At 71.5% G+C, this 56,813-nt stretch carries 49 protein-coding genes, 2 pseudogenes and 1 riboswitch (2 of these 52 running past the window's edge); of the genes and pseudogenes, 22 read left to right on the top strand and 29 right to left on the bottom strand.

What is annotated here, in order from left to right; translation table 11 throughout:
- A protein-coding gene (locus KVT44_RS34930; RefSeq protein WP_217571358.1) for a pyridoxal-dependent decarboxylase crosses the window boundary here: on the top strand, positions 1-684 show its end. The gene continues 735 nt to the left of window position 1, outside the view; the window shows 684 of its 1,419 coding nt (coding positions 736-1,419); its start codon lies beyond the left edge, outside the window; the stop codon is at positions 682-684.
- Here KVT44_RS34930 and KVT44_RS34925 read toward each other — a convergent pair.
- Positions 650-1,426, bottom strand: coding sequence for an SDR family NAD(P)-dependent oxidoreductase (locus KVT44_RS34925; protein WP_099919017.1), 777 nt, complete (start codon positions 1,424-1,426; stop codon positions 650-652). The two genes, KVT44_RS34930 and KVT44_RS34925, sit on opposite strands and share 35 nt — an antisense overlap.
- 18 nt (positions 1,427-1,444) lie before the next feature.
- On the opposite strand from KVT44_RS34925, the gene KVT44_RS34920 reads away from it, so the two are divergent.
- Positions 1,445-1,981: a hypothetical protein gene (locus KVT44_RS34920; RefSeq protein ID WP_217571356.1), complete on the top strand. Its 537-nt coding sequence runs from the start codon at positions 1,445-1,447 to the stop codon at positions 1,979-1,981.
- Between the two features lie 2 nt (positions 1,982-1,983).
- On the opposite strand, the gene KVT44_RS34915 is transcribed toward KVT44_RS34920, so the two are convergent.
- The 11 genes from KVT44_RS34915 to KVT44_RS34865 all read right to left on the bottom strand — a co-directional run bounded on the left by KVT44_RS34915 (position 1,984) and on the right by KVT44_RS34865 (position 12,877).
- Positions 1,984-2,898, bottom strand: coding sequence for an SDR family oxidoreductase (locus tag KVT44_RS34915; protein WP_217571354.1), 915 nt, complete (start codon positions 2,896-2,898; stop codon positions 1,984-1,986).
- Between the two features lie 123 nt (positions 2,899-3,021).
- Entirely contained in the window at positions 3,022-3,651 is a 630-nt protein-coding gene (locus KVT44_RS34910) for an MBL fold metallo-hydrolase (protein WP_099919020.1), read from the bottom strand.
- Entirely contained in the window at positions 3,651-4,736 is a 1,086-nt protein-coding gene (locus tag KVT44_RS34905; RefSeq protein WP_099919021.1) for an S-(hydroxymethyl)mycothiol dehydrogenase, read from the bottom strand. Before KVT44_RS34905 ends, KVT44_RS34910 begins: the two co-directional genes overlap by 1 nt.
- Before the next feature lie 31 nt (positions 4,737-4,767).
- Positions 4,768-5,874: an MSMEG_0565 family glycosyltransferase gene (locus KVT44_RS34900; protein ID WP_217571352.1), complete on the bottom strand. Its 1,107-nt coding sequence runs from the start codon at positions 5,872-5,874 to the stop codon at positions 4,768-4,770.
- A 15-nt stretch (positions 5,875-5,889) separates the two neighbouring features.
- Positions 5,890-6,714: a carbon-nitrogen hydrolase family protein gene (locus KVT44_RS34895; RefSeq protein WP_099919023.1), complete on the bottom strand. Its 825-nt coding sequence runs from the start codon at positions 6,712-6,714 to the stop codon at positions 5,890-5,892.
- Positions 6,715-6,724: 10 nt separating this feature from the next.
- Positions 6,725-7,570 carry a carbon-nitrogen hydrolase family protein gene (locus KVT44_RS34890; RefSeq protein ID WP_217571350.1) on the bottom strand — a complete coding sequence of 282 codons (846 nt, stop codon included), beginning with the start codon at positions 7,568-7,570 and terminating at the stop codon, positions 6,725-6,727.
- Entirely contained in the window at positions 7,567-9,024 is a 1,458-nt protein-coding gene (locus KVT44_RS34885; RefSeq protein ID WP_217571348.1) for an MSMEG_0567/sll0787 family protein, read from the bottom strand. Before KVT44_RS34885 ends, KVT44_RS34890 begins: the two co-directional genes overlap by 4 nt.
- Positions 9,025-9,027: 3 nt before the next feature.
- Positions 9,028-10,143: an MSMEG_0568 family radical SAM protein gene (locus tag KVT44_RS34880; RefSeq protein ID WP_308314193.1), complete on the bottom strand. Its 1,116-nt coding sequence runs from the start codon at positions 10,141-10,143 to the stop codon at positions 9,028-9,030.
- 10 nt (positions 10,144-10,153) lie between these two features.
- The gene (locus KVT44_RS34875) at positions 10,154-10,678 is read right to left on the bottom strand and encodes an MSMEG_0572/Sll0783 family nitrogen starvation response protein (protein ID WP_099919027.1); all 525 of its coding nucleotides are present in this window, start codon (positions 10,676-10,678) and stop codon (positions 10,154-10,156) included.
- Positions 10,679-10,740: 62 nt separating this feature from the next.
- Entirely contained in the window at positions 10,741-11,556 is an 816-nt protein-coding gene (locus KVT44_RS34870; protein ID WP_217571345.1) for an amidohydrolase family protein, read from the bottom strand.
- A gap of 10 nt (positions 11,557-11,566) precedes the next feature.
- Complete coding sequence (locus KVT44_RS34865) at positions 11,567-12,877, bottom strand: MSMEG_0569 family flavin-dependent oxidoreductase (protein WP_217571343.1); 1,311 nt, start codon at positions 12,875-12,877, stop codon at positions 11,567-11,569.
- A gap of 757 nt (positions 12,878-13,634) precedes the next feature.
- Between KVT44_RS34865 and KVT44_RS34860 the strand changes: the two genes are divergently transcribed.
- The 3 genes from KVT44_RS34860 to KVT44_RS34850 all read left to right on the top strand — a co-directional run bounded on the left by KVT44_RS34860 (position 13,635) and on the right by KVT44_RS34850 (position 17,179).
- Positions 13,635-14,774 carry an inorganic phosphate transporter gene (locus KVT44_RS34860; RefSeq protein WP_217571341.1) on the top strand — a complete coding sequence of 380 codons (1,140 nt, stop codon included), beginning with the start codon at positions 13,635-13,637 and terminating at the stop codon, positions 14,772-14,774.
- 53 nt (positions 14,775-14,827) lie between these two features.
- Positions 14,828-15,064 carry a hypothetical protein gene (locus tag KVT44_RS34855; protein WP_097287928.1) on the top strand — a complete coding sequence of 79 codons (237 nt, stop codon included), beginning with the start codon at positions 14,828-14,830 and terminating at the stop codon, positions 15,062-15,064.
- A 201-nt stretch (positions 15,065-15,265) separates the two neighbouring features.
- Positions 15,266-17,179, top strand: coding sequence for an SMI1/KNR4 family protein (locus KVT44_RS34850; RefSeq protein ID WP_217571340.1), 1,914 nt, complete (start codon positions 15,266-15,268; stop codon positions 17,177-17,179).
- On the opposite strand, the gene KVT44_RS34845 is transcribed toward KVT44_RS34850, so the two are convergent.
- A complete protein-coding gene (locus tag KVT44_RS34845) occupies positions 17,143-17,367 on the bottom strand; it encodes a hypothetical protein (protein WP_217571337.1) in 225 nt (74 codons plus the stop codon). The genes KVT44_RS34850 and KVT44_RS34845 overlap by 37 nt on opposite strands.
- Before the next feature lie 175 nt (positions 17,368-17,542).
- Between KVT44_RS34845 and KVT44_RS34840 the strand changes: the two genes are divergently transcribed.
- Positions 17,543-20,320, top strand: a complete 2,778-nt coding sequence (locus KVT44_RS34840) for a hypothetical protein (protein WP_217571335.1) — start codon at positions 17,543-17,545, stop codon at positions 20,318-20,320.
- A 138-nt stretch (positions 20,321-20,458) separates the two neighbouring features.
- A pseudogene (locus KVT44_RS58595) lies at positions 20,459-20,596 on the top strand (TetR/AcrR family transcriptional regulator); the annotation flags it as partial.
- A 42-nt stretch (positions 20,597-20,638) separates the two neighbouring features.
- Here the strand turns inward: KVT44_RS58595 and chvE are convergent.
- Both chvE and KVT44_RS58590 read right to left on the bottom strand, forming a co-directional pair.
- Positions 20,639-21,727 carry a multiple monosaccharide ABC transporter substrate-binding protein gene (gene chvE, locus KVT44_RS34835; RefSeq protein WP_217571333.1) on the bottom strand — a complete coding sequence of 363 codons (1,089 nt, stop codon included), beginning with the start codon at positions 21,725-21,727 and terminating at the stop codon, positions 20,639-20,641.
- 94 nt (positions 21,728-21,821) lie between these two features.
- Positions 21,822-22,023: pseudogene (locus tag KVT44_RS58590) on the bottom strand (hypothetical protein); the annotation flags it as partial.
- Between the two features lie 511 nt (positions 22,024-22,534).
- Between KVT44_RS58590 and KVT44_RS34830 the strand changes: the two are divergent.
- On the top strand, positions 22,535-24,289 hold the full coding sequence (locus KVT44_RS34830; protein WP_217571332.1) for an ABC transporter ATP-binding protein: 1,755 nt from the start codon (positions 22,535-22,537) through the stop codon (positions 24,287-24,289).
- Positions 24,290-24,423: 134 nt separating this feature from the next.
- On the opposite strand, the gene KVT44_RS34825 is transcribed toward KVT44_RS34830, so the two are convergent.
- Positions 24,424-24,714: a hypothetical protein gene (locus tag KVT44_RS34825; protein WP_054236541.1), complete on the bottom strand. Its 291-nt coding sequence runs from the start codon at positions 24,712-24,714 to the stop codon at positions 24,424-24,426.
- A gap of 172 nt (positions 24,715-24,886) precedes the next feature.
- Here KVT44_RS34825 and KVT44_RS34820 point away from each other — a divergent pair, with 172 nt between their 5' ends.
- Positions 24,887-25,252 carry a nuclear transport factor 2 family protein gene (locus KVT44_RS34820; RefSeq protein ID WP_217571330.1) on the top strand — a complete coding sequence of 122 codons (366 nt, stop codon included), beginning with the start codon at positions 24,887-24,889 and terminating at the stop codon, positions 25,250-25,252.
- 24 nt (positions 25,253-25,276) lie between these two features.
- Here KVT44_RS34820 and KVT44_RS34815 read toward each other — a convergent pair whose 3' ends face one another.
- Positions 25,277-25,906 carry a MarR family winged helix-turn-helix transcriptional regulator gene (locus KVT44_RS34815; protein ID WP_254650305.1) on the bottom strand — a complete coding sequence of 210 codons (630 nt, stop codon included), beginning with the start codon at positions 25,904-25,906 and terminating at the stop codon, positions 25,277-25,279.
- A gap of 59 nt (positions 25,907-25,965) precedes the next feature.
- On the opposite strand from KVT44_RS34815, the gene KVT44_RS34810 reads away from it, so the two are divergent.
- Complete coding sequence (locus KVT44_RS34810; protein ID WP_217571328.1) at positions 25,966-26,928, top strand: hypothetical protein; 963 nt, start codon at positions 25,966-25,968, stop codon at positions 26,926-26,928.
- Positions 26,929-26,945: 17 nt separating this feature from the next.
- A riboswitch (ZMP/ZTP riboswitch) is annotated at positions 26,946-27,032 on the top strand.
- 23 nt (positions 27,033-27,055) lie between these two features.
- Positions 27,056-27,907, top strand: a complete 852-nt coding sequence (locus tag KVT44_RS34805) for a bifunctional 5,10-methylenetetrahydrofolate dehydrogenase/5,10-methenyltetrahydrofolate cyclohydrolase (protein WP_217571326.1) — start codon at positions 27,056-27,058, stop codon at positions 27,905-27,907.
- Positions 27,908-28,022: 115 nt separating this feature from the next.
- On the opposite strand, the gene KVT44_RS34800 is transcribed toward KVT44_RS34805, so the two are convergent.
- Together KVT44_RS34800 and KVT44_RS34795 are read right to left on the bottom strand one after the other, a co-directional pair.
- Positions 28,023-29,009 (bottom strand): CU044_5270 family protein, encoded by a 987-nt coding sequence (locus tag KVT44_RS34800; protein ID WP_099919037.1) that lies wholly within the window; start codon positions 29,007-29,009, stop codon positions 28,023-28,025.
- Positions 29,002-29,565, bottom strand: a complete 564-nt coding sequence (locus tag KVT44_RS34795; protein ID WP_217571324.1) for an RNA polymerase sigma factor — start codon at positions 29,563-29,565, stop codon at positions 29,002-29,004. Before KVT44_RS34795 ends, KVT44_RS34800 begins: the two co-directional genes overlap by 8 nt.
- Positions 29,566-29,670: 105 nt before the next feature.
- Here KVT44_RS34795 and ctaD point away from each other — a divergent pair, with 105 nt between their 5' ends.
- Together ctaD and KVT44_RS34785 are read left to right on the top strand one after the other, a co-directional pair.
- Positions 29,671-31,356, top strand: a complete 1,686-nt coding sequence (gene ctaD / locus KVT44_RS34790; RefSeq protein WP_217571322.1) for a cytochrome c oxidase subunit I — start codon at positions 29,671-29,673, stop codon at positions 31,354-31,356.
- A complete protein-coding gene (locus KVT44_RS34785) occupies positions 31,353-31,700 on the top strand; it encodes a hypothetical protein (RefSeq protein ID WP_217571320.1) in 348 nt (115 codons plus the stop codon). The genes ctaD and KVT44_RS34785 overlap by 4 nt, the downstream gene beginning before the upstream one ends.
- Here the strand turns inward: KVT44_RS34785 and KVT44_RS34780 are convergent.
- From KVT44_RS34780 to KVT44_RS34770, 3 genes are all read right to left on the bottom strand, one after another.
- A complete protein-coding gene (locus KVT44_RS34780) occupies positions 31,687-32,646 on the bottom strand; it encodes a polyprenyl synthetase family protein (RefSeq protein WP_254650304.1) in 960 nt (319 codons plus the stop codon). The two genes, KVT44_RS34785 and KVT44_RS34780, sit on opposite strands and share 14 nt — an antisense overlap.
- 144 nt (positions 32,647-32,790) lie before the next feature.
- A complete protein-coding gene (locus KVT44_RS34775) occupies positions 32,791-33,471 on the bottom strand; it encodes an HAD family phosphatase (protein ID WP_217571318.1) in 681 nt (226 codons plus the stop codon).
- A 439-nt stretch (positions 33,472-33,910) separates the two neighbouring features.
- Positions 33,911-34,582, bottom strand: coding sequence for a TetR/AcrR family transcriptional regulator (locus tag KVT44_RS34770; RefSeq protein WP_099919042.1), 672 nt, complete (start codon positions 34,580-34,582; stop codon positions 33,911-33,913).
- Between the two features lie 171 nt (positions 34,583-34,753).
- On the opposite strand from KVT44_RS34770, the gene KVT44_RS34765 reads away from it, so the two are divergent.
- Positions 34,754-36,022 (top strand): YncE family protein, encoded by a 1,269-nt coding sequence (locus KVT44_RS34765; RefSeq protein ID WP_217571316.1) that lies wholly within the window; start codon positions 34,754-34,756, stop codon positions 36,020-36,022.
- On the opposite strand, the gene KVT44_RS34760 is transcribed toward KVT44_RS34765, so the two are convergent.
- Both KVT44_RS34760 and KVT44_RS34755 read right to left on the bottom strand, forming a co-directional pair.
- Positions 36,015-37,883 carry a cellulase family glycosylhydrolase gene (locus KVT44_RS34760; protein ID WP_254650303.1) on the bottom strand — a complete coding sequence of 623 codons (1,869 nt, stop codon included), beginning with the start codon at positions 37,881-37,883 and terminating at the stop codon, positions 36,015-36,017. The genes KVT44_RS34765 and KVT44_RS34760 overlap by 8 nt on opposite strands.
- Before the next feature lie 116 nt (positions 37,884-37,999).
- On the bottom strand, positions 38,000-39,985 hold the full coding sequence (locus KVT44_RS34755; protein WP_217571313.1) for a translation factor GTPase family protein: 1,986 nt from the start codon (positions 39,983-39,985) through the stop codon (positions 38,000-38,002).
- 247 nt (positions 39,986-40,232) lie between these two features.
- On the opposite strand from KVT44_RS34755, the gene KVT44_RS34750 reads away from it, so the two are divergent.
- The 7 genes from KVT44_RS34750 to KVT44_RS34720 all read left to right on the top strand — a co-directional run bounded on the left by KVT44_RS34750 (position 40,233) and on the right by KVT44_RS34720 (position 47,888).
- Positions 40,233-40,703 carry a (2Fe-2S)-binding protein gene (locus KVT44_RS34750; RefSeq protein WP_054236554.1) on the top strand — a complete coding sequence of 157 codons (471 nt, stop codon included), beginning with the start codon at positions 40,233-40,235 and terminating at the stop codon, positions 40,701-40,703.
- Positions 40,700-43,102, top strand: a complete 2,403-nt coding sequence (locus tag KVT44_RS34745; protein ID WP_099919046.1) for a xanthine dehydrogenase family protein molybdopterin-binding subunit — start codon at positions 40,700-40,702, stop codon at positions 43,100-43,102. Before KVT44_RS34750 ends, KVT44_RS34745 begins: the two co-directional genes overlap by 4 nt.
- The gene (locus KVT44_RS34740) at positions 43,099-43,950 is read left to right on the top strand and encodes a xanthine dehydrogenase family protein subunit M (protein WP_190171103.1); all 852 of its coding nucleotides are present in this window, start codon (positions 43,099-43,101) and stop codon (positions 43,948-43,950) included. Before KVT44_RS34745 ends, KVT44_RS34740 begins: the two co-directional genes overlap by 4 nt.
- A gap of 5 nt (positions 43,951-43,955) precedes the next feature.
- Entirely contained in the window at positions 43,956-44,840 is an 885-nt protein-coding gene (locus KVT44_RS34735; protein ID WP_254650302.1) for a MoxR family ATPase, read from the top strand.
- 68 nt (positions 44,841-44,908) lie between these two features.
- A complete protein-coding gene (locus KVT44_RS34730) occupies positions 44,909-46,054 on the top strand; it encodes a VWA domain-containing protein (RefSeq protein WP_217571439.1) in 1,146 nt (381 codons plus the stop codon).
- A 33-nt stretch (positions 46,055-46,087) separates the two neighbouring features.
- Positions 46,088-47,248, top strand: a complete 1,161-nt coding sequence (locus KVT44_RS34725) for an XdhC family protein (protein WP_217571311.1) — start codon at positions 46,088-46,090, stop codon at positions 47,246-47,248.
- Positions 47,232-47,888 (top strand): SRPBCC family protein, encoded by a 657-nt coding sequence (locus KVT44_RS34720; RefSeq protein WP_217571309.1) that lies wholly within the window; start codon positions 47,232-47,234, stop codon positions 47,886-47,888. The genes KVT44_RS34725 and KVT44_RS34720 overlap by 17 nt, the downstream gene beginning before the upstream one ends.
- 5 nt (positions 47,889-47,893) lie before the next feature.
- Here KVT44_RS34720 and KVT44_RS34715 read toward each other — a convergent pair whose 3' ends face one another.
- From KVT44_RS34715 to KVT44_RS34700, 4 genes are all read right to left on the bottom strand, one after another.
- On the bottom strand, positions 47,894-48,394 hold the full coding sequence (locus KVT44_RS34715; protein WP_190171101.1) for a metallophosphoesterase: 501 nt from the start codon (positions 48,392-48,394) through the stop codon (positions 47,894-47,896).
- A gap of 27 nt (positions 48,395-48,421) precedes the next feature.
- Complete coding sequence (locus tag KVT44_RS34710) at positions 48,422-49,588, bottom strand: acyltransferase (RefSeq protein ID WP_217571307.1); 1,167 nt, start codon at positions 49,586-49,588, stop codon at positions 48,422-48,424.
- Positions 49,589-49,693: 105 nt separating this feature from the next.
- Entirely contained in the window at positions 49,694-51,214 is a 1,521-nt protein-coding gene (locus KVT44_RS34705) for a HEAT repeat domain-containing protein (RefSeq protein WP_254650301.1), read from the bottom strand.
- A gap of 59 nt (positions 51,215-51,273) precedes the next feature.
- Positions 51,274-53,715 carry a SpoIIE family protein phosphatase gene (locus tag KVT44_RS34700; RefSeq protein ID WP_217571305.1) on the bottom strand — a complete coding sequence of 814 codons (2,442 nt, stop codon included), beginning with the start codon at positions 53,713-53,715 and terminating at the stop codon, positions 51,274-51,276.
- Between the two features lie 179 nt (positions 53,716-53,894).
- On the opposite strand from KVT44_RS34700, the gene KVT44_RS34695 reads away from it, so the two are divergent.
- Positions 53,895-56,054: a SpoIIE family protein phosphatase gene (locus tag KVT44_RS34695; protein WP_217571303.1), complete on the top strand. Its 2,160-nt coding sequence runs from the start codon at positions 53,895-53,897 to the stop codon at positions 56,052-56,054.
- Between the two features lie 126 nt (positions 56,055-56,180).
- Here KVT44_RS34695 and KVT44_RS34690 read toward each other — a convergent pair whose 3' ends face one another.
- Positions 56,181-56,813: the 3' portion of a S1 family peptidase gene (locus KVT44_RS34690; RefSeq protein ID WP_254650300.1), read on the bottom strand. It continues 918 nt past the right edge of the window; 633 of the gene's 1,551 nt are visible here — the last part of the coding sequence; its start codon lies beyond the right edge, outside the window; it ends in the stop codon at positions 56,181-56,183.

Raw genomic sequence — 56,813 nt, 5'->3', positions numbered from 1 at the left:
CTGCGGGCCATCGCCGCGCTCAAGGAGCGGTACGACTTCTGGCTGCACGTGGACGCGGCGTTCGGCGGCTTCGCCGCGCTGTCGCCGTCGTACGCGCATCTCGTCGACGGGCTCGACGCGGCCGACTCCGTCTGTGTCGACCTGCACAAGTGGCTCAACGTCCCCTACGACGCGGCCGTGCAGTTCACGCGCCGCCGGGACCTCCAGGTCCGGGTCTTCCACAACGAGTCCCCGTACCTGGGCCTGCCGACCGGCGACCCCGACTTCCTGCACCTCACACCGGAGAACTCGCGCCGGCTGCGGGCGCTCCCGGCGTGGTTCTCGCTGATGGCGTACGGACGCGAGGGGCATCGCGAGATCGTCGAGCGGAACATCGCGCTCGCCCGGCTGCTGGGCGAACGCATCACGGACGTACCGGAGTTGCGGCTCCTGGCGCCCGTCCGGCTCAACGTCGTCTGCTTCACCCTCGCAGACGAGCCCACGCGGGAGCGGGTGCACGCGCTGGCGGCGGCGGTCGCGGCCTCGGGCGAGGCCTACGTGACGCCGACCGTGTACGCGGGGACTCAGGGGCTGCGGGCCGCCTTCAGCAACTGGCGTACGACCAAGGCCGACACCGAGAGGGTGTTCTCCGTCCTGCGGTCGGCCGCCCTCACGGCCTCACCGCGCTCCGGAAACCCGTGTTGACCGCGGTGAGGCCGCCGTCCACGCACAGCGTGGTCCCGGTGATCCATGCCGCGTCCCCGGAGGCGAGGAAGGCGACGGCGGCCGCGATGTCGTCCGGTTCACCGACCCGTCCGAGCGGATGGATCCCCGACGCCTGGGCGAGATCGTCGTCGCGGCCCTCCCACGCCGGGGTGCGGACCGTGCCCGGCGCGACCAGGTTGACCCGCACACCACGGGGCGCCGCGTGCCCCGCGAGGGTGCGGGTGAGGGACATGAGGCCCGCCTTGGCCGCGCTGTAGGCATGGTTGCCGAAGTCCTGGATGCCGTTCACCGAACCGATGTTGACGATGGCGCCCCGGCCCGAGGCCACCAGGTGCGGGAGGGCCGCGCGGCTGCAGCGGTACGCGCCGGTCAGGGTGAGGTCGAGGTCACGGGCCCACACCTCGTCCGGCTCGTCCTCGAAGAGCGGGGCGTCGGGAGAGCACCCGTACGCGTTGTTGACCAGGACGTCGAGCGAGCCGAAGGAGTCCACGGCGTACGCGACGGCCGCCTCCACCGCCGCGCGGTCCCCCACGTCACACGCCAACTCCTCGGCGCGCGCCCCCAGTTCGCGGATCGCGGCGGCCGTCTTCTCCGCCTCGGCCGGGTCGACGTCCGTGACGAGCACCCGGGCGCCCTCCTCGGCCAGCCGGCGGGCGGTGGCCGCGCCGATGCCGCGGGCCGCGCCCGTGATCAGGACTCCGTATCCTTCAAAGCGCCTCATGACAGATACCGTGCGCCCATGTCCGCGTTCATACAACAACTTCCGGCACTGATCGGCGTGGTCATCGGTGCGCTCGGCTCGTATCTGGCGATCGTGCGAGGCGATCGGGCCCGCTTCCGTCGGGAGCGGACGGCCCGATGGGAGGAACGGCGGCTCGCGGTGTACGGCGACTACGCGCGGTCGCTCAAGAAGAGCGTCACTCTGACCTACCGGGTGGCGTCACACCTGGGCAACGACCCGCACCCGCACCCCTTGTCCCCGGAGGAGGCCGAGCCGCTGCTGGCCGAGGCCACCCTCGCGCGGGATCCGTCCGGGGAGGCGCTGATCCTCCTGGGCAGTCCGGAGGTGGTGGAGCGGGCCCGGGCGTGGGTGGTCGGGGTGATGGAGATGGAGCAGTTCCTGCGCGACGGGACGCGTGACCCACAGGCATGGCAGACCCTGTTGGAGCGGCAGCGCGCCGGGCGCGAGGGCTACTACGCGGCCGTGCGGGAGGATCTGGCGCTGCCCCCGGGCCACTCCGCGCGCTGGCCGGTGCAGCCTGTGCAGCACACCTGATCTCAGCGATACCCCGTCACATCCGCCGGCCTGCCCGCGTCCTGGACCTCGACGAGATAACGCCAGGCGTCGGGCCTGCTGCCGTCGCGGTCGGTGAAGCCGTACTCCTTGGCCAGCTGACCGCTGGAGAGCGAGCGTCCGTTCCAGCGCGCGACGTCCGGGTCGGCGGCCAGCGCGGCCACGGCACGGCCGACGTAGGAGGGCGTCTCGGAGATGGCGAAGTGCGGGACGCGCTCGAGGGCGTCCCGCCAGTTCTCCTCGCTGACGTCGAAGTTGTCGAGCATCATCTCCGAGCGCAGCCAGCCGGGGGTGAGCGCGAGGGCGGTGGCGCCGCGCGGGCCGAGTTCGTGGCCGAGGGAGAACGCCATGCGCAGGACGGACGCCTTGGCGAGGTCGTAGAAGAAGGAGACGCGGTAGGTGTCCCGGTTGTACTCGGCGGTGCCGTCGGTCATCTCGACGACGAGGCCGCCGGGGGCGCGCAGCAGCAGGGGCAGTGCGTGGTGGCTGGTGATCGCATGCGTCTCGACGGCCCGGCGCAGCAGCCCGAGGCCCTGGTCGAGGTCGGTCTCCCAGAGCGGGGTGTCCCACTCGAAGTCCTTCTCGCCGCCCCAGACGTCGTTGACGAGGACGTCGAGGCGGCCCTGTTCGTCCGCGATGCGGGCGACCAGGGCCGCGACCTCGGCGGGGACCAGATGGTCGGTGGGCACCGCGATGCCGGCGCCTCCGGCCGCGGTGACCAGGTCCGCCGTGTCCTCGATCGTCTCGGGGCGGTCGTACTCGGAGCGCCGTTCGCGCGTGCTGCGTCCGGTGACGTAGACGGTGGCGCCGGCCGCGCCGAGCTCCACCGCGATTCCCCGGCCCGCTCCTCGGGTCGCTCCCGCGACCAGCGCGACCCTGCCGTCCAACGGCCCTGGCATGTCCGACCTCCGTGCTCGTGGCGTTCACGGGCTGCCTTCGCCCGTGTGTCCCCACGAGAGTCCCTCGGAAGCCGGACATCTCCTGTCGTGATTCGCTGGTGTGTCGCGACGGGCCCGGCCCGGTCAGTGACCGCGCTTGATCCACTCCTCCAGATGCGGGGCCTCGGCACCGATCGTGGTCGAGTCCCCGTGCCCGGTGCGGACGACCGTGTCGGCCGGGAGGGTGAGCAGGCGCTCGCGGATCGACTCGACGATCGTCGGGAAGTGGGAGAAGGAGCGCCCGGTGGCTCCGGGCCCGCCCTGGAAGAGCGTGTCACCGGTGAAGACGGTGCCCAGGCCCGGGTCGTAGAGGCAGACCGCGCCCGGGGCGTGGCCGGGCGTGTGCAGGACGGTCAGGTCCGCGCCGGCCGCCTCGATCACCTGCCCGTCCTGCAGCCAGGCGTCGGGGAGCCGGTCGGGGTGGGTCTGCTTCCACAGCTGCAGATCGTCGGGGTGGAGCCAGATCGTGGCGCCGGTGCGCTCGGCGAGGGCGGGCGCGGCGTCGATGTGGTCGTTGTGGGCGTGGGTGCACACGATGGCCAGCAGCCGCCGGTCGCCCACCGCCGCGGCGATGGCGTCGGCGTCGTGCGCGGCGTCGATGACGATCGCCTCGTGGTCGTCGCCGACGATCCACACGTTGTTCTCGACGTCCCAGGTGCCGCCGTCGAGCGAGAACGTGCCCGAGGTGACGAGGTGCTCGACCCGGGCGATCATCACAGCACCACCACCGAACGCAGCACGTCACCGTGGTGCATCCGCTCGAAGGCGGCCTCGATCCCGTCGAGGGCGATCGTCTCGCTCACGAACGCGTCCAGGTCCAGTCGCCCCTGGAGGTGCAGGTCGATGAGCATCGGGAAGTCGCGGGAGGGCAGGCAGTCGCCGTACCAGGACGACTTGAGGGCGCCGCCGCGTCCGAAGACGTCGAGGAGCGGCAGTTCGAGCTTCATCTCGGGGGTGGGCACGCCGACGAGGACGACCGTGCCGGCGAGGTCGCGGGCGTAGAAGGCCTGCTTGTACGTCTCCGGGCGGCCGACCGCGTCGATGACGACGTCGGCGCCGAAGCCGCCGGTGAATCCCTGGATCGCCTCGACGGGGTCGGTCGAGGTGGAGTTGACGGTGTGGGTCGCGCCGAGCTTCGAGGCGGTGGTGAGCTTCCGGTCGTCGATGTCGACGGCGATGATCTTCGCGGCGCCGGCCAGCCGGGCTCCGGCGATCGCGGCGTTGCCGACGCCACCGCAGCCGATGACGGCGACGGAGTCCCCGCGGCCGACGTTACCGGTGTTGAGGGCGGCGCCGATGCCCGCCATCACTCCGCAGCCGAGCAGACCGGCGACCGCCGGGGAGACCGCGGGGTCGACCTTGGTGCACTGTCCGGCGGCGACCAGGGTCTTGTCCGCGAAGGCGCCGATGCCCAGGGCCGGGGACAGTTCGGTGCCGTCCTTGAGCGTCATCTTCTGCTTGGCGTTGTGCGTGTTGAAGCAGTACCAGGGTCGCCCGCGCAGACAGGCCCGGCACTGCCCGCACACTGCACGCCAGTTGAGGACGACGAAGTCGCCGGGAGCCACGTCCGTGACACCGTCGCCGACCGACTCCACGATCCCGGCCGCCTCGTGGCCGAGCAGGAAGGGGAAGTCGTCGTTGATGCCGCCCTGCTTGTAGTGCAGGTCGGTGTGGCAGACCCCGCACGCCTGGATCTTCACCACGGCCTCTCCCGGCCCCGGATCCGGCACGACGATGGTCTCGACGCGCACCGGTTCGTTCTTGCCCGGGGCGATCACGCCACGTACTTCCTGCGCCATGGTGGTGAACCCTTCCGTAGATCGACGTTCGTCAACCGACCCTACGGTGTGACCCGCCAGTAACCGACCGGTAGAACGCCTGGTGGCGTGCGGCCGCCTCGGTCCAGGTGTGGCGGGCGGCCAGCTTCCGGCCAAGGGCGGCGCGTACCGGATCGTCCGAGGTGAGGGCGTGGCCGAGCGCGGTAGCGAAGGCCTCCGGCGTGTCTGCGAAGCGGGCGGCGGACCCGAAGACCTCACGCAGGACGGGCAGATCACGGACGACCAGCGGGACGCCCGCGGCGAGCGCCTCCATCGCGGCGAGTCCGAAGCCCTCCTTGAGGGAGGGGAACGCGAAGACGTCGGCCGCGGCCACGAGCGACGGCAGGTCGGACTCCGGTACGGCGCCGAGGACGACCGGCTCGATGCCGAGTCCGGCGGCCCGGGCCTCCCACCTCGCCCGGTAGTCGCGGTAGTCGAAGAGGGTCTCGCCGCCCGCGATCACCAGCCGCACCTCGGGACGCGCGGCGCGCAGCAGGGCGTAGGCCTCGATGAGGTCGAGGGAGCCCTTGCGCGGCTCGATCCCGCCGACGGTCAGGACGTACGGGCCGAGGCGGGCGCGCCAGGCGGCGCGGGCCGCGGGATCGGTGGTCGCGAACCGTTCGTACGCCACTCCGTTGGGGATGACGGCGGGGTCGAGGCCCCAGCCCGCGCGGAGTTCGTCCGCGACGGACCGCGAGACGCAGAGGTGTGCGTACGGCTCGACGATGGCCCGTTCGTGGCAGGCGGCCAGTTCGAGGGTGGTGAAGTGGTCGAGGTGGTGGACGGTGCGGACGCAGGGGCCCGCCGCGTTGGCGCTGATGCAGTCCTGGGCGTGGACGATGTCGTACGCCGCCGCGCACGGGGCGAAGGCGGCGCGGAGAGTGGCGATGGAGCGCAGGATGCGCGCGCCGACGGTCTCCTCCCGCGGGCCGTCGGGGAACGGGACGATCCGTACGCGCACCTCGTCGTCGACCTCGCGGAAGAAGCCGCGGTCGCCGCCCCGGCCGAGCGACCAGACGGTGACGTCCTCGCCGGCCGCGGCGAGCGCCTCGGCGAGCGCGAGGGTGTGCACGACACCACCGCGCGGCCTGGTGGAGTAGCTGAGCAGGGCGATCTTCACGAGGGGCTCCCCGGTCTATCGGTACGCGGCGGGGCGGCGTTCGTCGAGGTGGCGCAGCACGCGGCGGGCGCGGTCGATCTCGGCGGCGATGTCGACCTCGGCGACGGCAAGGCCCGCCTTGGCCCAGGTGCGGGCGAGGATGTCGCCGCCGGGGCCGACGACCTTGGACTGGCCGAGGAAGCGCATGCCGCCCATGGCGCCGGTCTGGTTAGAGGAGGCGAGGACGACCTGGTTCTCGGCGGCGCGTGCCTGGTCGTAGAGGTCGAAGAGTTTGGCCTGGCGGTCCTGGGCCATGCGCGGGGCGCGGTTGGTGATGCTGGTGGGCCAGGCGGACAGGCACGCGAGGATCTCGGCGCCGTCCAGGGCGAGGGAGCGCGCGGACTCCGGGAACGTCTTGTCGTAGTCGATGAGCATGCCGATCCGGCCGACCGGGGTGTCGAAGGCGTCGAAGCGGTCGCCGGGCGCGTAGGCGGCGACCTCTCCGGCCGGCAGGTGGACCTTGCGGTGGCGGCCGAGGACGCCGTCGCCGCTGACGCAGACGGCGGCGTTGTAGCGTTCGTCGCCGCCGTCCTCGCAGTAGCCGACGCAGACCACCATCTCGGCGGCGAGGCGGGCTACCTGGAGGATCAGCGGGTCGTCCGGCTTGAGGGCCGGGGGCAGCGCCTCGGGGTCGGGGTGGCGCAGGTCGGCGAGGTATCCGCCGAGCGCGGCGTCGGGCAGGACGAGCAGTCCGGCGCCCGAGCCCCGGGCATCGTCGATGATCTTGGCGATGCGGGCGAGGTCGAACTCCAGGTCGCGGCCGAAGTGGGCGGCGGCGGCCGCGATCCGGACTGCGCTCATCGGTCGCTGCTCATGTGCTGACTGCTCCTGCGTGCGTGTAGGTTTCCGGGCGCCGGTCACGCAGGTGCCCCATGGAGCGGCGCGCGGTCTCCAGGGCCTGGGTGACGTCGAGTTCGGCGATCGCCAGACCCGCTTCGACTCCGGTGTCGGCGAGGATCTCGCCGCCCGGGTCGACGACCTTGGCGCTGCCGACGAAACGTAGCGACCCGAAGGTACCCGCCTGGTTGGCGGAGATCCACACGATCTGGTTCTCCAGGGCGCGGGCCCGGTCGAAGAGGTCGAAGCGGCGCTTCCAGCGGTCGTCGGCGAGTTCGGTCGCGGCGTTCGTCCGGGAGCCGGGCCAGGCCGAGACACAGACGCCGATCTCGGCGCCGTCCAGCGCCAGCGCCCGCGCGGACTCCGGGAACGCCTTGTCGTAGCAGATCATCATGCCGATCCGGCCGACGGGCGTGTCGAAGGCGTGGAAGCGGTCGCCGGAGGCGTAGCTGGCGTCCTCGCGGAGCGGCTGGTGGACTTTGCGGTGGTTGCCGAGCACTCCGTCGCCGTTCACGCACACCACACTGTTGTAGCGGGCGTCCCCGTCGGCCTCGCAGTAGCCCGCGACGACGGTCAACTCCCCCGCGAGGGCGGCCAGTCGGCGGATCTCGGGTCCGTCGAGGGCGAGTGCGGGCGGGCCCTCGTCCGAGGCGGAGTCGTCGAGGCTGAGCAGATAGCCGCCGAGGCAGGCCTCCGGCAGGGCGAGGAGGCGTACACCCGCTGTCTTGGCCTCCTTGATCAGCCGCTCCACGACGGCGAAGTCCTCTTCGAGGTCGCGGCCGAACTCGGCGGCGACAGCCGCCATACGAAGGGTGCTCACGCCGTCCCCATTCCAGTCACCGGTCCGGTGACCGCTTCGGTGATCTCGCCGTCGGGCCAGCGCAGGCCGACGCCTTGTCCTGTGGTCAGTTCTCCGCACACCGCACCGACGGCGGGGCCCGCGGGCAGCCGGGGAGCGTCCGGCTCGTCGGCGGTGAGCATCCCGAACCCCGGGAAGCAGGTCAGCCAGTCCCCCATGGACGCCCCGCCCGGCCGGGGCACCGCGGCCACGTCGAGGACGGCTCCGCAGCCGCTCGCCTCCGCGAGCATGCCGAGCGTCCCGGCGATCCCGGCCATCGACACGTCCTTGGCGGCGGCGGGCCGGGCGACGGCCACCGCCGCGGTCATGGCGCGCAGTTCGTCCGTACGACGTTGGGTGGACGAGTCCCATTGGCGCCCCCGGTGGCCGGCGCGCCAGCCGCCGCCGAGGTCGGCGGTGAGCCGGACCGCGTGACCGGGGCGCCCGCCACCGCCCGGTACCGGGTGGCTTGTGCGGCCGAGGGCGGTGACGGACAGTGCGGCGGGGACGCCGAGTTGGGTGTGGCCGCCGAGGACGGGAACGTCGTACGTCCGGGCCGCGCGTCCGAGTCCCGCGAGGATCCGCCGGGCGTGCGCCGCGTCCTTGGCGCCCACCGCGTCCAGGAGCCCGACGGGCGCGGCGCCCATCGCCGCGGGGTCGTTGACGTGGACGAGGACGGGGCACCAGCCCGCCCATTCCGGGTCGCGCTCGACCATGCACGGCACGATCGCGTGGCAGGCGGCGATCACATCGGTGCCCGGGACGGGTGCTCCGTCGTCGCCCAGGTAACCGCGCGGCCCCTGGAGCGGCGGGCCGGGCAGGGGTCGGAGAAGAGGTCCGAGAAGCGGTCCGAGCGGGGCCTTGGTGGCCGCCGCCTGTGCGGCGATCCGGCCGATCGGCCACCGCATGAGGACGTGCGGGGTGTTCGCGACTACGACCTCCCGGACCGTCTCCCAGCCGAGTCGGCCGAACAGCGGCCGGTTTCGGGTCTGTACGGTCGCGTCGAAGCGCAGGGCGCCCTCGGCCTCCGCCCGTGCGCACGCCGCCCGCACCAGGGCCGCGCCGATCCCGGCCGGGCCCCGGGCCCCGGGCGCGACGACCAGCCGCCCGCCCGCCCACCAGCCGAGGTCGGGGCCGTCGTCCACCGGGCCCAGCCGCACCCCGCCGACGACCGTGCCGTCCCGGTCCCTGGCGACCAGGACGAGGGTGCGCGGGTCCTCGTCGCGGTCGTCGAGGTCATGGCCCGCGAAGAGCCCCTGCTCGTGGACGAAGGTGTCCCGGCGCAGCCGCCGGTAGGCGCTCGACTCCCGCTTCCCCGGGGTGTCCTCGATGAGAAAGGCGGGCTGTCGGGCGAGCGTGCTGCGATCGCCGAGCAGCGCCAGGATGTCCTGAGCGCGCTCCGGCCCCGGCACGGTGGTGGATCCGTCGAGATACACGGTTCACCCACCCGCCGTCCTGAGCACACTGCACGCGCCGCAGGCCGCGCAGCCGGCGCGTTGGTCGGCGCCGGTCATTCCCGCCGCGCGGAGCTTCGCCGCGACGCCCTCGGTGACGCGGCGCAGCAGTTCGGCGTCCGGTGCCCGGGCTCCGTCGCGGGTGGCGAGCGTGCCGTGCATCGGACGGAAGGGGACGACGAAGGGATAGACCCCCCGGTCGATCAACTCCCCCGCTCCGGTGATGAGTTCGTCGGGGTCCTCGCCGAGGCCGACGAGGAGGTAGGTGGAGACCCGGTTGGGTCCGAACACGCGGACCGCCTCGTCCCACGCGGCCTCGTACTCCGTCAGCGGGACGGTCGACTTGCCGGGCATCCAGCGCCGTCGTACGGCGTCGTCGAGGGACTCGACGTGGATGCCGATGGCGGTGGCCCCGGCGTCGTACAGCTCCTGGATCCACGCCAGGTCGCCGGGCGGTTCGCACTGCACCTGGACGGGCAGGCCGGGCACCGCTTCGAGGACCGCACGCACGGAGCGTACGAGGTTGCGGGCGCCCCGGTCCGGGCCGGTCGTCGTTCCGGTGGTCATCACCATCTGCTTGACCCCGTCCAACCGGACGGCCGCCTCGGCGACTTCGGCGAGCTGTGCCGGGGTCTTGGCGGCGATGGTCGCGCCGGAGCGCAGGGACTCCTCGATGGTGCAGAAGCGGCAGCGGTCGGACTCCGCGTAGCGGATACAGGTCTGGACGACGGTGGTGGCGAGGACGTCGGCCCCGTGCAGGCGCGCGATGTGCTCGTACGGGATGCCCTCGGCGGTCGTCAGGTCGTAGAACTTCGGCCGAGGTACGGCGGTCAGGGTCAGGCCGGTGTCGGTGGGGGTCCCGCTCTCGTCGCCGAGCCAGACGCGGCCGTCGCGTACGGAGTAGGGGCTCGCGGGGTTGCGGGGCAGCGCGGCGTTGGCACCGTCGACGGGACCGGTACCCAGGACGAAATGTCCGTCGTCGCTCGGTCCCGCGCCGTCGGGCCGCCGCACCGGAGCCTCGGTCCGCACTCCGTGCAGGGCGAGTTCGGAGCGGGTCGTGATCCGCACGTCCACCGCTGTCGACTTGGTGCCAACGCTCACGGTGTACCCCTCAGAGCTGGTAGGTGGAGTTGATGATGGCGCCCTTGCGCGCGTAGTGGATCAGCGCGTCCTGGACGTCGAGGGGGTGGGTGGGGATGACGCCCTCGATCAGGTCCTCCTCGCGGGCGCCGTGCAGGGACAGGCCGAACCGGCAGCAGAAGACCTTGCCGCCCTCGGCGATGAACGTCTTGAGCTGGTTGTTGATGTTGTGCTCGCCGGGGAAGGCGGAGTTCCCCGTGGTCGGGAAGCCGCGGGTGGCGAGGCAGTTGAGGGAGCCGGGTCCGTAGAAGTAGATGGCGGTCTCGAAGCCCTTGCGCAGGGCTCGGGTGGCCTGCAGGACGGCGACGAAGGAGACCGAGGACTCGTGGGCGATGCCGTGCACGAGGGTGAAGTAGGTCTCCCCGTCCTCGGCCTGGTAGTCGGGGAAGACCTTGGTGGAGCCGTAGATGCTGGAGCCCTCGGGGAGGGAGGGGTGCGGGATCTCGTCGAGGGACTTCCGCTCGACGTCGCTGAGTTCGGTGACCGTCTCGGACATGGCTGTCTCCTTGTGTGTGAGCGAGCGGGGGGTCAGATCGTGTGTGAGAGAGCGCGGCGGGGTCAGTCGTAGAGCGCGGCGAAGGTGTCCCTGAAGACCCGCTCGCCGAGTTCGCCACCGCCGGTCGCGGCGGTCATCCGGGCGTACTCGCCCACGTAGTCACCCCACGGCTGGTCGCTGGCGAAGAGCACGCGGTCGTGACCGATGCCGCGGCGCTCGATCTCCCGGGCCAGCCAGTACGGGGCGAAGCCGATGGCCCAGGAGAGATCGGTGTAGACGCGTTTGCCGCCCTCGATCCAGTCGAAGAAGCGCGAGCCGACGAGCTTGATGTGGCCGCTCATTCCGCCGCCGAAGTGCACGAGGTGGAGGGCGACCCGGTCGGCGTACCGGTCGACGAGATGTCCGACCTCGTCGATGTCGGAGGCGGCGCCGGGCGAGGTGTGGACGTGCACGACGAGGTTCAGGCGTGCCGCCTCATGGAAGATCCGGTCGAGTACGGGGCGGCAGGCGGGGTCGGAGGCGCGGCCGCCCAGCAGAAAGCTGAGCTTGAGGGCGCGTACGCCGTCCTCGCGGGCCAGGGCGAGCGCCTGTGCGGTGCGGTGCTCGTCCTCGATGCGCGGGGAGACCCACAGGCCGGCCCGGATGCGGTCGTCGCTCTGGGCGGCCTCGACGGCCAGTTCGTTGAAGGAGAAAGCGACGGCGGGATCGGGGACGCCGTAGTTGGGGATGACGAGGGCGCGTTCGGTGCCCTCGGCGTCGAGGTCGGCGACGAGTTGCTTGACGGTGGCGCGGGCGCTGACGTCGGGGTGGACGGGCGGACCGCCGTAGAAGGGGTGGGCGGGCAGGACACCGATGTGACGGTGTGCGTCGTAAACCATGGCGATGCCTTCAGCCGACGGGGAGGGCGGCGGCGAGTTCGGTGGGGGCGCCGGTGAGGGCGCCGCAGACGTCGGCGAGGCGCCGCGAGGCGTCGATGTGGTCCGCGAGGAACTCGGCGTCCCTGCCGACCGCCTCGAAGCGGCCCGAGCCCCACGAGTACTGCCAGGGCAGACCCAGGAAGTACAGGCCGGGGGTGCTGGTGGCGCCACGCCGGTGCATGGGATAACCGCGGCCGTCGAAGGCGGGTATCCCGATCCATCGGTGGTCACGGGTGAAGCCGGTGGACCAGACGACGGAGGTGATGCCGGCCTCGGCGAGGTCGAGTGCGTCCGGCTGCCGCGCGGGTTCCCAGACGGGACGGTAGCGTGCCTCGTCCGGGGCCTGGATACCGTGCGCGGTGATGTGCGCGTCGATGGCGTCCTTGATGCCGTCGGCGACGGCGTCGGCCCGGTCGAGGTTGATCTTGAGGTCGTCGGCGAACTCCAGGACGCCTTCGTCGATGCCGGTCAGCCGCCCGTACAGCCGCATTCTGTCGCGGGCGAAGGCGCGGAGGTCGATGTCGCGACCGCCGTCCCTCCCGGTCACGTACTGGTTCACCCGCATCCGGACGGGGGGAGCGTCGGCGAAGCTGTCGATGCCCCTGGCGTAGTGGCCCACCTCGTCCAGCCAGGCCCCGCAGTCCCGGCCGCGGTAGAAGCGGGCCACCCGGGGTGCGCTGCCGACGGCCAGATGGACCTGGCGTCCCGCGAGGTGCAGGTCCTCGGCGATCTGGCAGCCGGACTGTCCGGTGCCCACCACCAGGACCGCTCCGTCGGGGAGCCGGTCGGGGTTGCGGTAGCGGGAGGAGTGGATCTGCTCGATCGGACCGGGCAGCCGCTCGGCCATCCGTGGGATGGCGGGCGTGTGGTAGGGGCCGGTGGCGACGACCACCTGTTCGGCGGTGAACTCGCCCCGGGTGGTGGTGAGTTCGAAGACTCCTCGGGCGGTGCGGTGCAGTCCGGTGACGGAGACGCCTTCGACGAGCGGCGGCGCGAAGAGGGCGACGTACTCCTCCAGGTAGCGCACGATCTCGTCGCGGACCATGAATCCGTCCGGGTCGGATCCCCGGTAGGGGTAGCCGGGCAGTTTGCACTGCCAGTTGGGGGTGACCAGGCAGAACGAGTCCCAGCGGCGCTCGCGCCACTCGTGGCCTACGCGGTGCGCCTCGACCACGACGTGTTCGATACCGCGCTCGCGCAGGCAGTGGCTGACCGACAGTCCCGCCTGGCCCCCGCCGACGACGGCCACCGGATAGTGGGCCCCCGCGAGCCGGGGGCTCACCCTGTGCTCCTGAGTTCGGGCATGAAATCCTCCATGCGAGGCGTAGAGGTAGAGGTGGTGGCACCTCGGCGCTGCTTGTGAGGACCACTTCAGCCAGCACGGGTTGCCGAATCAATTCATCCGGAACAAAGGGGAGTTACCGAACCCTCACTCGTTGCCTGGCAGGCAATGGCCGTCGGGCAGGGCGAGGTCGAGGGCGGTTCACGGGGACGAGGACGGGCAGTGCGGCACATGGACGAGCGTCTCGGTGACGTGCCGGGCGGATGTGCCGCGCCGGTGGGGCTCGACGAGCACGACGTCCGCGAGATCCAGCCCCGCGGTGGCACCCCCCGGTGGCGCGCGGCACCGGGTCGAGGGGCGCGCCGATGGCGAGCACCACGCCGGCTGGCCCCTCACGGACGACCGCGAAGCCACCGGTCGCCGCGCGCGGCTCGGACGGGTGGGACACGTGGAGGTACACCCACTCGCCGTGGGCCACGACGTCCAGAACCGGCGGCCCCACCTCGTCGAGACCTTGCCCTGGAGATCGGGCACGGCGGCGACGGCCGTACGGCGCGGCGGCCGAACTCGCGCTGGTCGGGAGGGTGGCGACGCTTCGCCCGGCGACCGGCCGTCGGCGACCGCGTGAGCGGCTCCGGGGCCGACGTGAGCCGGGCCCCCGGTCGCGGGCCCGGGAGGAGCCGCCTAGCGTGGAACACGTCCGGGCGGGGGACGGCACGGCGGACGTGGGGGCCGTCCTGTCTTCGGAGGTCCCCCAGTGGGTACCGTCTCGTTCCTCCTCGTCGTGGTCGTCCTGACGGCCCTGGCCTTCGACTTCACCAACGGGTTCCACGACACGGCCAACTCGATGGCGACGTCGATCGCCACCGGGGCCCTGAGACCACGCGTGGCCGTCGCCGTCGCGGGGGCGCTGAATCTGGCGGGCGCGTTCCTGTCCACGGAGGTTGCCAAGACCATCTCCGGCGGCATCGTGGACGACGCCAAGGTCTCCCTGGTGATGATCTTCGCCGGGCTGGTGGGCGCTCTGCTGTGGAACCTGCTGACCTGGCTCGCCGGGCTGCCGTCGAGTTCGTCGCACGCGCTGTTCGGCGGGCTGATCGGCGCGGTGTGGGTGGGCGCCGGCGGATCCGCGGTGCAGTTCGGGGCGATCGTCGAGAAGGTCCTGATCCCCGCCGTCGTCTCGCCGCTCGTCGCCTGTGTCGTGGCCCTGCTGGCGACCTACTTCGCGTATGTCATCACCCGGCGGACGGCGCCCGACCAGTCGCGGCGGGGATTCCGTCGGGGGCAGGTCGGTTCGGCGTCGCTGGTGGCGCTGGCCCACGGCACCAACGACGCGCAGAAGACCATGGGGGTCATCACCCTGGCCCTCATCTCGACCGGGGCGCTCGCCCACGACTCCGCGCCGCCCTGGTGGGTGGTACTCATCTCCGGAATGGCGATCGCGCTCGGCACGTACACGGGCGGGTGGCGCATCATCCGCACCATGGGCAAGGGGCTCACCGACATCGAGGCGCCGCAGGGCTTCGCGGCCGAGACCAGCGCGACGGCCGTGATTCTCGCCTCGTCCCACATGGGATTCCCCCTGTCGACCACGCAGGTGTGCACCGGCAGCATCCTGGGCGCGGGCCTGGGCCGCAGGCTGGCCCAGGTGCGGTGGGGCGTGGCCGGGCGCATCGCACTGTCCTGGCTGCTCACGCTGCCCGCGGCGGCGGCCGTCGGCGGCGCGGCGGCCTGGACCGCCGACCACGGCACCGCGGGCGTGGCCCTGGTGGCCGCCGTCGCGGCCGCGGCGGCGGCCGGGTTCTGGACACTGTCGCGCCACCGGCCCGTGACTCCGGACAACGTCAACGAACTGCCCGCCAGGCCGACCGAGCCCGTGGCAGAGCCTGCGGCGTAAATGCCAGCCGGCCGACCGTCCCGTCCCGTCCGACAGCGAAAGGAGGCGCGACGATGGACATCCACTGGGCCGCCCTCGGCGGCGTGTTCGGTGTGAGCCTCGGAATCACGCTGCTCACGGTCGTGCTGTTCTCCCTCGGTGTCGCCGCCCAGCCCCGTGGCGACGGCGGAGGCCACGGCGGAGAACGCTCCCGCGGCGCCAACCGGACGGCCACCGCGGCGGCGCTGCTGTGCTTCGGCGCGTGCCTGGCGGTCGCCGTCTACGGGCTCACCCTGATCATCGGCGGCTGACATCCGTCGTGCCCGAGGCACCGTCCGTCGTGCCCGAGGCACCGTCCGTCGTGCCCGGGGCACCGTCCGTCGTGCCCGGGGCACCGTCCGTCGTGCCGGACCCGGTCGTCCGCCCCCCCCCAGGCCCGAGGCCTGGCCTGCCGACCCGAAGTGCCTGAGACGGCAGGGGCGTTGTCAGTGGTGGCTGGCAGGATCGGCGACATGACGGACCTCATGGACGACTGGCGGTCCTTCCTGGTGCGCTGGAGCCAGGAATGGGCAGACGCGCAAGACCCCGACGCACCGGGGAGCGAGCGCCACGTGTGGGACGAGGAGCCTCTGCGTACGCGCTGGCTGGGGTTCCCGCCCGCGTCCGAGGAGCGCATCCGCGCCCTGGAGGAGCGGCTCGGGCACCGGCTGCCGCCCTCGTACCGGACGTTTCTGGCGGTGAGCGACGGCTGGCGGCACGCGGGCGGCTTCGTCTGGCTGCTCGCCGGTACCGACGCGGTGCGCCGGCACGAGGACGCGGCGGGCCTGGCCGAGTACTTTCCCGGGGATCTGGACGACGACCCCACGCCCGAGGACGTGTTGCTCGCCGGGATGTGGGAGCGGGCGCTGCAGCTGGACGTGGAGTCGGACGCGGTCTACGTGCTGCTGGACCCGGGGGACGTGGACGACGCCGGTGAGTGGGCGGTGTACTGCTACGCGTCGTGGCGCGCGAGTCCTCCGGAACGGTACGCGTCGTTCGGCGCGTTCGTGGAGGCGATGTACCGCGAGTTTCACAGCCTGCAGGTGAGCCGCTCGAAGCGTGCGGGGGCGGAGTTCGTCAACGCGACGACGAGGGCCCTGGACGCGTCCGTCGAGGCCGCGCGGCTGGACGCGCTGGGCGGGAGGTACGAGCGGGCCTCGGCGTCCCTGGCGGAGGCGATCGCGTACGGCAGGCCCCGGGCGACGGGGCTGCGCGACCAGATCCGCCGGCTGCTCGGGGAGACCTACATGGTGTATTTCCCGAGGCTCACGGCCGACCCGCTGTACGCGCCCGAGTTTCTGGCCGTGCTGGCGGCCGAGGACGTACGGCACCACCGGGACCGCCCGTCGTCGACCCATCACCTGAGAGGCGCCTCCGACGAGGTGTGCGAGGCGGTGGGCGAGACCCTGCGGCAGGTGGGGGACGGCACCTTCCGCTACACCGCCGAAGGCCCCTTCGGCCGTGCCGTGGAGGAGGCGCGGGAGCTGGCACGCTGGGGCGACGGGGACGCGGCCTGGCGCACTCTGCGCGCCGCGCTGCCCGAGTGGCGGCCGATCGGCCCCGAGCACCTCGCGCCGGTCGGCCTGTGCGCCGACCCGCTCCTCGGCCCCTTGATCACCCCGGAGCGGGGCCGGGAACTGCTGGCCACACCCCGGGCCGGACAGCGGGGCGACACACCGGCTCCCACGGCCGACCTGGATCCGCCGGGCCTGGCGTGGCTGGCGGAAGGCGATCCCGGCAACTTCCTGGTGTCGTACCGCTTCGTCCTCGTGGAGTCGGTGGAGCCGGCCGAGCTGCCCGGTCGTATCGGCGCCCCCGACAACGCCGTGCTGAACGCGCCGACGACCTTGTGGGACTCGCGCACGCGTTTCCCCGGCAACCGCACCGTGACGTGGGAGGACGAGGCGCTGGCCGCCGTCGGCCGGGCGGGCCCCGGCTGGAGCTTCGCCTTCGAGCCACGGCCGGGCGGGAGCTTCGACGAGCGGAGGTTCGTCTCCCCGGGCATCGCCGCTTCCCGGGGCACCCGTGCGGTGACGGTGTGGAGCGAGCCGAGCCGCACCCACCGTCCCGGTGTCTTCCATCTGTCCGTCACGCAGGACGGCGAGGAGCGGTACGCGTTCACCGTCCGGGGGACCTCGGTCAGCAGACGGGGGTCCGTGCCGGCCGCGCTGGACCCGGACCGTCTCTTCCCGCAGGACGACGCGCACGCCGAGCGGCTGGGCGAGCGCCGTGCCCTGGAGGCCCTTGCCGCCGAGTTCGGCGTCCGGCTGCCCCGGTTCGCCCTCAGTCGCGGACGTCTCCACAGCTTCCGGACCCGGCCCTGGAACCGGCCGCCGGGCCCCGGCGAGGGCTATGTGACGCTGGGCGTGGTCCGCGCGTGGCCCTGACGCCATACGTCGGCGGCCGAGGCGGGATGCCGGTCCGCGAGGTCACGGGACGGTTCGCACGCGGCCAGGGTTGAAGCGGTGGGCGAGGCGACGGTGAGGGAGTCGCCGGTGCCCCGGGCGGTGCCGAGGATGCGGGCGCGGTGGCCGGTGCCGACGAGGGCCGTGCGGAGAGGGGGAGTTCGGCCCATGGAGGGGGCCATTTCCGGCGTCCGCGCGGGGAGTCCCGGGTGACCCGATTCTTGTCCTGCGCGGGCACACCTCCGCGGCACAGGCAACCCACAGGTCCCGTTTCCCTTCCTTCGAGGCGCGAGGGGCTCCCGGTATCGACGGGGCGCCCGCGCTCGAAGTGTGAGGAGGGGATCCTTGAACCGTACCCGGCGCACAGCGGTCACCGCCGTGGCCGTTCTCGCGGCCCTGGCGGGCTCACCAGGACTGGCCCAGGCCCAACATCCGGCCAGGGTACAGCCGTTGACGCAGAAGGCGGACAGCGCACTGCCACCGGGCTGGCGCGTCACCGGGAAGGGCGTGGCACGTGAGCTGGTCTGGCGGTCGGACAGGGCCGTGCCCGTGGGCGACGCCCGTGTCGAGTTCCACGCGGCCGGCCGACTGCTCGGCATACCGAAGGCGGCCAAGGACGGCCACACGTTCCGGCTCGCTCTCCACGGAGCCAGCCCGCTCAAGGATCTTCAAGTCCTGGCGGCCGGGCGCCGGTTGGACGCGCCTGCCGACGACACCGGCGAGAAACCGAAGAACTCCCTGAAGGCCGCGCAGCCCCCGGCCCCACTCCCGGCGAACTCCGTGGACCCGGGCAGGCCGGGCGGGTACCGCACGGTCACCGGCGAGTATCACCTCGACCCGGTGAAGCTCCCCGGCTTCGCCCAGCCGGTCGAGATGCAGGCCGTCGTCGTCGCGCCCACCGGCGCCACCGGCAGGCGACCGCTCGCCCTGTTCCTCCACGGCCGCCACGCCACCTGCTTCAAGCCGGGCGGGTCCGAGGACGACGTGACCCTTGAGTGGCCCTGCTCGGCCGGCACCCGGCCGATCCCGAGCCACAAGGGCTACCTGAAGGACCAGAAGCTGCTGGCTTCCCAGGGCTATGTGACGGTGTCGATCTCGGCGAACGGCATCAACGGCCAGGACGGGGACGTCGAGGACGGCGGTGCGCAGGCGCGCTCCTCACTGGTACGACAGCACCTCGCCCAGTGGGCCGGCTGGGCCGCCCACCCGGGCACCGCCCCGGCGGCCGTGCCCGACGCGGCGAAGGCCGACCTGTCCCGCGTGCTGCTCGTCGGCCACTCGCGCGGCGGCGAGGGCGTCAACCGGGCCGCCATGGACAGCCTCTACCCGCCGCCCGCCGCGCAGGACGGCTACCGAGGCCCGGTGCGCTGGAAGATCCGCGGGACCGTCCTCATCGGACCGACGATCTTCGGCCAGAATCCGGTGGCCGACGTACCGTCCACGACGATCCTCCCCGGCTGCGACGGCGACGTCTCCGACCTCCAGGGCGAGGTGTACGTCGACGGGACGCGCGGGGTCGGCCGGGGCACCGCCCTGCACAGCGCCGTCTACATGGTCGGCGCCGACCACAACTTCTTCAACACCGAGTGGACGCCGGGCAAGTCCGAGGCACCCTCCTTCGACGACTTCTGGGACGACCCGGAACAGCGCCCCGACCCGGTGTGCTCCACGGGCGCCCGCACCCGGCTGACCGCCGACCAGCAGCACCAGGCCGGCGCCACCTACATCGCCGCCGCGGCAAGGCTGTTCGTCGTCGGCGACGACCGGGTGCGCCCGCTGCTCGACGGCTCGGGCCGGCGCGCCCCCTCGGCCGACCCGGCCCGCGTGCTGACCCACGCGGTCGGCGCCCGCCGCACGGGCGGCTTCCTGCCCGATGCCCCGGTAAAGGTGACCGGCGGCAGGCTGTGCTCGGCGCTCGACCCCGACCCGGCCGTGGCATGCCTCGACCCCGACGCCGTGGGGAGGTCGCCGCACTTCGCGCGGTGGTGGACGGAGAAGGAGGCCGGCCGCGGCGCGGTCGCGCTGAAGTGGTCGGCGCCGGGGGCGGCGACAAAGGTCCGTCCCGCCGCACCGGTGTCCCTCTCGGGCGCCAAGAGCCTTGCCCTTCGCGTGTTCGTGCCGCCGAACACGACCGGCACCGAGCTGGACGTGGCCGTCACCGACTCCAACGGCCGCCGGGCCGAGCTCGGCCAGGTCCAGGTCGACGGGCTGCCGGGCACCGACCGCACCGCCTCCTACTGGGCGCGCGAGCTGCGCGTCCCAGTCACCGCGGCCACCCGCGCCGGCCTCGACCTGAGGCACGTCAAGTCCCTTGAACTGACCCCGCGTTCACTGTCCGGACAGGCCTGGCTGATGGATGCCTGGGGCTGGGCCCCCGGTACCCCGGCGGCCAGGGCCGCGACGCTGCCACGCGTCGACATCGGCCGACTCACCGTCAAGGAGGGCGACTCGGGCACCCTGACTTACCACATCCCGGTCCAGGTCTCCGGGCACGGCAGCGGCAAGGTCCGCTTCTCCGTCCTCGACCCGGACACCGGACAGGCCAAGGACAAGCTGGTCACGGTACGGCCGGGCAGCGCCCCCATCGACGTGCCCGTGAGGGTGAAGGGCGACACACGCTTCGGCTACGACGAGCAGTACGACGTCGTCGCGAAGGCCGTGCGCGGCGCCGTCATCGGCTCGTACCGGGGCGGCGTCACCGCGGTGAACGACGACCCCGCACCCTCGGTCACCCTGACGCCGGTCACGGACCGGGTGACCGAGGGAGGGACGCTGACGTGGCGGATCTCGCTCTCCGAGCCCGCCGAGGTGGACATCCTGCAGCCGATGGGGGTGCTTGCGGTCACCGAGGGCGCCGAGCTGTCCACCAAGGACGTGGACCCGCGGTGGCTGATGGACCGCGCCGGTGAGCTCCCCGACCCGGAGCACGCACTCTCCCGGGCGAACCTGTGGCTGTGGACGGACATCCCGGCCGGGACCACCACCGCCGACTTCACCGTGCCGACGGTGACGGACCAACTGGCCGAGCCGACCGAGTCGCTACGCCTCGCGCTGACCGACGACAACGCCGAACCGCTTCCCGGCCATCCCGTGCTGACGGGCACGGTGGTGGACGCACCGTAAACCGCCCTGCGCAGGGGGCGTGGACAGGGTGGTCCATGCCCCCTGTGTGTCGCCGCGGGATCGGCGGGGCACGGGCCGGTCCAGGTCAGGCGGAGCGCACAGAGAACGGGGTGCCCGGCCGGGCTGGAGTGGACCCGGGAGGCCCTGCGACAGTTCCTGCTGCTGCCCGTGGATCACGCGGCGGTCGGCAAGGGGATGGCCGCCACGCCGGAGAACATCACGGCGACGGATTCGCCGGTCTTCGACAACGCCCGTTCCCAGATGGCCCTGGCCCTCGACCGAACGCTGGAAGGCATCTGCGGAGCCATGGCTGTTCGGCTACTTGAGCTCGGCGTCGGTGTAGTAGCCGCCCGCGACCAGAACACTGTCGTAGTTGGTCTTGTCGACGCTGATGGGCTGCAGCAGGTAGGCGGGCACGACCTTGGCGCCGTTGTCATAGGTCCTGGTGTCGTTGAGCTGCGGCTTCCTCTTGTTGAGCACGTCGTCGACCATGTTCGCGGCGACATCGGCGAGCAGTCGGCTGTCCTTGTAGACGGTCTGCGCCTGCTGACCCGCAATGATCGACTTGACCGAGGCCAGTTCGGCGTCCTGCCCCGTGATGACCGGGAGGGGCTTGCTGAGGGAGCCGTAGTCGTCCGACCTCAGCGCCGCCAGGACGCCGATGGATATGCCGTCGTACGGCGACAGGACCGCGTCCACCTTCTTGGTCTTGTACGACGTGGCGAGGATGTTGTTCATGCGCTTCTGCGCGGTGGCACCGTCCCAGCGCAGGGTGGTGACCTGGTTGAGCGCGGTCTCGCCGGACTGGACGACCAGTTGCTTGCTGTCCAGGAACGGCTGCAGAAGGTGCAACGCGCCGCTGAAGAAGTACTTGGTGTTGTTGTCGTCGCTGGAGCCGGCGAACAGCTCGATGTTGAACGGGCCCTTGCCGTGCTCCAGGCCGAGCTTGTCGATGATGAAGCGGGCCTGGAGCCGGCCGACCTGCTCGTTGTCGAAGGAGGCGTAGTAGGTGACGTTCTTGGTGCCGAGGATGAGCCGGTCGTAGGAGATCACCGGGATGTTCGCGTCGGCGGCCTTCTGGAGCACCTTGTTCAGCGACTTGTTGTCGATGGCCGCGATGATCAGTGCGCTGACGCCCTGCGTGATCAGGTTCTCGATCTGCGAGACCTGGGTTGCCGGGTCGTTCTCGCCGTAGACCAGCTTGGTCTTGTACCCATTGGCCTGCAGGTCCTTGACGACGCTCTTGCCGTCGGTGATCCAGCGCTCGGAGGCCTGGGTCGGCATGGCGATGCCGATCGTGCCGCCCTTGGAGCTGCCCGTGCTGTTCTGGTCGCCGCAGGCGGACATGGTGAGAGCGACGGAGGCAGTTCCGGCGATGGCGGCGAAGGCGGCTCTGCGATTGCGCATGGTGATCGTTCCTTGTTCTTCTCGACGTTGAGAAAGATGACGGCATGTCAGATGTCTGTGAGGAGGCGGCGGTGGAGCGAGCCGGGCGGCCGACGAGCAGGTCGAGCGCGAGTCGGTGCCGTGCCGCAGCCAGGCCGAGGTCCCCGCGCATGGGTGCCGTACGGGTGGATGCCGGGCGCCCTGAACAGCCCGAACCCGAGGTGAAGCGGTGCGCCGCGGCGGATCAGCTCGGCGACCTTGCAGATCCGCACGCAGCCACCGAGGTCGTCGGGGGTCTTGGTGCACATCTCCATGGGAGTGACCCACCAGTATTCCCTGACGAGGTGACCGACGGTCAGGTTCTCCGCAACATTGTGGAGTCGGGACTCAGGAGCCTCGGCGCCTCGCGGATCGCCGATCGACGCGTCGTGGCCCAGGCATCCGGGTCTTGTCGACTCGCGTGACCCCTCTGCCGGTGTGCACCTGAACGCACGTCGGGCTGCGCCGCGGGGTTACGTCCACACGTGTTCCAACTCCGGTGATGCACAGGGCAGTTGCCTTTCGACCGTTCGAAATGTCGTCACACGTTCGGAACGTAGGCGTGACCCTAGGAGGGCGGGCGCGGGGTGTCAACGGGGGAGCACCGGTAAGGATTCCGGAAAGGTGTTGGAGATTCACTCCCTGAACGCTCGGGCCTGGCCTCCCCCACCGGACTGCGTCACTGGTGAGGCAGGCGAGGCCGCCCCTGACACCGGGTGGCCCGTTCCCCTCCGGGGGCCGCGCCGACGTAGCCTGAATGCTCCGCACCGAACTCCCGCTAGGAGCACCGTGAGCATCGCAGAGCCGCACGCCGGACCGCCCGCCTGGCGGCTGCTCCTCGGGTACGTACGACCGCATCGATGGGCGCTGCTGGCGGGCGCGTTGCTGGCGCTGACGACCGGCGCCACCGGCCTGGTGCTGCCGCTGGTGGCGCGGGGGCTCATCGACGACCTGTCGCACGACCGGCCCATCGGGCGGGCGCTCATCGGCATGGCGGCGCTGGTGGTCACCAACGCCGCGGTGGGGGCGCTGGGTTCGTACGTACTGCGGCGCACCGCCGAGTCGGTGGTGCTCGGGGCGCGGCGCGCCCTGTCCTCGTATCTGCTGCGGCTGCGGATACCGGCCGTGGACCGCAGCGAACCGGGCGACCTGATGGCCCGCATCACCTCCGACACCACGCTGCTGCGCGAGGTCACCACCGATTCGCTGGTGGGCATCGGCACCGGCGGTCTCACCCTGGTGGCGACGGTGGTGATGATGGGCCTGGTCGACGTGGTACTGCTCGGCGTCACCCTGGGGGTGATCCTGTGCGCGGGCACGGTGCTCGGCGTAATCGTGCCCCGCATCAACCGGGCCAGCAAGCAGGCCCAGGACGCCGTGGGCGTGATGGGCGCCTCGCTGGAGCGGATCCTGGGCGCGCTGCGCACGGTCAAGGCGTCGGGTGCCGAGCACCGGGAGGAGCAGACCATCCACGCGGCGGCCGAGGAGTCCTGGCGGCAGAGCGTACGGGCCGCCAAGTGGTCGGCGGCCGCGGGCAACACCGCCGGTCTCGCGATGCAGATCGCCTTCATCACGGTCCTCGCGGTGGGCGGCGCACGGGTCGCGACCGGCGCGATCGAAGTCGGCACGCTGGTCGCCTTCCTCCTCTACGTCTTCTATCTGATGTCGCCGATCCAGCAGGTCGTGGGCGCGATCACCCAGTACCAGACCGGCGCCGCCGCGCTCGCCCGCATCCAGGAGGCGCTGCGGCTGCCCGCCGAACCGGACGCGCTGCCCGCGCCGCTGCCGACCCCCGGCGCCGCGCCGGCCGCGCTCGCCTTCGACGACGTCCGCTTCCGGTACGCCGACGACCTGCCGTACGTCCACCACGGCGTGACCTTCTCCGTCCCGGCCCGCGGCATGACCGCCTTCGTCGGCCCCTCCGGCGCCGGCAAGACCACCGTGTTCTCGCTGATCGAGCGGTTCTACGACCCCGAGGCGGGCGTCATCACGGTCGACGGCCGTCCCCTGGAGCAGTGGGACCTGCCCCGGCTCCGGTCGGCCATCGGGTACGTGGAGCAGGACGCCCCGGTCCTGTCCGGCTCCCTGCGCGACAACCTGCTGCTGGGCAACCCGGAGGCCGACGACGCCGATGTCACGCGTGTGCTGAAGACGACCCGGCTCGACGGGCTGATCGCCCGGCTACCGCGCGGCCTGGACACGCTCGTCGGGCACCGCGGCACCAAGCTGTCCGGCGGCGAACGCCAGCGGGTCGCGATCGCCCGCGCGCTGCTGCGCCACCCCCGCCTGCTGCTCCTGGACGAGGCGACCTCGCAGCTCGACGCGGTGAACGAGGCCGCGTTGCGCGACACGGTCGCCGATGTGGCCCGCACGACCACGGTCCTGGTGGTCGCACACCGGCTGTCGACCGTGACGATGGCCGACCGCATCGTCGTCATGGACGCGGGCCGCGTCCGCGCCGTGGGCACCCACCGGGAACTGGTGGCCGGGGACCCGCTCTACGCGGAGCTGGCCGCGACCCAGTTCCTCGCGACGGCGGGCTGAGGAGAGCGGATCGTCGCGCGTTCTCCGTACGAAGTTTCCTTCACTCGGCCCACGACATAGCAGTCTGCCCCCGGCACGGGGTGCCGGGGGCAGACGCGGGCGGACAGACCAAGGCCCGACCCGAAAGACGGGTCCTAGGCCTGGAGGCCCGGGAGGAGTCCGGTGACGGGGGCGACCAGGTCGGTGACCTGATGCAACTGGTTGAGGTCGTTCAGGCGGTTGAGTCCGCCCAGTTGCTCGGAGATTCGCGGGATGTCGGCCTGGTGCTCCGCGGGGATGTCGCTGACGGCGAGCGCGTCGAGCTGGGTGATGGGGTTCAGCTTCCCCGCGTCCGGGGCCTCGGCCGCGGACGCCATCGGCGCGGCGAGGCCCGTGACACCGACGGCGAGACCAACGGCGGCGACCATACGTCGTGTTGAGATCATGCTTGCAGCAACGGTCACGGACGGCGCGCGGTCACGGCCGTCCCCCGCTCCTCACCCGAGAGGCGCATCGCACCGGCTGGGCTTGCCGTGGGCCATGGGGCGGAGGAGTCTCGGTAGAGAGGCCCTTCGCGGTCCCTTCCTTAGCGGACCGCGGCCTTCCAAGGAGGTCGACATGGGCACCATGGCAGGCCCCGCCTTCGACACCGAAGCGCTACGCCGGGGCATAGAAGGACACAATGCGGCGGATCTCCTGTCGCTCTACGCGGACGACGCGGAAATGACCATCGTCGACCGCAACACCCAGCCAAGTCACCCGATGATCAAACACGGTCGCGGCGAGATCGCCGAAATGCTCAACGACGTCTACAGCCGCGACATGACCCACAAGTTGGAAGAGTGTGTCGTCCAGGGCGACCACGTCGCGTTCACCGAGTCCTGCCAGTACCCGGACGGCGTGCGGGTATTCGCCAGCTCGATGGTCTCGCTGAGGGACGGCAAGATCGTCGAACACACGCTGCTCCAGGCATGGGACGAGTAGGAAGGAACTGGCCGAAGGTCCAGATCAACTCTCGCCTGACCTGGACCTTCTCGGCGAAGGCCGAGATGGGTCGCTCGCGCTCGCAGCGGCCTCGGCTGCCACGACCAGTTTCCGCAGCAGGTCTGCGAGCGTCCGCTTCTCTGCTGGGGTCAGTACTGCGAGCAGCGCGTTCTCACCCCGGTCCTCCGACACCGCGTGCTGTTCGAACGCGGCGTATCCGGCGTCGGTGATCCGTACCTCCACGCGACGCCGGTCGGCCGTGTGGTGGGTACGGGCGATCAGCCCCTCCTCCTCCAGCGGACCCAGCCGCGCCGACAGGGCGCCGCGGGTCAGCCCGAGCATGTCGGCGAGCTGCGAGGGGCTCGCCGCGTAGGGCGGGCCGAGTCTGCGCAGCATCAGCAGCACCTTGAACTGCCAGTGCCGCAGCCCGTCGGAGTCGAGCACGTCCCGGCGGGCCTGGGCCGCGTGCCGGGCCAGGATCGCGAGCCGGACGAAGATCTCCTCCTTGACCGGGTCCATCCAGTCGAGTTCCTTCGCCCAGACCGCGACGTGCCGGTCGACCGAGTCCGCCGCCGACGTCTGCCCCCGCGCGGACTTCGCCTCTTCCGCCTTCACATCTCCCGCCATCGCATCTCCCGCCTTCACATCTTCCATGCGCCACTCCGTAGGTAGTTTTCTTGTGGATAGTTTTTCTGATTACTACTTTTCCTGCCATGACGAACACCGCAAGTACCCTTCGTACGGCCGTACCGCTCGACGAACTCATCGCCGCTGCAAGGGAGTTGAGGATCGGCGGCCGCTGGGAGCGCGCTACGCGCCTGCTCGACTCGACCGAGGCGACCGGTCCGAGGTCCCGTGCCCGCCTCGCCCTGGCCGCCGCCGAAGTCGCCCTGGAGAGCGACTGGTTCGGCGGGACCGCCCTGGCGGAGCCACGGCTCGCCGCCGCCGAGGAATTCGTCGAGGTCCTCATCGCGAGCCTCGACGGGAAACCCGCCGATGAGGCGCACTCCGACATCCGCTGGGATCTGGACTTCCTCCGGCTGCGCCACGACTACCTCGGGCAGGTGCGCGTCGACGGTGCCTTCCGTTTCGGACCCGACGGGAAGGACCCGGACGCGCCGGCCGCCCTCCGCACGCACGCCGAGCGGCTCCGCGGCCAGGCCCCGGACGACGTGCGCCGGGGCTGGGCCGAGATGTATCTGGGCCTCGTCGCCGACAATCTCTTCGCCGAGCGGGACATCGCGCCCGGCCACTACGAAGCCGCGCTGCGCGCCGGTGAAGCGGGTGCGGCAGGTGGAACGGGTGAAGCAGGTGCAACGGGTGAAGCAGGCGGCTCACGCGCCTGCGGTGACGATCTGCTCGTCCGTGAAGCGCTGCGGCACCTCGGCGATCACGACCACGATCACGGTGACCACGCACGGGCACGGGAGCGCTGGAGCAGGGCGACCGAGCTCGGCGCCCGGGCCGGGACCGTCCCCGGCACCCTCTCGCAGCAGCTGCTCCTGGCGGTGCTGGCACGCGACGCGGGCGACGAGGCCGGGGCCGTCCCGCTGGTCCGCGAGATCGCCCGCTGGGCCGGGGCCATCGGCGCCGTGACCACCGAGGCACAGGCCAGGGGGTTCCTGGCCGGGGTCGACCCGACGGCGCCGCCCGCTCCCGCCGAGTCGGGCAGCTGATCGTACGAGCTACCCTGGTCGCGGGCCGTGACTGGCGCTGAGGTGGAGTACCACCGGGGAGCGGCCTGACGAACGGGTCTTTGCCGCGCGCCTGGGCGATTGTGTCAGCGACGCTCAGGAGTAGCTCATGTCCCAGGCCCAGCTCATGGACGGCGCGGGTCTCGCGCGCCGCATCGTCGAGGAGACCGCGAAGCGCGCGGCCGCACTCACCGGGCGCACGGGGATGGCACCGTGTCTCGCGACGGTGCTGGTCGGCGAGGATCCCGCCTCGGTCACCTACGTCCGGATGAAGCAGAACCGCAGCCGCAAGGCCGGCATCGAGTCCCGGCACGTCGCCCTGCCCGCCGACACCACCACCGCCGAGCTGGTCGACACGCTGAAGGCGCTGTCGGGCGACCCGACCGTGCACGGCATCCTGCTCCAGCACCCCGTCGGACCGCACATCGACGAGCGGGCGGCGTTCGAGGCCATCGCGCCGGAGAAGGACGTCGACGGGGTGACGCTCAGCTCGTACTCGGCGATGAGCTTCGGGCTGCCGGGCTTCGTGTCCTGCACCCCCGGCGGCATCATGCGGCTCCTCGACGAGTACGACGTCGACCCGGCGGGCCGGCGCGCCGTCGTGGTGGGGCGCAGCGCGATCCTCGGCAAGCCGGTCGGGATGCTGCTGCTCGGCCGCGACGCGACGGTGACCTACTGCCACTCGCGGACGACCGGTCTCTCCTCGGTCGTCCGCGAGGCGGACATCGTGGTGGCCGCCGTGGGCCGGCCCCGGCTGATTCGCGGTGAGGACATCAAGCCGGGAGCCGTCGTGATCGACGCGGGCTACAACCTCGGGAACGTCGGCGACGTCGACTTCGACACCGCCCGCGAGCGGGCACGGTTGATCACGCCGGTGCCGGGCGGTGTCGGCCCGATGACGATCGCGGTCCTGCTGGAGCAGACCGTGACCGGGGCCGAGCGCCAACTCAGCCTCCGGTAAAGCGTCTCGGGTTCGGCCACAGCGTCTCGGGTTCGGCCACAGCGTTTCGGATTCGGCTACAGGGTTTCGGGTTCGGCTACAGCGTTTCGGGTTCGCTCACAGGACTTCGGTCCGCTCAACGCATCCACGCGCTGTACGACATCACATCCCCCGCCTTGACGCCGTACTCGGGATCGTCCTTGGTGACGGTGTCCTCGATCCCGAGTACGGCGCCGCTCCTCGGGTCGAGGACCAGCATCCGGCGCACGGAGTGCGCGGTGTCGTCGTACACGTACGCCTGTCCCTGCCTGCCCAGCCGGTCGGTGACCGCTCCGGCCGGGCGCAGCCCCTTCGCGTCGGCGAGGACGCGGACGAGCGCGGCGTCCTCACGGGCGCCCAGCGTCCAGTTGTTCAGCAACTCGGCGACGGCGTCGAGAAGTTCGGATGTACCCATGGCCTCGATGCGGTCGATCTCATCGAGGTAGGCACGCAGCCGCTCGGCGTCGTGCGGCGGCCGGGCCACCGGCGGGGCGTCGCTCCAGCTCGGCGGGTAGGTCCGCCGGCTGAGGACGTGCCCGTCCTCGACCGTGCGGGGGACGGGGTCGGCGTCGGTGACGACCGGCCTGCCCGGATGACGGGGGTCGGTCGCCACGACGAGTTCCGTGTGGCTGCCGTCGGCCTTCCAGCGGACCACGCGTTCTTCGGGGAGGGTGATCGGCGGCCGGGCCCCCGGTCCGGAGGTCAGGCCCATGCTCCAGGTCTGTACGTGGGTGCCCTGGACGAGCCGCTGCGAGCCCGCGGACGCGGCCACTCGGTCGGCGAGCCGGTCCAGGGGTACGGGGGCGGAGCCCGCCTCGACGATCAGCGGGCGGGGTGCCGCCACGGCCGGGGTGGTGGTCGATCCCGACAGGGTGAGCGTCAGGACGACGACACCGACGGCGGCCGCGGTTCCGACGCTCCAGACCCAGCGGCGCAGCGGACGGGGGCTCGTGCGGTGCCGTTCGCCGTGCAGCAGTTGGTTGAGGCGGCGCTGCGCGTGCTGGTCGAGGGGGCGGTCGTGGAAGCGGGGGTCGGTGGCCGGCACCGGGTTGGCGCGGCGCAGGATGTCGAGTTCGTCAGCCATGGCCGTGCTCCTTCGGGGTGTCGCGGCGGGGCGAAGCAGTACCGCCGGCCACGGTGATGTGCATGCGGTCGATCTCGGCTCTGAGCCGGCGGCGGGCTCGGTGCAGGCGCATGGCCGCGGCGCGGGTGCCACAGCCGAGGGCGACGGCGACCTCGTCGACGCCGAGTTCCTCCCAGGCGGTCAGGCGCAGTACCTCTTGGTCGGCCGGGGAGAGCCGGGCCAGCGCCTCGTGCACCCAGTCGCCCGGCGACGCGGAGTCGGGGCTGTCGACGACCTGTCTGCCGTGCGCGCTCTCGTCGTTGCCGATCCGGTCGAGGAGCCTGCGGCGGCGCCCGTAGCCGCGTACGGCGTTGGCCAGGCAGTGGCGTGCCACCCCGTACAGCCAGGGAAGCGGGGACGGCGGGAGGTCGGACCGGCGCCGCCAGGCGACGGTGAAGACCTCCGCCACCACCTCCTCGACATCACTGTTCCGGCCGTCCAGTCGCCTCGCCACGTAGCGGCTGACCGCCCAGTAGTGCTCGCGATAGGCAGCGGCGAAGGTCTCGTCGTTGCTCATAATCCGTAGGTGTCCGGCAGGTGCGCGATCGTCACAGGTACGGGTGTGACGCTCGTCGCTTCGTTCAAGTGTGACGGTGGGGCCGGCGGCGGACACAGGCGGGGCATGGAAAGCACCACAGTGACGACGCCGCCCGCAGCCCTTCCCGCGCGTGCGCGGCGTCCTGGACTCGCCGCGGTGAAGTGGCTGACCACCACGGATCACAAGACGATCGGCACGCTGTATCTGGTCACGGCGTTCGGCTTCTTCTGCGTCGGCGGGGTGATGGCGTTGCTGATGCGCGCCGAACTCGCCCGGCCGGGGCTTCAGATCATGTCGAACGAGCAGTTCAACCAGGCATTCACGATGCACGGCACGATCATGCTGCTGATGTTCGCGACGCCGTTGTTCGCCGGTTTCGCGAACTGGATCATGCCGCTGCAGATCGGCGCGCCCGACGTGGCGTTCCCGCGGCTGAACATGCTGGCGTACTGGCTCTATCTCCTCGGCTCGCTGATTGCCGTGGGCGGGTTCATGACGCCTCAAGGAGCGGCCGACTTCGGCTGGTTCGCCTACAGCCCGCTGTCGGACGCGGTCCGCTCGCCCGGTGTCGGCGCCGACATGTGGATCATGGGTCTGGCGCTCTCCGGCTTCGGCACGATCCTCGGTGCGGTCAACTTCATCACGACCATCATCTGCATGCGCGCTCCCGGCATGACGATGTTCCGCATGCCGATCTTCGTGTGGAACGTGCTGCTCACGGGTGTTCTGGTGCTGCTGGCCTTCCCCGTACTGGCCGCCGCCCTGTTCGCGCTGGAGGCGGACCGCAAGTTCGGTGCCCACGTCTTCGACGCGGCGAACGGCGGTGCCCTGCTCTGGCAACACCTCTTCTGGTTCTTCGGCCATCCGGAGGTGTACATCATCGCCCTGCCGTTCTTCGGCATCATCTCCGAAGTCATCCCGGTGTTCTCCCGCAAGCCGATGTTCGGCTACATGGGCCTGATCGCCGCGACGATCTCCATCGCCGGTCTGTCCGTGACCGTGTGGGCGCACCACATGTACGTCACCGGTGGCGTACTGCTCCCGTTCTTCTCCTTCATGACATTCCTCATCGCCGTACCGACAGGCGTGAAGTTCTTCAACTGGATCGGAACGATGTGGAAGGGGTCCTTGAGTTTCGAGACCCCGATGCTCTGGGCGGTCGGCTTCCTGATCACCTTCACCTTCGGTGGTCTGACCGGTGTCATCCTGGCCTCGCCGCCGATGGACTTCCACGTCTCGGACTCGTACTTCGTGGTGGCGCACTTCCACTACGTGATCTTCGGTACGGTCGTGTTCGCGATGTTCTCCGGATTCCACTTCTGGTGGCCGAAGTTCACCGGCAAGATGCTCGACGAGCGCCTCGGAAAGATCACCTTCTGGACGCTGTTCGTGGGCTTCCACGGCACGTTCCTGGTGCAGCACTGGCTGGGTGCGAACGGAATGCAGCGCCGTATCCCCGACTATCTGGCGGTGGAGGGCCTGACCACCCTCAACACCGTCTCGAGCATCTTCTCCTTCCTCCTCGGCAGTTCCCTCCTGCCGTTCTTCTACAACGTCTGGAAGACCGCCAAGTACGGCGAGAAGGTCGAGGTCGACGACCCGTGGGGTTACGGCCGCTCTCTGGAGTGGGCGACCTCCTGTCCCCCGCCTCGCCACAACTTCCTCACCCTGCCGCGCGTCCGCAGCGAGTCCCCGGCCTTCGACCTGCACCACCCGGAGGTCACGGCCGCGGCCGCGCGCCTGGAGACGCCCCGGAAGGAACTGCGATGACGACCATGGACGATCGACCGCCGACCCCGCGGGCTCTCATCGACGAACTGGAGGGCCATCTACTCATCGAGGCCACCAAGGCCGAGGGGCGGTCGGAAGCGGCTCGTCTCACCCATTCCCTGGCCTGCCTGACGGACACCCAACGCGAAGAGGTGGAAGAACGCTTCGCGGACACCTACCTGGCCCTCACCCGCCGCTCCTGGGAACGGACGGCACGGCGCGGCCGGGAACTGCGCGCCGAGTACGAGGCGAGGTACCGCGCACTGCGTCGGCGCCTTTGCGCGGTGTTCCTCCTCGGTGCCGCTTTCGCCCTGGTGACCGTCGATGCGGTCAGCCGACGGTGACCTCGCGAGCGAGGCCGGCACGCAGAAGCATCCTGGACGATTCGTCCACCAGATTCCGCATCACCGACAAGTAAGGCTCGTCGCCACCCAGTTCGTCCAGAATGCGGTGCGCTTCGCCGCGGAACTCGTTGATGTCGTCCTCGTAGCGACCAAGAACGACCGGTGTCAGAAGGGTGTCGATGAGTTCCGCTCGGGCGTCACGGGAATTCCTCGCGTCGGCGTGCAGTCTCAGGATGCGCTCGGTGGGGCGGGACGCGGACGTGTCGAGGGCACATGCCAGGAGATACGTCACCGTGCCGTTCAGAAGGTCCTCGTTGCGGCCGGACAGGATGTCTTCCTGGTCGTTGAACATCTGCCACAGGATGCCGAATACATCACCGAAATCCCGCCAGAGCTCCACTCTCTCCTTCTCGACACCCGCCAATTCGGCGGCCATTGCGGTGACCATGCTGAAGGGGCCGCCGGACTTCCCTCGGTAGGCCGTGACCACCGAGTCGCGCGTGGCCGTCGCCGCGTCTCCGCGCAGGTCACTCAACTGGCCCTCGGTCGCGACGATCCAGCACTTCACGATCTCGGCCGACAGGGCGCCGCGCACCGATTCCGGGACGGCCTGCGACTGGACGACGAGCAGAGGGAGTGGAGCCCCACTGACGAGCGCGGCGAGCAGCGCCTCAGCTCCGCCGAGGTCACCGGCGAGGTGGGCGCTCTGCCCGTCGGCCAGGTCGTCGAGATGGCACGCCGAGATCCACCACAATTCATGCACGACGGCCAGCGGCACGGCCGGTTCGGGCGCGCCCGTCTCCACGGCATGCACGATCAGCGGCAGCACCGAGAGCGGGTACGTGAACTCGCGGTTCCGCACGAGTTCCGCGACCGCGGCCCGCACCGCGCCGGCCTGAGGGGAGAGTCTTTCCAGCGTGGCTTCCATCTCCGCGTCGATGTCCATCGAAAACCGACGATGAAGATCCAAGTAGGACATGGAACGCACGTGGAGACCCCTCACCACCGAGATTGAATCGAGCACCGATTCGATCACTCCGGCTGAAGGGCAACCAGAGCGACTTTCAGCCACGGCTTTTGCGCTAGTTCTTCATTGGTTCGGCGATGGTGTGGTCTCGGCTTGGGACCAGGGTGTGACGGCGAGGATGTCGCGGACCGCTTCGCGCAGGCTCCCGAAGTGACGGTGCACCCCGTCCACCGCGGCGGGTGCGTTGACCCCCCACACCGTCATCCCGGCACGCAGTCCGGACTGCACGCCGGAGGGTGCGTCCTCGATGACCAGACAGTCCCTCGGCTGGGCACCGAGCCGCTTGGCGGCCAGTAGATAAGGGGCGGGCGAGGGTTTTCCTTCCTCGACGGAGGCGGCATCCACGATGATCCTCGGGACCGGCAGGCCGGTCCGGGCGAAGCGGCCGCGCACCCGGTGCTCGTAGTTCGACGTCACCAGCGCCCAGGCCTCCGGCGGCAGAGCGTCCAGCAGCTCGGACGCACCGTCGAAGGCCGCGTACACGCCGGACCGGACGTCCTCGTCCTCGAGTTCATGCAGTGTGGCCAGGCACTCCTGCGGGTCACGGTCCGGAACGACCTGCGCGAAGGTCTCCATCGGCCTCGTCCGCAAGGCCACTTGGTGGACCTCATCGGGGTCGAGTCCGTATCGCTCCGCCCACACCCTCCAGACCCGGCGCTGGTTGTCCACGGCATCGATCAACGTGCCATCGACATCGAACAGGACATACTTCTTGGCTCCGGGCCGAGCAGGTTCACCGATCACGCCCTGATCATGCCAGCAGGCCCCGCCCGCGGGCCGACGACCGTGGGGGCCCTCCCCCGCGTCCGTCCTACCTCCGGAGGACATGGCTGAGCTCATCTCCTGCATTCCGAGTAGCGCGATGTTCGGCACGCGCACGACGACGCGGCGGGTCCCGGTCGGACAGGATGGGCGGCGCCCAGGGAGCGACCGTGTTCACAGCTCCGCCTCTGGGCCCTCGGGCCGAGCAAGCCCACGGCTTCCCCCGGTCGTGGGCTGCCGGCAGGGGCATCCTCGCGCGGAGGCGGCCCCACTGCGCCGGACCCGTGGGGACGGGGAGCGGCGCGCGGGTCCCGAACCCGGTGGCGGATCCCCAGGGATTCACCGCCGGGTTCGAGGACACCTCGACCGGCGGCCGGTCCGGTCCGGCACGGCACGGCACGGCACCCACGGTGAGGCCACGTCACGGGGTTCCGGGCCCGTGCGGGTTCCACCCCGCCGGTCGCAGGATCCCCAACAGCTGACGGACCAGTTCCTCGACCACCTCGTCGAGCGTGGCCGCCACCCAACCGGCGCGCCAGTCGTGCAGAAGGCCGTTGACGCTGCCGATGAAGGCGGTGGCGGCGATCCGGTAGTCGCGGGGCACCGCCTCGCCGCGGTCGGCGGCCGCGGTCGCCTCGGCGCAGATGAAGTCGACCCAGCGTGCCCGGCGGGCGAGCCGCTGCTCCTCCAGGCGCGGGCTGACGCCGATGATCTCGACGAAGGTGATGCGGATGCGGCGCGGGTCCGCCGTCACGTTCGCGGCGTAGGCGCGGAAGATCGCGGTGGCGCGCTCGGTGAGCGGCAGGTCCTGGGCGTCGGCGAGGGCGGCCAGAGCCGCCTGCTCGGCCCAGTCGTTGACCTGGAGGTGGAGGGCGGCCAGCACGTCCTCGAGGGTGCGGAACTCCTCGTAGAACTGACGCGTCGACAGTCCCGCGGCCTCGCTCAGCGCCGCGATGGTCGTGGATCTGAACCCCGGGCTGTCTCCGAAGAGTTGGAGCGCGGCGTCCAGAAAGCGCGAGCGTCGCTCGGCCTGCCGTTCCGCGGCGGTCCTGCCTCCGTAACGGCCGGTCGGCTGTTTGATCCTGCCCGCCACGCGTTCCTCCCTCACCTGAGGGACGAACCGTTCGTCCCTCCGATGATTTTGTCGTGCACGAACCCTTGTGGAGAACGCCGACCCTTCCTTACTTTCCAGTAAGTCCACTCTGAACGCTGTCGTGTTCAGACTTTTCGGTACCCGCACCCCCCGCCTAGACAAGGGACCACCATGTCTGCCCTCAGACCCAGACACCTCTGTACGCTCGCCGCCGCCGTCGCCCTCACCTTCACCCTCGGCGGTACGGCGACCGCGGCCTCCGCGCAGGCCACCGCCCAGGCCGCCGCGACCGACCTGCGTGAAGTGATGTTCGTGGGCAACAACTGGGACGGCACCGCGGACGTCATCAAGTCCACCGGTGACTTCGCGAAGGTCGGCCGGATCAACGTCGTCCCGGACAAGGACGCGCGGATGGCGGAGATCAACGCCGATCCGATCAAGTGGATCTACTTCCAGGCCATCCGCAACGGTGTCGGCGAGGGCCACGACCAGTTCGTCGACGACATGTACTCCACGCCCGACGGCAAGTCGGTGGTCGTCTCCCGCCCGAGCTTCGCCGATGTCGTCTCGATCGACCTGGCGACCGGGAACATCAACTGGCGCTTCCCCGTGGCCGGTTACCGATCCGACCACATGGCCGTCTCCCCCGACGGCACTCGCGTCGCGGTCTCCGCCTCGACCGCGAACACCGTGCACGTGCTCGACATCAACACGGGCAAGCAGCTGGGCTCCTTCGCCACCGGCGACAAGCCGCACGAGAACATCTTCACGCGGGACGGCAAGTACATCTGGAACATGGCCATCGGCGACGTGAACACCGCACTCGACGACCCGTGGCTGGACTGGACGAAGGGCGACCGGCACATCACCGTCGTCGACGCGACCACCTACAAGCAGGTCAAGGTGATCGACATGCGCCAGCGGCTGGACGCGATCGGTCTCACGAACTTCTCCGACGCGGTCCGGCCCGCCGTCTTCAGCCCCGACGAGTCCAAGCTGTACTTCCAGGTGTCGTTCTTCAACGGCTTCCTGGAGTACGACGTGGCCTCCGACCGGATCACCCGGGTGAAGACCCTGCCGATGAACCCCGCGACCAGCACCGACCGCACCACCTGGGTCAACGACTCGCGCCACCACGGCATTTCGATGAACCCGTCCGGCACCAAACTGTGCGTCGCCGGAACGATGGACGACTATGCGACCGTCGTCGACCGGGCCACCCTCCAGGAGGGCCCGCTCGTCACCGCCTCGAAGCCGTACTGGGCGACCGTCAGCGGTGACGGCAAGGACTGCATCGTCTCCGAGAGCGGCGCCGACCAGGTCACCGCCATCGACTTCGCCACAGGGCAGAAGACGGTGTCGGTGCCGGTCGGCGACCACCCCCAGCGTGTTCGCCTCGGCCACGTGGAGGCGAACTGGACCGGTCCTTCGACTAGTTGACCGTCGACGCGGCCCATGAGCTCAGTTCGGAACGGGCCGCGCTCAGCAGATCGGCGGACGGGGCCGTCGCCCCGTTCGTGACCAGCGCGTAGTGCAGGGTCCCCGAGTCCGGTGCGGTGAGCAGCAGTCGGCGACTGCCGGTACCGCCCGGCTCGGGGGCCACGGCGATCGGAGTGGTCGTGGTGTAGGCGGGCGGGGAGATCGTCGCCCCGAGGTCGGAGACCACCGTCGTGGACGCGGTCGGGAAGGACGCCGGGAGATGGAGTTCGGTGGGAGCGCTGCCGCCGCCCGAGCGCCACAGGAGCAGCCCGTACTGGCCCGATCCCACCAGCTGGGAGACGTGCGGCAGGGACGACGGAACCGGGTTCCAGGTCAGGGTGGTGGAGCCGTCCCGGGAGCGGTCCTCGTAGGTGAAGGCGACCGTGCTGCCCGAGGTCGCGCTCGGATAGAGCCGGTCGAGCAGGCGGGCGTCCTGGCGCAGGACGGCCGCGCCGGAGTCGTCGAGGCGTACGGCCGAGAGGTCCTCGTCGTTCCAGGCGTCGCCGGAGGTGAGGACCTTGCTCGCGTTGCCGTTCATCAGCTCGTGATGGCGGCCGTTGTAGATGTCCCACTGCCACTGGTTGCCGGAGAGCACCGGGCCGGAGGACGCCGGTTTGGTCCACCAAGTGGCGCCCGGCAGGCGGGAGTCGAGGGCCTGGTACATCGCCTTGTCGACCGTGGGGGCCTTGCCGGAGACCGTTCCCGACAGCGGATGGCCGAACTCGCTGACGATCGCCGTCGTCCCCGCGGCCGAGGCGCGGTCGCGGACCGTCCCGAAGTCGGTGGCGTACTGGCCGTCCGCGGCATTGCCCCACATGAGGATGCCCGAGATGGCCTTCTGGTCGTAGAAGTGGGTGTTGAAGACATAGCGCGGGCCCAGGGTGCCCGCGTCGAGCAGGCCGCCCTCCTGCTTCTGGGAGTCGATGTTGGAGTTCCAGAAAAGGTTGGCTTCGACGAAGGCGGGCTTGTCCTGCCAGCCGGCCGCGTCCATCCTGGCCCGGAACTTCACATAGAACGGCCAGAGCAGGTCCCGCTCCCAGGTGCGGCTGGTCTGCCCGGAGTCATAGGTGCCCGCGTACGGCTCGTTGAACGGGTCGAAGCCGACGAGGCCCGCGAACTGGGCCGTGGTGAGGTGCTGTCTGACGTAGGTCATGGTGGCCTGGGCCGTGACGAGGAAGGCGTCCTGGACGCCGTACGCGTTGTGCCAGAAGTCGTACTGCGCCTGCTTCACGGCCCCGTTCTGGGTGATGTTCTGCCCCCAGAAGATGCAGATCCCGCAGGACTCGCTCGGGTAGTTTCCGGCGTCCACGGCCCACTTGGGGGCTCCGTCGCCGGTGTACCAGCTGCCCGAGTTGAAGAGGTAGCGGGAGTAGAGGTCCTGGTGGAAGTCGGGATACACGCGGATTCCGGCGTCGAGGAAGGCGCGTATCTGGTCGGTGACGGCGGCGAGGTAGGCGGAGTCGACCTGGCCGCGTACGGGTTCGGCGTGGGCCCAGGAGAGCAGGAACCGCACGGAGTTGCCGCCGCCGAGGGCCCGCAGGGCCGTCGCGGACTTCTTGGCGTCGGCGACCGAGGCGAAGGGCAGACCGCTGTTCTCTTCGAGTTTCGTCTCGCCGGAGACGTTGTAGCCGCGCAGGACGACCTCGCGGCCGAGTCCGTCGAGGAAGCGGCCCTTGTCGACCGTGAGGGTGGCCGCCGCCGGCGCGTCGAACCACAGGGAGTCGGGGAGTCCGTCCGCGGCGGCGGGCTGGGCGCCCACCGCCGAGAGGAAGCCGGTGAGGAGCACGAGGACGCCGAGCAGACGCGCACGTAACTTCGACATGTCCACAACATTCGCGGGTGCGCAAGAAGGCGTCAATACTTCTGACTCCAGAGTAAGTTTCATGTTCTGAAGATCTTCTGGAGCTCTTTTGGGGAGACGAGTCGCCGCGTGCGGACTCAGGCGCCGACCCGCCGCGTCACGTTCAGCAGGTACTCCTTCCGGTCCAACGGGTTGAGGTCGGTGCGCGGGCGGTCGGGGACCGCGCCCCGCAGAACCGGTGCGTAGTGGTCGAAGGCGCATTCCAGCTCACCCTCGCCGCGGGTCAGCCCCGGGAGCTGCCGCTCCAGCCCATGGACCCGGGCGACCGGGATCCGGCCCTCCAGCACGCACGAAGCGCCCCGCAGCTCGGTGGTCCCCGCGACGGCTCCCTGTTTCGCCAGCACCGGCAGCACCGCGCCCAGCGTGTCCGCCGGGGCCTCCAGCCTGAAGCGGTGCATTGGCTCGTACACCTGGGTGCCCGCCGCCCGCAGCGCGTCCATCACCACCAGGGGAGTCAGGCCCCGGAAGTCGGCGCCCGTGCTGGACATGCTCTTGTCGAAGCCCTGGTGGGCGTGGCTCTGCCGGGGCCAATAGCCGGAGTGGGTCATGCTGACCGTGCAGTCCGCCACCTGCCAGCCGTGGATTCCCTGCGCGAGCGTCTCCTTCACGGTGTCCTCGACCGCCTTGAAGAACGCGTACGGCATCGCTCCGAGCTCGACCTCCAGCCGGAATTCCACCCCGGAGCCGACCGGGGCCGGATCGACGCGCAGGCCGACGGTCGCGAGAAAGGGATTGGGGCCCTTCTTGATGAACTCGACCGCCGCGCCGCTGCCGAGGGGCCGCTCGATGCACAGGGGTGTCGTCTCGCGGAACAGGACGTCGATGCCGAACTCATCGGCCAGAGTCGCCTGGATGACCTCTTTCTGCACCTCTCCGTAGAGCGAGACGGAGATCTCCTTGCGCGTCTCGTCCTGGCGCAGATCGATCAGGGGGTCCTGCTCGGCCAATTGGGTGAGGGCGCCGTGCAGTGCGCCCTTGTCGGCCGGACGGCAGGGCTCGACGACGGTTTCGAGGGTCGGGGGCGAGAAGTGGTGCTCGCCGGCCGACGACTTCCGCGGTACGCCGATGGTGTCGCCGATCCGGATGTCCGCGAGGCCCCAGAGCTTGCCGATCCGCCCCGCCGCCACGGACTGCTCGCGCACCGCCGCACCCCGGTCGAAGACACTGATCGCGGTGACCCTGCCCTCCGCGCCGTCGCCCAGAGGCAGCCGGTCGCGCGTCCGCAGCGTCCCGGAGAACATCCGGGCGTACGCGATCTTCTCCCCGGCGGGCCCGCGCTCGACCTTGAAGACGCTGCCCGAGACCGGGCCGTCGACATCGGCCTCGGCGCGCGGCAGCAACTCCCTGATCCCCGCGATCAGTTCGTCCACCCCCGCGCCCGTCACGGCCGAGCCGAAGAACACCGGATGTACCAGGGCCTGCCCGGTCTGCCGCACCAGAGCGGCGCGGATGAGGTCGTACGACACCCGGCCCTCGACGTACGCGGCGAGCAGCGCGTCGTCGTGCTCGGAGAGCAGGTCGAGCAACGGGGCGCCGAGCCGCGCCTCGTCGAACAGGCCGAAGCGGGCGTCCCGCGTGCCCTGCGCCCGGACCTCGCCCAGGGGGACGATCGCCGGGGTGAGCCGCGCCGCGACGGCGTCGAGCACGCGCTCGCAGCACGCCCCGCCGCGGTCGATCTTGTTGACGAAGACGAGCGTGGGAATGCGCAGCCGCCGGAGCGTCCGCATCAGCACACGGGTCTGCGCCTGGACACCCTCCACGGCGGAGATCACCAGCACGGCGCCGTCGAGCACGCTCAGCACGCGCTCCACCTCGGCGATGAAGTCCGGGTGTCCCGGGGTGTCGATCAGATTGACGGTCACGTCGTCGACCGCGAAGGAGACCACGGCGGACTTGATCGTGATACCGCGCTGCCGCTCCAGCGCGAGGGAGTCGGTCTGGGTGTTCCCGTCGTCGACGCTGCCGATCTCGTCGATGACTCCGACCGAGTGCAGCAGCCGCTCGGTCAGGCTTGTCTTACCGGCGTCTACGTGCGCCAGGATTCCCAGGTTGAGCATATGCACCGGGTGTCATGTCCTTTGGAGTGGGAGTGATTCCTTCCTGGGTGGACATGAACGGTGTGCGCATCGCTGCTCCCTGATCTTGGTGGACGCTTCCCTCTCAGTGCAGCAGGCGACCTCGCCCGGCAGCAACGGATTAACGCTCAACAAATCCCCGCCGCAGCACTCGCCGCCTTCCCCGCCCGGCCCTAGAGTGACGCACACCACGTAAAATGGCTGATACCCCTCACCTGGCTCTCCGGGAGGGCACATGACCCGCATTTCGGTGAAGGTGGACGGCACCACGTACGAGGACGAGGTCGAACCCCGCCTTCTCCTGGTCCACTATCTGCGCGACCACCTGGGTCTCACCGGCACCCCGATCGGCTGCGACACGTCGAACTGCGGGGCCTGCACGGTCGACCTGGACGGGGAGACCGTCAAGAGCTGCTCGGTCCTGGCCGTCCAGGCGGACGGGAGCGAAGTGACCACCATCCAGGGGCTGGCGCACGACGGGGAGTGGCACGCGCTCCAGAAGGCGTTCCACGAGCGGCACGCGCTCCAGTGCGGCTACTGCACCCCCGGGATGATCATGGCGGCCCGCGATCTGCTGCGCGAGAACCCGGCCCCGGGCCCTCAGGAGGTACGGGAGGCCCTGGAGGGCAACCTCTGCCGGTGCACCGGCTACCAGAACATCGTGCGCGCGGTCCTCGCCGCCTCCCGACAGGAGGTCTCGCCGTGACGGACCAGATCGTCGAACCCGAGGTCGGTCGCTCCCGGCCACGCAAGGAGGACGCCCGTCTGGTCACCGGGCAGACCAACTGGACCGACAACATCAACGTCAACGGACTGCTCCACCTGGCCATCCTGCGCAGCCCCATGGCACACGCCCGGATCGACCGGATCGACGTCGCACCCGCCCGCGAGCGCCCCGGCGTGGTCGCCGCGTTCACCGGCCAGGACCTCGCCGAGGGCCTCGGCTCACTCCCCTGCGCCTGGCCGGTCACCGAGGACATCGTGCTGCCCGACCACCCGCCGATCGCGGTCGACGAGGTCCGGTACGCGGGAGACCCGGTGGCCGTCGTCGTGGCCCGCGACCGGTACGCGGCCGCCGACGCCCTGGAGGCAGTCGAGGTCGACTACACACCCCTGCCCCCGGTGCTCGACCTGGAGGCCGCCCTCGCCGAGGACGCCCCACTGGTCCACTCCGACAAGGGCACCAACCGCTGCTACGTCTGGCCGCTGGCGACCGGTGCGGACTACGGGGCCGTGCGGGAGCGCGCGGACGTCGTCCTGAAGCGCCGCTACGTCCAGCAGCGCCTGATCCCCAACGCGATGGAGCCGCGCGCCGTCGTGGTCACCCCGCTCGCCGCCTCCGGCGAGTACACCGTCTACTCGGCCACGCAGATCCCGCACATCCTGCGGATCATGCTCGCCGTCGTCACCGGCATCCCCGAGCAGAAGCTGCGCGTGATCGCCCCCGACGTCGGCGGCGGCTTCGGCTCCAAGCTCCAGGTGTACGGCGAGGAGGCCCTCGCCCTGGCCGTCGCCCGGCGGCTCGGACGGCCCGTGAAGTGGACCGAGTCGCGCTCCGAGGGCTACCTCGCGACGCACCACGGCCGCGGCATGATCCAGGACATCGAGATCGCCGCCACGAACGAGGGCAGGCTGCTCGGCCTCAAGGTCGACCTCCTCGCCGACATGGGCGCCTATCTGATGCTCGTCACCCCGGGCATCCCGATCCTGGGCGCCTTCATGTACCCGGCGATCTACAAGATGGACGCGTACGACTTCACGTGCACCGGCGTCTTCACGACCAGGACGCCGACCGACGCCTACCGCGGCGCGGGGCGCCCCGAGGCGACGTACGCGATCGAACGGATCATGGACGAGCTGGCCGTCGAACTCGACCTGGATCCCATCGAGTTGAGGCGGCTGAACTGGATCAGGCACGAGGAGTTCCCGTACACGTCCATCGCGGGTCTGACCTACGACAGCGGCAACTACGAGGCCGCCACGGACAAGGCGCTCGCCCTCTTCGGATACGACAAGCTGCGCGCCGAGCAGGCGGACCGCAACCGGCGCGGCGACCTGGTACGCCTGGGCATCGGCGTGTCCACGTACACCGAGATGTGCGGGCTCGCCCCCAGCCGGGTGCTGCGTGACCTGCGGTACGCGGCCGGTGGCTGGGAGGCGGCGAGCATCCGCATGCTGCCCACCGGCAAGGTCGAGGTGGTCACCGGCACCAGCCCGCACGGGCAGGGCCATGTGACCTGCTGGAGCCAGATCGCCGCCGATGTGCTCGGGGTGCCCTTCGAGGACATCGAGGTGGTGCACGGCGACACCAGGGCGGCGCCCCAGGGCATGGACACCTACGGCTCCCGCTCGCTCGTCGTGGGCGGGGCCGCGGTGCACCACGCGGCGCGCAAGGTGGTGGAGAAGGCGCGGAAGGTGGCCGCGCACCTGCTGGAGGCGAGCGAGCACGACCTGGAGTTCACGCACGGCGTGTTCTCCGTGAAGGGCTCGCCCGAGGCGCGCAAGACCATCCAGGAGGTCGCGTTCGAGACGTTCTCCTCGCACGACCTGCCCGACGGCATGGAGCCCACCATCAACGCCGAGCACCTGGTCGACCCGGACAACTTCTCCTACCCGCACGGCACCCACCTGTGCGCCGTCGAGGTCGACACCGAGACCGGACGGACCACCATCCGCTCGTACGTCTGCGTCGACGACGTCGGCAGCGTCATCAACCCGATGATCGTCGAGGGTCAGGTGCACGGCGGGGTCGCGCAGGGCATCGCGCAGGCGCTGTACGAGGAGGCCGTGTACGACGACGAGGGCAACCTCGTCTCGGGCACGATGGCCGATTACCTCGTGCCCTCGGCGGCCGACCTGCCCGAGTTCGTGACGGACCGGACGGAAACACCGGCGACATCGAATCCCCTGGGTTCCAAGGGAGTCGGGGAGTCGGGGACCATCGCCTCCACGCCCGCCGTCGTCAACGCGATCGTGGACGCGCTGCGCCCTCTCGGAGTGACCGAGGTGAGGATGCCCTGCACGCCACAGCGGGTCTGGGAAGCCCTTCGGTCCGCTCGGGCGGCCGACGGTTCCGCCCGCTCCGGTGAGGAGGCGTCGGCATGATTCCCCCCGCATTCGACTACACGCGGCCCGCGAGCGTCGACGAGGCCGTGCGCATCCTCGCGGACGCGGGCGAGGACGCGAAGGTGCTGGCCGGCGGGCAGAGCCTGCTGCCCCTGCTCCGGCTGCGGCTCGCCTTCCCCGAACTGGTCATCGACGTCGGCCGGATCCCGGAGCTGCGCGGGATCCGCGAGGACGCCGGGACGCTGGTCATCGGCGCGATGACCTCGCACCACGACGTCATCCGCGATCCGCTGGTGCGCCGGCACGCCGGACTCCTGGCTGCGGCCACCGCCACGGTCGCCGATCCCGCCGTACGCCATCGCGGCACCCTCGGCGGTTCGCTCGCACACGCCGATCCGGCCGGTGACCTGCCCGCCGTGGTCCTCGCGCTCGACGCGACCCTGATCGCGGTGGGACCGGAGGGGCGGCGCGCGATCCCGGCCCGCGAGTTCTTCGTCGACTATCTGCAGACCGCGCTGCGCCCGGACGAACTGCTGGTGGGGGTGGAGATCCCGTCGACCGAGGGCTGGGGCTTCCACTACGAGAAGTTCCAGCGGGTCGCGCAGGCCTGGGCGGTGGTCGGCGTGGCGGCGCTCGTCCGGCGGGACGACGGACACCTCGCCGAGTCCCGGATCGGGCTCACCAACATGGGCTCCACGCCCCTGCGGGCCACGTCCACCGAGGCGGCGCTCACCGGCGCCGACGCCGAACCGGGCGCGGTGGCACGGGCCGCCGAGGCGGCGGCGGAGGGCACGCACCCCTCGTCCGATCCCTCGGGCTCACCCGAGTACCGCGCGCACCTGGCCCGGGTGCTCACCCGACGCGCGGTGCTGGCCGCCCTGGAGTAGCACCCATGCCCGAGGTGAGCGGTCCGGCGGAGGTGCGGGCCCGCCTGGAGAAGACGGGGTATCTCGTCGACGACGGGCTGGCCGTGGCCTGCTTCCTGGCGCTGCGGCTGCACCGGCCGCTGTTCTGCGAGGGCGACGCGGGCGTGGGCAAGACCGCGCTCGCGTCCGCCCTGGCCGAGGCGATGGACGCCCCGCTGATCCGGCTCCAGTGCTACGAGGGCATCGACGCCTCCCAGGCCCTGTACGACTGGGACTTCCCGCGTCAGCTGCTGCACCTGCGGGCGGCCGAGGCGGCGGGCGTGACGGACGCCGACCGGCTCGAAGGGGAGCTGTACGACCGGCGGTTCCTCGTCACGCGTCCGCTGCTGCGGGCGCTGGAGACCCAGCCGTCGGTGCTGCTGGTCGACGAGATCGACCGCGCGGACGACGAGTTCGAGGCGTTCCTGCTGGAGCTGCTGTCCGAGTACACGATCACCATTCCGGAACTGGGCACCCTGCGGGCGCAGCTGCCGCCCGTCGTGGTGCTGACCTCGAACCGGACGCGCGAAGTGCACGACGCGCTGAAGCGAAGGTGCCTCTACCACTGGTTCGACCATCCCGGGTTCGCCCGTGAACTCGCCATCGTACGAAGGCGGTTGCCGCGGGTCACGGAGCGGCTGGCCGAGCAGGTGACCGCACTCGCGCAGGCCCTGCGCGCCGAGGACCTGGTCAAGCCGCCCGGGGTCGCGGAGACCATCGACTGGGCGGAGGCCCTGGACGCGCTGGGGGCGAGCGAGGTGGACGCGGAGCTGGCGGTGGCGACCCTGGGCTCGGTGCTGAAGTACCGGGAGGACGCCGAGCGGGCACGGGGACTGGATCTGGCGGCGATCCTCGCGGCACGGGAGACGTGAGCAGCGTGAACGGCCGGGACGGCGGAGACGGCCGGAGCCGCGGGGAGGGCGGAGACGGCGGGGACGAGGTGGGACAAGCGCGCGCCGTCGACGCGTCCGCCGTGGTCGTCGGGTTCGCCCGCGCGTTGCGCGCCGCGGGCGTCGACGCCTCGCCCGACCGCGTGCAGGCCTTCCTGGGCGCGCTCGACATGCTCGATCCCGGTGCGCGCTCGGACGTGTACTGGGCGGGCCGTCTCACCCTGTGCGGGAGCCAGGACGACCTGGAGCGCTACGAGCGGGTCTTCGCGGCGTACTTCGGCGGCCGGCCCGGCGGCGCCCCGGCCAGGTCCGCTCCCCCGCCGCGGACCCGGACGGTGCTGCGCGCCGCCGGTACGGTGCCCCGCCCGGCGGCGCGGGCCGAGGACGCCGTACCCGTGGCCGTGCTGGCCGACTCCACCGACGTACTGCGCCACCGGGACTTCGCCGAGCTGACCGCCGCCGAGCGCGACCAACTGCGGCGGCTGCGGGCCGCGTTCACCCTGCGCGGCGAGGCCCGGCGCACCGCGCGGCGGCATCCGGCCCGGCGGGGCGCCGTCGATCCGCGGCGCACGGTACGGGAGTTGCTGCGCGGCGGCGGGGAGCCGGCGCGGCTGCGGCACCGGGCGCGAGCGGACCGGCCGCGCCGGGTGGTGCTGCTCGTGGACGTGAGCGGCTCGATGGGGCCGTACGCGGACGCGCTGCTGCGTTTCGCGCACGCGGCCCTCCACGGCCCCCGCACCGGCGGGGCCGCACGGGGCACCCGCACGGAGGTCTTCACGATCGGTACCCGGCTGACCCGGGTGACCCGTGAACTGGCGCACCGGGATCCCGACACGGCGATGGCCGCGCTCGCGGCGGCGGTTCCGGACTGGCGTGGCGGCACCCGGTTGGGTGAGATGCTGCGCGGCTTCCTGGACCGGTGGGGGCGGCGGGGCATGGCGCGCGGCGCGGTGGTCGTCGTGCTGTCCGACGGGTGGGAGCGTGGCGATCCGGCCCTGCTCGCGGAGCAGATGCGCCGCCTGCACCGGCTCGCGCACCGGGTGATCTGGGCGAATCCGCGCAAGGCCCGACCCGGGTACGCGCCCCTGGCCGGTGGGATGGCCGCGGCGCTGCCGAGCGTGGACGCGTTCGTCGAGGGACACAGTCCGGCCGCGCTGGAGCGGCTGGCGGCGGCGGTGAGAGGAGCGGACTCTTGAGTGGAACGCACCCTGTGGTGAGCGGAGTGAGCGATGCGTGAGATCCTCCCGGCGCTGGAGCGGTGGTACGCGGCGGGCTCCCCCTTCGGGCTCGCCACGGTGGTCACGGTCAGCCGCAGCGCGCCCCGGGACCCGGGGGCCGCCATGGCCGTGGGGCCCGGCGACGAGGTCGTGGGCAGTGTGTCCGGCGGCTGTGTCGAGGGGGCGGTCTTCGAGCTGGCCCAGGAGGTGGTGGCGTCCGGCGAGGCCCGCCTGGAGACCTTCGGGTACAGCGACGAGGACGCGTTCGCCGTGGGACTCACCTGCGGCGGCGAGATCACCCTGCTCATCCGCCGGGTGACGCCCGCCGAGGACCCCTCGTTCGCCGCGGTGGCCGACTCGGTGTCCGCCGGCCGGCCCGTGACGGTGGCGACGGTGATCGAGGGACCGGCGCCGCTCGGGGCCACGCTCGCGGTGTGGCCGGACGAGGTGGCCGGTTCGCTGGGCTCCACGGGTCTGGACGTGGCCGTCACCGCCGACGCCCGCGGTGAACTGGCCCAGGGCGCCACGATCCGGCGGCACTACGGGCCGCACGGCGAGCGCCGCGAGGACGCCGTGACCGTCTTCCTCCATTCCTTCGCGCCGCCCCCGCGCATGCTGGTCTTCGGCGCGATCGACTACGCGGCGGCGGTGGCCCGCATCGGGGACTTCCTCGGCTACCGGGTCACGGTGTGCGACGCCCGCCCGGTCTTCGCCACTGCGAAACGGTTCCCGGCGGGTGTGGAGGTCGTCGTGGACTGGCCGCACCGCTATCTGCGGGGTACGACGACCGACGCGCGCACGGTGATCTGCGTCCTGACCCACGACCCGAAGTTCGACGTGCCCCTGCTGGAGGAGGCACTGCGCCGCCCGGCCGCGTACATCGGGGCGATGGGCAGCCGTCGCACCCACGACGACCGCAGGAAACGGCTCATCGACGCCGGTCTGTCGCAGGGCGAACTGTCCCGGCTGCGCTCGCCGGTCGGGCTCGACCTCGGTGCCCGTACGCCGGAGGAGGTGGCCGTGTCCGTCGCCGCGGAGATCGTCGCACTGCGGTGGGGCGGCAGCGGGGCGCCACTGACGGCGACGGGCGGGGCGATCCATCCCGGTCCCGTCGTTGCGCCTGCCGGACCCGTCGACACGCCTGGAGGAGAGCAGCATGGAACTGCATCATGAGTTCACCGTCCCCGTTCCCGTCGACGACGCCTGGCGGGCGCTCCTCGACGTCGAACGGATCGCCCCGTGCATGCCGGGCGCGACGGTGGACGACTACGACGGCAAGACCGTGACCGGTTCGGTGAAGGTCAAGGTGGGGCCCATCACGGTGACGTACCGGGGCACCGCCGTCTTCGAGGAACAGGACGAGTCCGCGCACCGGATGGTACTGATCGCGAACGGCAAGGAGACCCGCGGCCAGGGCACGGCACGGGCCACGGTCACGGGCACGCTCGCCGAACGTGACGGCGGCACGGCGGTGTCGGTGCGGACCGATCTGACCGTCACGGGGCGTCCGGCGCAGTTCGGTCGCGGCGTCATGGCGGAGGTGGGCGACAAGCTGGTCGGGCTGTTCGCGGAGTGTCTCGCGCGGCGCCTCGAGGAACCGACCGAACGGACCGAGCCACCCGAGGCGGTCGAACCACTCCAACCTGCGCAACCAGGCCAAGCGGTGCAGCCGGTCCACCCGGCCCAACCGGTCGAGCCGATCGACCTGTTGCGGACCGCCGGGCCTCCGGTCGCCAAACGCGTGGCGGTCGCGGTGGCCACCGCCGTAGTGGTACTGGTCTTCGTGCGCATACGACGGCACCGGCACGCCTGAGTGCCTCAGCCGGGGTCGACGCGGTGCAGGGTCACCTCGGTCAGCTGTCCTCCGGTCACGGTCGCGGTCATGTACGTGTGGTGCGGCTGACGGCGGCGATCGGTCGGGGAGCCCGGGTTGAGCAGGCGCAGGCCCGTCCCGGTGGTGGTGTCCCAGGGGATGTGGCTGTGTCCGAAGACCAGGACGTCGAGGTCGGGGTAGCGCTCGGCGCAACGCCGTTCGCGGCCCTGGGCGGCACCGGTCTCATGGACGACGCCGAGGCGCAGACCGTCCAGGTCGACCCGGGCGACCTCGGGGAGGCGGGCGCGCAGGGCCGGGCCGTCGTTGTTGCCGTACACCCCGACGAGCCTGTGTGCCCGCTCCTCCAGCAGATCGAGGGTGGCGGTGTCCACCCAGTCGCCCGCGTGGACGACGACGTCGGCGTGCGGGAGTTCGGCCATCAGCTGCGGCGGCAGTGCCTTGGCCCGCTTGGGCAGGTGGGTGTCGGACATCAGGAGCAGACGCACGGCACCCACCCTAGGAGCGCGGTCGTCTCACCGCGAGGAGTGCGGTCGTGGCAGCGCGCGCCCCGCCGAGAACATGGACTTCCACGATCGGTTCCGCTTGAACGGCAGCTCGAACAGCTTGGCGAACAGCCACGCTCCCAGCACCGAGGCGGGCAGTGCCAGTGTCAGCGTGAACCAGAACGCGGGCAGCCCCGGCGATACGAAATGTGGGGCCATCTTCCGGCAGACGATCATGACGATCGGCAGGTGGACCAGGTAGAGGCTGTAGGAGAAGTCGCCGAGGCCGCGCATGGGACGCGTGGCCAGGAGCCGCATGAGGACGGCGGGCCTGCCGGTGGCAACCGCCGCGATCATCATGGTCATGGCGGGCGCCACGGCGAGATCGATCCAGAAATAGTGGTCCACCGTCCACGCCGACCCCTTGATGACGACAAGGGCCACCACCGGCAGGGCGGCCAGAGCGGCGAGCCAGTGCCACGGCAGCCGCCGGACCTTCTCCGGCGCGACGACGATCCCCGCGCCCACCAGTCCCGCGACGAACACGGGGGCGAGGTTCGGGGTCAGCCAGTTCACGCCTTCCACCGGGGACGCGTTCGGCGCCAGCAGGCCACGCGCGATCACCAGGAGCGTCACGCTCGCGACCAGGACGACCGCGCCCAGCCGCCGTCGGACGAGAAGGAGGAGCGGAAAGACGAGATAGAGCTCCGCCTCCACGCCGATCGACCAGAAGGCCCCGTTCGGCGTGGGAGCCGTGAATACGTCCTGGACCACGAAGCCGTACACCAGAATCGATGCGCCGGTCGGCGGTCCGAAATGCGAGGCGGGCACCACGAACCAGGCGACCGCCAGGCTCAACGCGAGTGCCGCCCAGTAGGGAGGCAGGATGCGCCACGCGCGCCGCCGCAGGAACCGGGAAACGCCGCCCAGGTGCCAACCGTTGCGCGCCGGTGAGATGGCCAGGGAGAAACCGGACAGCACCAGGAAGAAGACCACGGCGAGACGCCCGTACATCAGCCAGCCCAGCCAGGCGGGACCCGAGTTCTCGGGAAAGCCCGGCATGGTCAGAAGCCAGCAGTGGAAGAGCAACACATACAGCGCGGCCAGGCCGCGGAGCCCGTCAAGGCCCAGCACCTGGCCGCGACCACGCGTTTCGGGCCGCTCCAGCGGTGGAGAGACGGTGAGTGGGGTTCCCATACTCTTTCTCACGTGTCGTCCCCGGCCGATGTTCAACTACCGTCCGATCATCGGCCTGTACGCCTCGGAGTCGATGAGCTGGAGCGGCCGACCGGACCGGACCGCTCAGATCAGCGTATCGACGCAGGGCCCGGCCGGGTCTCCGATCGTCCGCGCCAGCCGCCGTATCTCCGCCACGTCCAACGCCGGGTTCGCGGCTGCCGGATGAGCCAGTTCCTCGTCGTCGAGGAGTTCCGCCAGCCGGGGCCGCGGGAGGTTCGGGTGACGCGCCGCCGCGGCCCGTACGGCGGGGTCCGGGTCCCCGGTGAGGCGTTCCACGACGGCCGGCGCGGTCTCGGGGTCGCGCACGGCCAGGGCCCTGACCTCGGGGTCCTCGTGGTCGGCGAAGGCGGCCAGTCGGGCGGTCGGGAAGTTCGGCCGGGTGGCGAGGTGGGCGCGGTCGGGACCGGTGTACTCCAGGAAACCGCGCAGCAGCAGGGCCGCGGGGGCGTCGGGATGGTTCTGGGCGAGCGTGACGCGTACACCGAAGTCCTCGTCGTCGGCCAGGCGTGCCACGAGGTCCGGCGGAAGCTCGTGGACCCGTGCCGCCTTCCGGCGCAGCATCGGATGGGCGGAGAGGGCGTCCCGGCGGACGTCCTCGGGGTCCCGTGGCACCGACGGTGCGGGCCGGTGGTGGAAACCGCGGTCCGTGGGCACCTCGTAGTCGATCGCGGCCCGCTCCTCCTCGCTCAGCGCCGGGTGCACGGACACCGCGAGCCGCACCTTGGGGTCGGGGTCCACGGCGAGCGCACGGCGTTCGGCGGGTCCGAGGTCCGCGCGGTACGCGATGCGCTCCCGTACCTCCGGGTCCGGATCGGCTGCCAGCAGGACCACCACATCGGTGGGAAGGCTGGGGTTGTAGGCGATCATTCGCCGCTCGTCCTCCCCGGCCGGAGCGGTCAGGACGCTGTCCACGACGGCTCTGGTGAGGGGCTGGTAGCACAGGATGCCGGTACGTGCGTGGCAGGGCTTGGCGGGCAGCGCGCTCTCCACCCAGGCCGGATCCTCTTCGCGTGTGCGCAGCAGCGCGATGTCCCGGACGCCCGCGTCGGGGTCCGCCAGCAGCGCGGCCCGTGCGTCGGCGGACAGCCACTCCCACGCGCCGACCCCCCAGCGGCGGACCTTCGCGTCCGGGTGCGTGTGCATGGTCCGGAGCAGTTCGTTGGAGATCTGCTGGTAGAAGCAACCGGAGAGCTCGTCGTTCCCGTACGTCCTGATCATGTGGACGAGGGCCTCGTCGGGCAGTGGCTCGGGCCGGACCCGGAAAGGCATCCGGGGCCCATCGGCGAGGTGGGCACGGACGAACCACTCCGGATCGTCGATCAGTCGTACCCGCTGGGCCGGATCGACGTGGGGATTGCGGGCGAGGAAGCTGCGGGTGTACGTGTCGGGGTGCTCGACCACCGCGTCCACGACGGCGTCGGGCAGGACCCGGTCCCGGCACAGCACCATCCGTACCGCCGCCGGACCCTCGGCGAGCAGCCGCAGCAGGACGTCCTGCGGGGTGCGGGGGTTGAGTGCCAGCCCGGCCAGCCGCCGCGCGGCCAGGTCGGCTTCCTCCCATATCCGTTCAGGCGTCTTCACCATGCGCAGTGACCCCCGTGTGTAAACCGGCCCCCGCCCCCAGGAGCACCCGGTGCCCGACCCTATCCCCCTACGTCCAGCGGGATTTCGCTCCACACCTGCTTGCCGCCGCTGACCGGCACGGTGCCCCAGGTCGCCGACATGGCCTCGACGAGGAGGATGCCGCGGCCGCCGGTGGCCTCCCAGCCGATGCTGGTGGGCTTGATCGGCGTACGGGGTGAGGTGTCGGCGACGGAGATCCGCAGGCGGTGGTTGATGAGGGTGATGTCGAGTCTGACCTGCCCGTCGGTGTGTACGAGGGCGTTGGTGACGAGTTCGGAGACCACGAGGAGCGCGCCGTCCATGCTCTCGTCGGGCACGCCCCAGGCGCGCAGGGTGCGCCGGGTGAAGCGGCGGGCGTGCCGGACCGCCTCCGGGATGCGCCACACCGTCCAGCTCTCCCGCAGCGGCCGGGTCGCCAGACCGTCGTAGCGCATCAGGAGGAGGGCCACGTCGTCGCTGCGGTTGGCGCCCGTGAGCAGTCCGTCGGCCACCACTCCGAGGTGGGCGGGGTCGGACGCGGTCAGTTCGCCGGCCAGTCGGTTCAGTCCGTCCTCGATGTCGACCTCGGCGGACTCGACGAGACCGTCCGTGGTCAGGGCGAGGACCGTGCCGCGCTGGAGTCCCAGCGGGATCATCGGGAAGTCCGCCTGGGTGACGACGCCCAGTGGTGGTCCGCCCTCGGACACGGTCACCTCCGTTGTGCCGTCCGGGTGGCGCAGCACGGGCGGGTGGTGTCCGGCGCGTACGCACCAGGCGGTGCCCTCCTCCAAGTCCACGTCGACATAGCAGCAGGTGACGAAGAGGTCGGTCTCCAGGTCCATGAGGAGTCGGTTGGCGTGCTGCACGACGACGTCCGGGGGGTGGCCCTCGACGGCGTACGCGCGCAGGGCCGTGCGCATCTGGCCCATCAGGGTGGCCGCCTGGGCGTTGTGGCCCTGGACGTCGCCGATGACGAGGGCGACGTGGTTGTCGGGCAGCGGGATGACGTCGTACCAGTCGCCACCGACCTCCAGACCCGCCGTGGTGGGCAGATAGCGGGCGACGGCGACCGCGCCGGGGATCCGGGGCAGGCGCCGCGGCAGCAGGGAGCGCTGGAGCATGCCGACCAGTTCGTGTTCGGCGTCGAAGGCGCGGGCGCGTGTCAGGGCCTGGCCCGCGAGGCCCGCGGACGCGGTGAGCAGCGCGCGCTCGTCGGAGCCGAACTCGTGCGGGTCGTCCCAGCCGATCAGACAGGCACCCGCCATCCGGCCTCCGGCGGGCAGCGGCAGGATGGCGAGACCGCCGGGGCCGACGTCGGCGAGCGCCGGTTCCAGGGGTGCTCCGGCGGGCCAGACGGCGGGGCGCCCCTCGATGAGGGCCGCCTCCAGCGTGGGCATGGCGCGTACGGGCGCGTCGGGCCACTCCGAGCGCCACTCGGAGCGCCACACCTCGGGCCAGGCTTCGGGTTCGGGAGGGTCGAGGAGGGTGACGACGAGACGGTCGCCCTCCAGCTCGGCGAGGGCGATCCGGTCGGCCCGCAGGGGGCCGCGCAGCGCGGCCACCACGGCCCGGCCGACGTCACGGACGGTGCCCGCGGTGGCGAGGGTCGAGGCGAGTCGCTGGACGCGGGCCACGTCGCTGACGCCGGAGCGCAGCTTGGAGGCGTCGGCGACGGTGCCCACGAGGTGCGCCGGACGCCCCTCTCCGCCGGGCACGAGACGGCCGCGCAGCCGTAGCCACTTCGGCTCTCCGGAGGGCTGGAAGATGCGGAACTCCAGCTCGCGCTCGCCGATGGACATGTGGTCCGCCTCCACCACGGACATCAGCGTGGGCAGGTCCTCGGGGACGGTCATCGACAGCAGGCTCTCGACCTTGCCGTCGAACTCGGCCGGGTCGAGGCCGAACAGCTCCAGCATCTCGCCGTCGACCTCGAGGTGTCCGGTGTCCATGGCGAGGTCGAACGAGCTGGTGGGCCGGGCGGCGGCGCGCGGTGAGCCGGGCACGGGGGAGACGGCGGCCTCGGCGATCAGGCCGAGGCACTCCCGGTCCTCCTCGTCGAAGCCGCCCGGGCGCTCGCCGGCCGCCACGAGGCAGCCGCCGTCCGGCAGGGGCAGGACGGCCAGCCAGAAGTCCTGGGACGGCAGCCTGCGGGCGTCGGCGCAGCGGGCGATCTCCGCCGGGCCGAGCCACAGCGGTCGGCCCGAGCGGTACGTGTCCACCGCCGGGGAGCCGCCGGTGAGGACATAGCTGTCGCGCAGGCCGTAGAGCGTCCTGGGGACGCCTGCCGACTCGGACAGGTACAGCTCGTCGCCGCTCCCGGTGGGCGAGTACACCGCGACGACGCTCGCGCCCGCGAAGACGAGTGCCTGTTCGAGCACGCGGCGCTGTCGCTCGCGCGGGTCCAGGTCCGGGGTGGGCGTCTTGAGGGCAAGTTCGGCACGCAGCGTCCTCTTTCCGCGTTCCGCAGCGCCCTCACTGACCACGTCCGCAATTACAGCGCTTCCGGGACGCTCGCGCAGCCCCTGCGACCGTTCCGGGGCCGTCAGGCCTGCGGCGGAGCCCGCAAGCGGCACCCTGTGCCGCGCGTGGCGTTCGCCGTGCGGGAAAGGCCGTCACGAGGGAGCCTTGATCCCTGAGTCCCGTCGCGCGGCCCTGCGAGGAGGTGGTCGGCGTGTCCGACTGGCAGGGGTCCGTACAGGCGCCGGCGGGTCGGCGGACGCCGGTCGGGCGGCCGCTGCTGTCGCTGACGCTGGCCTCGATGATGGAGGAGGTCCACGCCCACTCCGGGGCGGTGTACCTGCTGACGCCGGGTGAGGCCGTGCTGGAGATGGCGGTCATGGCGGGCATGCCCAGGTCGTTCGCGGCGCCGTGGGAGCGGGTGGGGCTCAACGCGCCGATCCCGGTCGCCGTGGCGGTGCGCGAGCGGCGGCTGGTCTGGGTCGGTGGCGAGGAGGAGATGGCCCGCCGCTTCCCGCGGATCGCCGTGGTCCTGCCGTACCCCTTCGCGCTGGCCGCCCTCCCGGTGGCGACCGCGGGCACCGTGTACGGCGCCGTCTTCGTGACCTGGCCCGGGACGCATCCGCTGGACCTCTCCGACCGGGAACGCGACCATCTCACCGCGTCCTGCGCCCGGCTCGCGCTGCGTCTGGAGCGGGCGGCGGCGGAGCGGCGTCCGGTCAACCCCGAGCCGGATCTGCTGGCGTCGTCCGCGGGACCGGCCGCCGACGTACTCGGCACGGTGGAGGCGGCGCGCATGGTGGCGCGGTTGCCGTACGGGCTGTGCGCGCTGGATCTGAACGGCCGGATCAGCTTCGCCAACGCCGCGACGGCCGACATGCTCGGCGTCCCGGTCAGCGGGCTGCTGGGCACCCAGCTGTGGGCGTCGGTGCCCTGGCTCAACGACCCCGTCTACGAGGATCGTTACCGGGCCGCGCTCCTCAGCCAGCACGTGACGTCGTTCGTGGCGCTGCGGCCGCCCGGCCACTGGCTGTCGTTCCGGCTCTATCCGAGTACGACCGGACTGAGCGTGCGCATCTCCCGGGCCCGGTCTGTGGCCGAGATGGGGCGCGTCGAATCGCGGCACGAGGATGACAACACCACCCCGCGCCTGGTGACCATCTCCCAGGTGCTGAGCCTGGCCGGCGCGCTCACCCAGGCGGCGGGCGTCGACGATGTGGTGCAGCTGGTGGCGGACGAGATCGCGCCGGCCGTGGGCAGCAAGGCCCTGGTCGTCCTCGGCTCGCGATCCGGCCGGCTGCACGTGCTCGGCCACCGGGGGTACGCGGACGCGCACATCGTGGAGCGCTGGCACGGGGTGCCACTGAGCGCGCAGACCCCGGGCACCCAGGCCCTGAAGACCGGGGTGCCGGCGTTCTTCGACTCCCGTCAGCAGCTGGAGCACCTCTACCCGGACCGGTGCGCGACACCCGACGGCATGGCGGCGTGGGCGTATCTGCCGCTGATCGCGTCCGGACGGCCGGTGGGCACCTGCGTCCTCGGGTACGCGGAACCGCACACCTTCCCGGCGGACGAGCGTGCCGTGCTGACCAGCCTCTGCGGTCTGATCGCGCAGGCCCTGGAGCGGGCCCTGCTCTACGACGCCAAGCTGCAGCTGGCGCATGGTCTGCAGGCCGCGCTGTTGCCGCACACGTTGCCTTCGCTGCCCTCGATCGAGGCGGCCGCGCGCTATCTCCCGGCTACTCAGGGGATGGAGATCGGCGGGGACTTCTACGACCTGATTCCCTCGGACGGTCTGGCCGCCGCGGTCATCGGCGACGTGCAGGGGCACAACGTGACGGCGGCGGGCCTGATGGGGCAGATCCGCACGGCCGTACGGGCCTACACGACCGTCGGTCAGCCGCCGGAGGAGGTCATGCGCAGCACCAACCGGCTGCTGATCGACCTGGGGGCCGAGCTGTTCGCGAGCTGTCTCTATCTGCGTCTCGACCCGGCGCGCGAGGTGGCCGTCATGTCGCGCGCGGGTCATCCGCCCCCGCTGCTGCTGCGACCGGACGGGCGGGTCCGGGTGCTCGACCTGGCCGGTGGGCCACTGCTGGGGATCGACGCGGCCGCCACGTATCCGACGACCGAGGTGCCGCTCGTCCCCGGTTCGGTCCTCGCCCTGTACACCGACGGTCTGATCGAGTCGCCCGGCGTGGACATCGAGGACGCCCTGGCCGACCTCGGTCGGAAACTCACCGAGGGCGGTGACCTGTCGCTGAACGCGCTGGCCGACCGTCTCGTCGAGCAGACCGGGGCGGTGACGCAGGAGCGGCTCGACGACGTGGCGCTACTTCTGTTGCGGGTGCGTCCGCACGACTGAGCGGTACCGGAACCCCTCGGCGTCCGCCCCTCTCGTGAGCGGCGGGGGAAACGCGGTGGGGTCCGGCCCTCCCGCCGGAGGGCCGGACCCTTCCACTGCCGACCGGGCCGTGGTGGCACGGCCGGGTCAGTGGCTCGTGGTCACCGGTATCACGGAGTGCTGGTCACCAGGCCGGAGCCGGCGTCCATACCAGTGCTGGACTGGTCGCTGCCGGTCCCGGACTGGTCGCCCGCGGCCGGGGCGGGGGCCGCCGGGGCCGTGGCCGCCGGGGCGGGCGCCGCCGGGGCCGGGGCTGCCGGGTCGGTGGGCGCGGCCGCCCATCCCGGGGCGGGCGTGCCCCCGGCCGGCCCCGGCCGGCTCGCCCGCGGCCGGGTCGGTGGCCGCCGGGCCCGTGGCCGCGGGGTCGGTCGCCGCCGGGTCCGTGGCTGCCGGATCGGTGGCCGCGGGGTCGGTCGCCGCCGGGTCGGTGGCCGCGGGGTCGGTTGCGGCCGGGTCGGTCGCCGCGGCGCTCGCGTCGCCGGCACCCGCGGCGCCACCCGCGCCGAGCGTCGCGCCGGTCGCCTGGAGGGCGGCGGTCACGGGCTGGAAGAAGGTCTCGCCGCCGACGGTGCAGTCACCGCTGCCGCCGGAAGTCAGGCCGATCGCACTGCCGTCCGCGGTGAACAGGGAGCCGCCGCTGTCGCCCGCCTCGGCACAGACGTCGGTCTGTATGAGACCGGTGACGGTGTCGACGCCATTGGGGTCGGTCTCACTCTGGAA

This window comes from Streptomyces sp. GbtcB7 (genome assembly GCF_019091445.1).
In the GTDB taxonomy this organism is placed as follows: Bacteria; Actinomycetota; Actinomycetes; order Streptomycetales; family Streptomycetaceae; genus Streptomyces; species Streptomyces mirabilis.
The sequence above is the reverse complement of the archived record's forward strand: the minus strand, read 5'-3'. Positions and strand labels throughout refer to the sequence as shown.

Excerpts from the sequence above, each read along its gene's own strand:
- KVT44_RS34845 (WP_217571337.1), bottom strand. The coding sequence starts at position 17,367 with ATGGGCCGAACTCCCCCTCTCCGCACGGCCCTCGTCGGCACCGGCCAC.
- chvE (WP_217571333.1), bottom strand. The coding sequence starts at position 21,727 with ATGCGCAATCGCAGAGCCGCCTTCGCCGCCATCGCCGGAACTGCCTCC.
- KVT44_RS34740 (WP_190171103.1), top strand. The coding sequence starts at position 43,099 with ATGATTCCCCCCGCATTCGACTACACGCGGCCCGCGAGCGTCGACGAG.
- KVT44_RS34925 (WP_099919017.1), bottom strand. The coding sequence starts at position 1,426 with ATGAGGCGCTTTGAAGGATACGGAGTCCTGATCACGGGCGCGGCCCGC.
- KVT44_RS34810 (WP_217571328.1), top strand. The coding sequence starts at position 25,966 with ATGACGAACACCGCAAGTACCCTTCGTACGGCCGTACCGCTCGACGAA.
- KVT44_RS34920 (WP_217571356.1), top strand. The coding sequence starts at position 1,445 with ATGTCCGCGTTCATACAACAACTTCCGGCACTGATCGGCGTGGTCATC.
- ctaD (WP_217571322.1), top strand. The coding sequence starts at position 29,671 with ATGGAAAGCACCACAGTGACGACGCCGCCCGCAGCCCTTCCCGCGCGT.
- KVT44_RS34875 (WP_099919027.1), bottom strand. The coding sequence starts at position 10,678 with ATGTCCGAGACGGTCACCGAACTCAGCGACGTCGAGCGGAAGTCCCTC.
- KVT44_RS34785 (WP_217571320.1), top strand. The coding sequence starts at position 31,353 with ATGACGACCATGGACGATCGACCGCCGACCCCGCGGGCTCTCATCGAC.
- KVT44_RS34750 (WP_054236554.1), top strand. The coding sequence starts at position 40,233 with ATGACCCGCATTTCGGTGAAGGTGGACGGCACCACGTACGAGGACGAG.
- KVT44_RS34765 (WP_217571316.1), top strand. The coding sequence starts at position 34,754 with ATGTCTGCCCTCAGACCCAGACACCTCTGTACGCTCGCCGCCGCCGTC.
- KVT44_RS34915 (WP_217571354.1), bottom strand. The coding sequence starts at position 2,898 with ATGCCAGGGCCGTTGGACGGCAGGGTCGCGCTGGTCGCGGGAGCGACC.
- KVT44_RS34760 (WP_254650303.1), bottom strand. The coding sequence starts at position 37,883 with ATGTCGAAGTTACGTGCGCGTCTGCTCGGCGTCCTCGTGCTCCTCACC.
- KVT44_RS34720 (WP_217571309.1), top strand. The coding sequence starts at position 47,232 with ATGGAACTGCATCATGAGTTCACCGTCCCCGTTCCCGTCGACGACGCC.
- KVT44_RS34725 (WP_217571311.1), top strand. The coding sequence starts at position 46,088 with ATGCGTGAGATCCTCCCGGCGCTGGAGCGGTGGTACGCGGCGGGCTCC.
- KVT44_RS34780 (WP_254650304.1), bottom strand. The coding sequence starts at position 32,646 with ATGGACATCGACGCGGAGATGGAAGCCACGCTGGAAAGACTCTCCCCT.
- KVT44_RS34895 (WP_099919023.1), bottom strand. The coding sequence starts at position 6,714 with ATGAGCGCAGTCCGGATCGCGGCCGCCGCCGCCCACTTCGGCCGCGAC.
- KVT44_RS34705 (WP_254650301.1), bottom strand. The coding sequence starts at position 51,214 with ATGGTGAAGACGCCTGAACGGATATGGGAGGAAGCCGACCTGGCCGCG.
- KVT44_RS34805 (WP_217571326.1), top strand. The coding sequence starts at position 27,056 with ATGTCCCAGGCCCAGCTCATGGACGGCGCGGGTCTCGCGCGCCGCATC.
- KVT44_RS34735 (WP_254650302.1), top strand. The coding sequence starts at position 43,956 with ATGCCCGAGGTGAGCGGTCCGGCGGAGGTGCGGGCCCGCCTGGAGAAG.
- KVT44_RS34815 (WP_254650305.1), bottom strand. The coding sequence starts at position 25,906 with ATGGAAGATGTGAAGGCGGGAGATGCGATGGCGGGAGATGTGAAGGCG.
- KVT44_RS34820 (WP_217571330.1), top strand. The coding sequence starts at position 24,887 with ATGGGCACCATGGCAGGCCCCGCCTTCGACACCGAAGCGCTACGCCGG.
- KVT44_RS34825 (WP_054236541.1), bottom strand. The coding sequence starts at position 24,714 with ATGATCTCAACACGACGTATGGTCGCCGCCGTTGGTCTCGCCGTCGGT.
- KVT44_RS34855 (WP_097287928.1), top strand. The coding sequence starts at position 14,828 with ATGGACATCCACTGGGCCGCCCTCGGCGGCGTGTTCGGTGTGAGCCTC.
- KVT44_RS34905 (WP_099919021.1), bottom strand. The coding sequence starts at position 4,736 with ATGGCGCAGGAAGTACGTGGCGTGATCGCCCCGGGCAAGAACGAACCG.
- KVT44_RS34850 (WP_217571340.1), top strand. The coding sequence starts at position 15,266 with ATGACGGACCTCATGGACGACTGGCGGTCCTTCCTGGTGCGCTGGAGC.
- KVT44_RS34710 (WP_217571307.1), bottom strand. The coding sequence starts at position 49,588 with ATGGGAACCCCACTCACCGTCTCTCCACCGCTGGAGCGGCCCGAAACG.
- KVT44_RS34800 (WP_099919037.1), bottom strand. The coding sequence starts at position 29,009 with ATGGCTGACGAACTCGACATCCTGCGCCGCGCCAACCCGGTGCCGGCC.
- KVT44_RS34910 (WP_099919020.1), bottom strand. The coding sequence starts at position 3,651 with ATGATCGCCCGGGTCGAGCACCTCGTCACCTCGGGCACGTTCTCGCTC.
- KVT44_RS34795 (WP_217571324.1), bottom strand. The coding sequence starts at position 29,565 with ATGAGCAACGACGAGACCTTCGCCGCTGCCTATCGCGAGCACTACTGG.
- KVT44_RS34870 (WP_217571345.1), bottom strand. The coding sequence starts at position 11,556 with ATGGTTTACGACGCACACCGTCACATCGGTGTCCTGCCCGCCCACCCC.